The organism is Streptomyces sp. NPDC053673 (genome assembly GCF_055585225.1).
Window position 1 is genome coordinate 1 of record NZ_JBVJKN010000028.1, and the last position, 55,414, is coordinate 55,414.

The following is a 55,414-nucleotide window of genomic DNA, read 5'->3' on the forward strand; positions in this document are numbered from 1 at the left end:
GACAACGCAGCGTGGGGGCACCTCCCGTGCCCGAAGGGCTACGGGGGAGGGCGTGCCGGGCGTCGCGCGCCAGGCGGGATTTGTCAGACACGGCCCAGGGTCCCTCCGGCGGATCAGGCTGACCAGCACGTCCACCGGGCAGACCCTGAAGTTCCCGCACCCGCTCCGGCGAGCGTTCCTATGTCTTCACGTCACCGTGACCGTTACTGCCGTAAGCCTCTGGTTTCGCTCATGACTCGCCGGACGGTCTCTGGGCCACAATGCCCGTATGACTGATCATCAGGCCCATACTCCCGCCCGTCCGCTGCTGCGCCGCCCCCAGGACGGTGAACTCATAGACGTCGCCGGCGTCGCGCACTTCTTCCGGCTCACCGGCGAGCACACGGGCGGGCACTTCGCCTTCGAGGAGTTCAGCCTCGCCCCCGGCACCATTGGTGCCAGGCCACACGTGCACGACGGGCACGACGAGTACTTCTACGTTCTTGAGGGCGAGTTGACGCTCCACACCGGAGACGGCGAGGTGACGGCCGGCCCCGGACATCTGCTCGCCGCCACCCGCGGCACCCCGCACGGCTTCCGCAACGCGGGCCTGGTCCCCGCGCGCGCCCTGTGCCTCTACACCCCCGCCGGCTACGAAAACTACTTCCGGGACGTCCACGCCGCCGTGAGCGCCGGGGCCGAGGTGACCGACGAGCTGCTGGCCGAATTCCGCAGCCGTCACCGGACCAGCTCCCACCCGGTTTCCCCGGACAAGCCCTAGTTCAAGAGCTGGAAGAACTGCAAGAACTGACGGAACCGACGGAACCGACGGAACTGACTGACGTTATTGACAGGGGGTCTCTCGCAGGCACGCAAGCACGAGCCGAAGAGCCTGCCAAAGCCGGCTGACGACTGTCGGTTCCCACCCGACGGCCCGCCGCCCTCACGGGCGGCGGGCGTCCCCGGGGTTGTCCTCGTCGTCAGCAGACCCCGTACGTGGCGAGCCGGGCGAGGGCGGCGCGGCTCTCGGGTACGGACCTGGTGCAGCTGAGCGCGCCCAGGGCTTTCGCGGCGGCCATGCCGCGCTGGACGTAGAGCTCGGCGAGGTCCATGAGCCAGGGTGTGAGGGCGGCCTCGTCGTCGACCATGAGGCCGCACCAGTACAGGGTCGCTCGGCGATCCAGGCGGTGATACGGCGGGTCCAGACCTCCTGGAAGCCGGTCGTGGCGAGCCCCCCGACTGGCGCACTCGGCCTCGGCGTCGGCCATGCGCTCGGCCGTCACGTACCGGGCGTAGGGCATGCGCTCGCGCAGGACGGCCCGGATCCCGGTCCACTCGGGGTACTCGTTGTCGGAGGAGTCGTGGACGCGCCCCCTCCGGCGGCTCGGGCTCGGCGAGCGGCTCGGGCGGCAGGCAGGCTTCCAGCAACGCCCGCGCATAGGCGAGGGTCTCCTCGTCCTCCTTCTCCGAGGTCCAGATGAAGGCGTTGTCCCACGGGTACGGGTAGGCCCGCAGCACCTCCGGCAGCAGCGGGGTTTCGTCGGTGGCGGTCACGTGACTCCCCGACTCCGGGGCGGCCAGTCTCACAGGACAACCGGCGGTGGAGCAGGGTGACAAGAACCCGGCCCGCCTCCTGACGAACCGGGGGCGCCCGCACCCGGACGTCGCGCCATGCAGACGTCGATCGGGTCCTGCGCCTCCACGGTGAACCCGTGGCGCTCGTACAACCGCCGGGCGGCGCTGCCCTGCAGGACACTCAGGCGGACCAGCATACCGTCGGCATCGATCCGCTCCAGAAGGGTGACGAGGGAGCAGCCGGTGGGGTGAAGTCACCTCACATCGGGAGGCCCGGACCTCCCCGACCCGGTGATTCACCCGTTCGGCATCGTTTGAGTGGCCACGTGAATGACGTGGGCTTCTCATTGAGCTGGACCGCAACGCCGTGCGAGTGGGAGGTGGCCGATGTACAACATGTGCGCCGAACACATAGCGACGAAGACCGGCACCGGGCTCCTGTGGCATGCCCTGGACGGCGACGGCAACGCCCTGTGCGCTCGGATACTCAGCGACGAAGCGGCGTCGGCACAGGACGGCCTGGGCGACCGTGAGGACTACTGCCACAGCTGCATGGACGCCCTCGCCCATGCGGTTCGAGCTTCTCGTGTCGCAACCGATTCACGCACTCCGACCGGCGGCGCCGCGCAGCAGAACACCGGCATCGTTGCACCGAGTCCGGATGGTCACCCCCATGGGCACTGACACCTCCCGCAAGCCGAAGCGGTCGCGGCTCATCGCACGCTGGCGCGAATCGGCAAGCCAGCACCTCACTCCCACGAAGAGATCACTGATCGTGACGTGGATCGCCTTCGGCGTCACTTGGGGAACCGTACGGATCATCACCCACGGCATCCGCGGTGGATGGCTGCCCTGGGGCAACATCTCCGCCGGCGGCCAGCACCTGCACCACTACAACCTCGGCATCGGTACGCTCGCCGGCATCGGGCTCATCGCCGTACGCGGCGACGAGCGCGCCGTCGGCCACCCCGCCATCGCCGCCGCCTACGGCGCAGGAACCGCCCTCATCGCCGACGAATTCGCCCTGCTCCTCGATCTGCAGGACGTCTACTGGGCCGAGCAAGGGCGTCTCAGCGTGGATGTCTCCCTCGGCATCCTCTCCGCACTCGGCGCGTACCTGACCGCCATACCCTTCTGGCACGAGTGCGCTCGGGTGACCCGCCGCCACGTCGTCTCCGCCGCCAAGCGCGACCTGGCACCTGCCACATGAGCCGACCCCGGGTCCGGTACCACGCCTTACGGCCAAAACTGTCGGCTGCGCGCCCGCCTTTGCGGGCCTCGGCCGCGTGCTGATGGCCCGCACGATGGGGAGTCACCCGTGACTCCCCTGCGGCGACGGCCCGCCGCGGCAAGCGGCCGCCTGACAGTTGGTGTGCCGGACGCATCCGGCCGCCGGACTGCCGGGGGATCAGCACACGTCGGTCCGGGGACGGCACTTACCGGAGTCGTCACATGGGGAGCGAGAGCAGGCGCACCGCTCCAAGAGGCCGATTCGCACCGTCGCGCAGTGGCGTCCACATGGTTCGCAGCGGCATGATCACGAATCCGTCGGGTTGTTCGACGTGAACGTCCTGCTCAAGCGTTTGCCAGCCGAGTCGCTGGTAGAGCGGGACGAGGGGTGGCCGGCAGAAGAGAATCGCGTGCTGCGGCCCCATCGTCCGTGCGTGGTCCAGGGCTGCCGATACGGCCAAACGCGCCAGTCCATGCCCCCGCACATCAGGCGCGACAGCCACCCCGCCGACGCCCACCACCTGTGTGCCGACCCCACCGATCGATACGGGTAGCCGCAGCAGACCGGCGTGTGCAACAAGGCGGCCCTTGTGCCTGATACCGAAATGATCTTCCTTGGGCAGCCACGTCAATCCGGCGTCTGCGACTCCGAAGGGATCGGCACTGTCACCGAGGATTTCGATCTGGTCGGTCTTCGTATAGTCCGTGAGCCGCACCACGGTTGGCAATGCGGAAGAAGGGCGAACAGTCATCTCACCATGATCCTTCGTGTCGGCTCCTGGCCAACTGAGCACTCAGGGTGGCCGACTGAGGAGTCGTCACCGGGCATCCGTAGTGAAGGCCTTCTGGCCGGCGTGGATTGCGATGTCTACGCCCGGCGGCAGAGAGGCCCTCGTGCCCTACCGGAACTTCATTACCGCCGCCCGCCGAACTCCCAGCCGTGGACCTCGATCTCGGTGTACCGGTCCTGGGTCAGGACGGCGCGTGCCGTGTCGGGGTCCGGGGCCCGGACCAGCGCCGCCGTACCCAGCCAGATGGCGTCGTCGTCGGACAGCAGCGGCCCGTACGCGATCAGCTCGTCCCGGTCGGGCGGGACGTCGAGGTCGGCGGCCTGCCCCGAGCCGAGGCCGAGCACCAGGTACCGGTTGCCGCCGGTCCGGCCGCCGGGGAAATCCCACATCGTGCGCCCCAGCACGTTGCGCCACCGGCGCAGCAGCACGTCCCGGTACACGCCGGCCTGGTAGTTGGGCTCGTCGAAGGCGAACGCGCGGGCTGCAGCGGGATCTGGCAGGTCGACGATGTGCACGCTGCCGGTGGGCGTATCGCCGTCGCCGGCGAAGGTCGGGCCACGAGCGATCAACTCCGCCGCATACCCGTCCATGTAGGACCAGTGGTCTTCCAGCAGCTCGTCGCGCAACTTGACGGAGCCGGGCCGATCGCGGTGGTAACAGAAGAACTCCATGCCCACAGACTCTCCACAACATGCGGCAACATCTCAACAGGCTTTGGCGACGATGACCGCACGCTCCAAACGCGGCAGGGTCGACCTCGATGGTCGGCCACGGCACCGTGCCGGGGCCGAGGTCCTGGCGCGCCTACCTGATCAGGCCGACACGATTGCGCTCCTGCTCCTTGGCCGGCCAGTTACAGGGATCAGTCCGTTTGCCGGCCACCAGGCATGATCCGAGAGGCAGGACCGGGACCTGGCCCCGGCCCGCGCGCGCGACAGGGCCGGACGTGATCTGATGGTACCGGGGGCCGTTCCCAATAGTACCCGGGAGAGGTCCAGATGAGCACCTACAGAGCTGCTCAGGTGGCCGTCGCCGGCGGGCCGTTGGCGATCACCGAGCGTGAGGCCCCGAAGCCGGGCCCCGGCCACGTACGGATCGCCGTGGACGCCTGCGGGATCTGCCACAGCGACTCCTTCTTTGTCGACGCCATGCTTCCCGGAGTCCGGTTTCCGGTGGTCCCCGGGCATGAGATCGCCGGGCGCATCGACGAACTCGGCGAGGAAACACAAAGCCGCGGCTGGCAGGTCGGCGACCGGGTGACGGTGGGCTGGTTCGGCGGCAGCTGCGGCCACTGCACGCCCTGCAGACAGGGCGACTTCATTATGTGCGAGAACCTGAAGGTCCCCGGATGGGCATACGACGGAGGGTTCGCCGAGACGGTGATCGCACCGGCCGACGCCCTGGCCCGGATCCCCGACACGCTCGAGGCGACCGACGCGGCACCCTTGGCCTGTGCGGGGGTGACGACGTACAACGGCCTGCGGCGCAGCTCCGCACGGCCCGGCGACCTGGTCGCCGTCCTCGGCATCGGGGGCCTCGGCCACCTGGGCGTGCAGTACGCGGCCGCCATGGGCTTCGAGACGGTGGCCATCGCCCGCGGCGCCGACAAGGCCGACTTCGCCAGGCAGCTCGGCGCGCACCACTACGTCGACAGCACCGCGGACACCTCCGTCGCCGACGCGCTGAAGTCCCTCGGCGGCGCCAAGGCCGTTCTGGCCACCGCCGCCAACTCCAAGGCCATCACGGCGACCGTGGACGGGCTGTCCCACCGCGGCGAGCTGGTGGTCATCGGCGCGGACGCCGAGCCGCTGGGAATCAGCCCGATCCAATTGATCATGGGCGGCTTGGTCGTCCGCGGGCACTCGTCCGGCGGCGCGCAGGACGTGCAGGACACCATGGCGTTCAGCGCCCTGCACGGAATCCGCCCGACGATCGAAATCGTGCCGCTGGACCAGGCCGACGAGGCCTACCAGAAGATGATGTCCGGCGCCGCCCGCTTCCGGATGGTGCTCACCGCCCGCTGACCGTGACGGTTCGATCTCACCTGCGGTGACCACCGTCCGCCAGGTGCAGGAACGTCGCCGCAATGCCACCTTCACCCCGGGCGAGTCCCGAGCCTGGGCTCACCGTTCGCTGACGATGAGTCAGGAGTGACTGCGTGCACGGGTGTTCATTGGGACTGCGCGGTGATCGTGAACGGCGGTCGGGATCGGGGTCCAGGTCGGGTTGGCTCCGGGCCGGGGCCGGGAGCCGGGGTCGGGGTCGGGGTCGGGTGAACGGCGGTGCGGGGGGGCGGGAGTGCGGGAGTGCGATCAAGTGGAGAGGTACGTCCAGTACGCGGATGATCTCCCCCAGAGCTGCGCCTGGGAGGTGCCCCCACCGCCTTGCGATTGCACGCACCGGACGCCGCGCGCCCCGCCCTGCGGGCGGACGGCGAGCCCATGGTGATCGGCGTACTGGGGCGGGACGAGCTCTACTCGGTCATCGAAAAACCTGCTGAACAGGCCGGCTTGACGTTCGCTCCGGGTGTGGTGGCCCGAATGGTCGACGACTGCGGGGGCGGCGACGCGCTGCCGCTACTGGCGTACACCTTGCAGGAGCTGTACCTGCGGGCCGGAGGGACGGGCGGGACCGTGACCCCGCCCTGCGTCGCGGCGTACCGGACCACGTTCGATGCGTGAGACGACAAGTCGGCATCGGCGGCGGCTCTTGGGCCGGCCAGGTGCCGAGCGAGTGCAGGAGGCGCTGCTGTCCAGCGTGCACTACGCCCTGCGGATCACTCCCCGACCCGGTGGTAGTAGACCGTGGCCGAGAGCCACTCGCCGTGTTCGGTGATCTCCGAGTGGATGACGATGTCCTGGATCTCCACAGGGCCGAGGGACTCGATGGAGTCTGCCACCCGCCGCAGCAGGGCGGGGGCGCTGTCGCAGCCCGGACCGGAGGGGTTGGCCTGGGAGAAGTGGTGCACGGTGTGATGCTCGGGTTCGGCCGGCATGGCGACTGATCATAGCTGCGTGACAACCCGGGAGGGACCGGGGCAACCTTTCGCCTACCTCGGCACCACCGTCTTCGCCGCCGCAGTCGCCTTCCGGTCGGCTCCGATCACGATCGAACAGACGGAACCTATGCCTGCTCGGGCAGCCGGTCGAGGCGGTCGCGGTGGGCGGAGGTCAGGTGGAGGTTCGCTGCGGCGAGGTTCTCCTCCAGGTGGTCGATCCGGGCGCTGCCAGGGATCGGGAGGATTACCGCCGAGTGGCCGAGGAGCCATGCGAGCGCGACCTGGGTGGGTGTGGCCCCGGCCTCGGCAGCCACGGCGCGCTGACCGCGCGGCACGAGACGTGGTCGGCGTTGGCGAGCCGACGCGCGACTCACGTGTCCGCGTCAAGGTGCTTGATCTTGATCCAGTCGCGGGAGCGGCGTCCGGGCAGGTACGGGCTGGTGAGCCGTTTGGCAATCACCCCGTCGAAGCCTTCCGTGTACGTCTGCTCGAGTGCCTGAGCGGCGCTCGAGGGCCAGGCCGCGGGCACGGCGATGCCGGGTCCGGGCAGGGCGAGGTCGTCCAGGAGATCCCGGCGGGACGTGTAGGGCAGGTGCACCGTCGGTTCCCCGAGATACAGGATGTCGAAGATCATCAGATGGACGGGAAGGTCCTCGCGGGCGTGGGCGACGGCGTCCGGATGGTGCAGGCTCATCCGCTGCTGCAGCTGCTCCACCGATGGGTGCCCCTGGCCGTCCAGGGTGATGATCTCACCGTCGAGCACTGCTTCCGGCGCGGGCAGCAGACCGGCCAGTGACTGGAACTCCGGGTACTGGGCCGTGGCGTCCACTCCGGTCGCCGAGAGCAGGCGCACACTGCCGTCACCGGGCAGATGGACGATGACACGGGCGCCGTTCCACAGCGTTTCGTACGCGTATTCGGCCTCTGCCTCCGGTCCGGGTGGCGGACCGATCACCGCGAGCATCGGCGCCAGGGGAGGCAGCGCACCGTGCGAGGCGGGGGGCGGGTGCACGCTCATGGTTTCCAGCGTGACCCCGTCGACGCGCTTCGGCCACCCGCCTGCCCGGCGCGCCCCCCGACGACGCCGGGGCCGGAGGGCGGATCGACGGCGCCCACAGGGCCGATGCCGCGGCTTGCCCGGTCCTGCGTCAGCCCGTTACACGCGCTGCCACCGCTTGGTGGTATGTCCCGAAATGTGTTCTTGGTCGGTTGGTGGTTTGCTGCTCCGTGGCGGCGGACCGACTTCCGGTTTGCCGTTTCTCGTGCGTTTCCGTCGGAGACTCAAGGAGGAGTCCGAATGTCCGTCTACACCCCCCAGCAGATCGGCCAGCCGCAGACCCAGCAGCCTTACGGCCAGCCCCCGATGGGCCAGCAGCTGTTCGGCCAGCAGCAGCCGTTCGCCCAGGGCCAGGGCCAGTTCGGCCAAGGGCAGCAGCCGTTCGGGATGCAGGGGCAGCAGCAGTTGCCGTTGCTGGTGACCGAGCTGTCGCTGCGATGTGCGGCGACAGCGGTGAGCGCGGTGACGGAACATCTGCGGACGGACCCGCAGATCCTCATGGGCATCCAGGCGCAGGGGCAGATCCCGCCGCACGCCTGGAGCATGGTGCTGACCGAGTGCGCCCGCCGGATCGCGCCCATCGTGCACACCGCGCTCGCGCAGATCACCGGCCAGGGCCAGGCGGGCCAGTTCGGGCAGTTCCCCGGCCAGCAGGTGCAGGGCCAGCCCGGTCAGTTCGGCCAGTTCGGTCAGATCCACGGCCAGGGAATCTTCGGGCAGCAGCCGCAGTACGGGCAGATGTCGGGCCTGGGCATGTGAGACGCGGCCGGGCGGGCCGCTGCCCCGTTCCCGGGGCCGGCCCGCCCGGCCTGTGGTGCCGCTGCGTGGAGGCGAGACGCCGCGCAGCGGTAGCCGCTGGTGGGAGCGGACGGCACGCCCGCTCCCACCGCCGCGGCTGGTGACGTTGAAGCGTGCGAAGACCTTCGAGACGGCGGTTTAGGTGATGAGTGAGCAGGGCGGCGGCATGAAGCCGGGCAACGGCAGCAAGGGCGGAAAGTCGCAGGGCGCGCAGAATGCGGCGGGGAAGCAGCCCGGCGAGGCTGTGAGCGGGCCGGGTGAGCCGGCCGGGCAGAGCGCCAGGCGGACGGAACGGGAACCGGGGCGGGTCCCGGGACGGGGTGTGCGGGCGGGATGGGGCCGGTATCTGGTGGCGCCCCGTCCGGTGGGCCGGCTGGCGGGCGGGGTGCCACCGATCGAAGCGACCGCGCTGTTCGCTCTGCTGGAGGAAGACCCTGACGTGGAACCGGTGGCGCAGGTGCGTCCGTCGCGCTCCCGCGGACTTGGGGCGATCGCGGAGCCGCACCCCGCCTGCCCGCCGGTCGCCGTGGTCGCCATGCCCGAGGAGCGGGCCCGTGCGCTGGCCGCGAACCCGCAGGTCGTCGTCGAGATCGACCAGCCGCTGTCCTACACCCCCATCCCGGCGATCGGCGGCCTGACCGGTGGCGGCGTGACCGCCGCGGACCCGGCGCTCGCCGTCACGCTGGAGGAGCCCGAGCAGATCAGTGTGGTGGTCAGGGGGCGGGACGGCGATGTGCTGCCGAGCGCGCACGTGTGGGCGATCGGCACCGCCGCCACCGCTCACGGGATGACCGGCCGGGACGGGCGGGTGAGCCTGCAACTGGCCGCGGACACCCCGGCCACCCTCCAGGCGTTGTACGTCCGCCCGGTGAGCGGCTACTGGCCGCAGCGGATCGACCTCCCCCTTCTCGCCGACAACGGGGAGCGGGTCGTGGAGGTGCGGGCTCTGGAGGACACGTTCGAGGGGTTCCCGGGCCGGGCGGTGACCGGCTGGGGTACACAGGCGATGCGGCTGCACCAGATCCCTCCCACGTACCGCGGTCACGGCGTCAGAATCGCCCTCCTCGACTCCGGAGTGAATGCCGCCCACCCCGATCTCAAGGAGGCGGTGCGGGCTGGGTACGACTTCACCGCCGCCGGCTCCGGTGACAGTGCGTGGCAAGTGGACGCATGTGGTCACGGCACCTGGTGCGCCGGGATCATCGCCGCGGCCGACAACCGCACCGGCATCACCGGAATCGCCGCGGAGGCCGAACTCCACGCACTGAAACTGTTCCCCGGCGGACGGGTCAGCGACCTGCTCCGCGCCATCGACTACTGCATCACCCACGACATCGACATCGCCCAGATCAACCTCGCCTACATGGTTCCGTCCCAGCTGGTGGCATGGAAGCTGCTGGACGCGCGCGCCGCAGGGGTGGCTGTCATCGCTCCGGCCGGCGACACTGCAGGGCCTGTCGCGCACGTCGCCACCCTGCCGGGCGTCCTCGCGGTGGGGGCTATCGCACACACCGGCACCTACCCGGCCACCAGCCCCCACGCCCTGGCGCAACCACCGTGGCCTGGCCCCTACGCCGCACCGTTCACGCCGGCCGGCCCGGGCGTGGATCTGGTCGCGCCGGGTGCCGCGGTGATCACCACCGCCCTCGGTGACAGCTACACCCCGGCCGACGGCACCGCGATCGCCGCCGCCCACGTCACCGGCCTCGCCGCCCTGCTGCTGGCCCACCACGATCACCTGCGCACCCAGGCCATCCCCCGCACCCCGGCTCGCGCCGACCACCTCCACGCCCTGCTGCGCACCGCCTGCCGGCCCGTCCCCGGCGCCGACCCGGCCCGTATGGGGGCGGGGCTTGCCGACGCCCCAACGGCTCTCGGCACCCCCGCCACCTGGCAGCAGGACCCTCGCGCGGAACGGATGTACGCGGCAGCCGCCGGGCCCTACCCACCCCAGGCCTGAGGAGCGGCACCGCAAGCTCCGTCCCCGGCGTCTGTCGCCACGACGCCGGGGACGGACCTGCGCAAGCTCAGCCGAACAAGTCCCGCACCCGGATCGTGCGCACCCGCAGCCACCTCGCCCGGCGCGGCGGCAGCCGCCCGCCCAGCGCCGCGAGCGTCGCTTTCCTGGGCGGCTGCCGGTCCGCACGCACCGCGGCCCAGAAGTCCCGCCACGCGTCGGACTCCGTCGGTCCGCGCCCGACCACGTCCATGCCCGGGCACGACACCACATAGCCGTCCGGGATCACCTCGACCGACACCGCCTGTCGTTCCACAGCCACCACCACCCATACGTACGGGGAGAACAGAACAGGTCCGGGACCACAACGCGGAGACATGGCCCGCTTCAGTCCGTACCCGGAAGAACCTGATGTGCGAAAGCGTCGGCGACACAGCCGGGCCGGGGAGGATCCCGGTCACATGACCGTCGCCGCATCGCACCCGGTACGGCTGCTCACGTAGCGTGCCGGGCCCCGGTGCGTACCGCGCATAACCGGGACCCGGCCGCTTCCTGCCGCACGACCGCTCATCAAATGCGGCATATATACAGCGAAACCCGGACAAGCGACTCTGTCCAGTGGCGGAGCCTCCGGCCTTCACCCCTGGCACTCCAGGAACGGCTTCCGGGAGACGGTCCTGAGGGTGTTGTGGTGGAGTCTCGGCCCAGGTGACGAGCATGCCGGCATCGGCGGAGTGGCCCGGACCTGGGTGATCCGGAGGGTCGGACGAAGGCGCCGGAGCAGTTCGCCGGCGGCGTCCCGGTCCGCGGCGCCAGCGCTCAGCGGGCCCTGACTTCGTCGACGTCCAGGCCGCGGTCGACGCCGTGGGGGACGACCTTCTGCCCGGGCTCGATTTCCAGGCGCTTGCCGTCGAGGTGGACCTCGACCTGGTCCGGCTCGAACGACACCATGTCGCCAACCCTTCCGACCTCCTCATAGGCGTTGCGGTACGACCAGGCAGCGCGGTTCACGTCGCCGATGGCGTAGTAGTCGCACAGGCCCTTGTAGGGGCAGAAGGTTGCCCAACCATCAGAACGTGCGGCAGCCCCCAGGCAGGCGGCGGGGCCGTGCCACCGGATGCCGCGGGCCCGCCGCGCCGCCGACGGGCGTGCCCAACTCCCGTTCCAGCGCCGCGATCTGATGGGACAGCGCCGGCTGCGACATGGGCAACACGCCCGCGGCTCTGGTCACCGAGACCTCGTTGACGAAAGCCACCCATCACTCCGGCGCCGCCGCAGGATCACGGCGACACCGGCGAAAGAACCAGTGCCCCTCCCGGCAAGCTTTGCCCTGTCGCGGCACTAGCATCGGACACAGCACGAACCCGCCCCACATCCCGACAAGGCCCACATCAGCCGCGGCCGCCCGACCGCCCGCGCCCTGGCGGACACGGGCATTCCCCCGGATGCCGACGCCTACCTCTGCGGTCCGCCCGCCTTCATGGACGAACTCGGCGGCTACCTGCGCGATCACGGCTTGAGCCCCGACCGGATCCACATGGAACTGTTCAGCGCGCTCCCCGCCATCAACCCCGGCATCACGCCAACCGCCGCCGTCCGCCCGCACCAGCCATCGGGCCCCACCGGCACCGGCCCCCTCGTCACCTTCGCCCGCAGCGGTATCACCACCCGCTGGTCTCCGGCCCACGCATCACTGCTCGGCCTCGCCGAAGCCTGCGACATCCCCACCCGCTGGTCCTGCCGCACGGGGGTGTGCCACACCTGCATCACCCCCCTCGTCTCCGGCAACATCACCTACACCACCCAGCCCCTCGAACTCCCCGAGACCGGCACCGTACTGGTGTGCTGCAGCGAGCCGACCACCGAAGTCGTCCTCGACCTCTAGGGCCTGCCTACTTCCACGGCTCCTGGTGCGCGGCCAGGAGGAGGGCTGGTGGCACTTCGAGACCGCGTGCGTGGCCCACGCCTGGTGCGACGCGTAGGCACTCGCAACTGATCGACCACAACGCCTCGGCCTTCCACCCCGATGGAAGGCCGAGGCGTTGCCGCGTACCCAAGAAGCACCCTGGGGCACCTCTGACCTGGGTGATCTCGAAGACGCAGAGATCCAGAATCGTGTCAAGTCACGGGTTTTCGGGAGTTAACCGCAAGGTCCCCGTCGCCTTCCCTCGAAGTGCGGGCCGTCAGCCGCGGCCACCTCGGAGACCGGAGAACGACCATGACCACCCAAGCGCCGGACCCTCACCACGGAAGCGATCCCCCCGTACGCCCCACGCGCACCAGGCCCGTCGCGCGCTGGGCGGCCAAGCTCAGACGGGCCCTGCACCGGGCCGTGACCGGCGCGGCCGCGCTGCCCGGTCGTGTCGCCGACACCTGGGCTCCAGGAGCGCGCCGCGGGCGGTGGAGTCCTGTGTGGCCGGCCGCGCTGGTCGGTCTGGTCGCCGGCGGAGGGCTGCTGAGCGTGCTGTTCATCCACGCACCGGCGCTCAACCACCAGGAGGCCGCAGCAAGCACCGACCCCGCCCGATCGGCGGCGCTGCGCCCCTTCTACACGCAGAAGATCGACTGGAAGCCCTGCGGTACCGGTGTCCAGTGCGGACGGCTGGAGGTGCCTCTGGACTACGCCGACCCGGGTGGGCGCACCATCCAGCTGGCCCTTGCCCGTAGGCAGGCGACCGACCCGGGCGAGCGGATCGGCTCTCTCGTGTACAACCCGGGAGGACCGGGCGGCTCCGGTGTCGAGACCGTGCACAATCCGGACACGTTCTCCACCGCACGGCTGCGCTCCCAGTACGACTTCGTCAGTTTCGACCCACGCGGCGTCGGGCAGAGCGCGGCGATAACCTGCGGACCCGTCGCGCCGGCGGCCGACTCCGCTCCGGTCGACGCCGTCCCGTTCGACATCACGCCGGACGACCCGGCCGAGATCACCGCACTGATCGAGGCCAACAGGCAGTCCGGCGCCGCTTGCCAGGCCGACTCCGGGGCGCGGCTGGCCCATGTCTCCACCCAGGAGACCGCTCGCGACATGGACGTGCTCCGCGCCGCTCTGGGGGATGCCGAGCTGAATTACCTGGGCGTGTCCTACGGCACCTCCATAGGCACCGTCTACGCCGAGCAGTTCCCCGACCGGGTCGGCCGGATGGTCCTCGACGCCGCCGTCGACCCCCGGGTCAACAGGCTGGACTATCTACGCCAACAGGCCGCCGGGTTCCAGCTGGCCATGGACGCTTTCCTGGCCGACTGTGCCACCAGAGGGGACTGCCCGCTGGGCACCGACCTGCCCGGCGCCCGGCAACGCCTGGACGAGCTGCTGGCGCAGCTCGACCGCACGCCACTGCCGGCAGGCGAGGCGGGCATCCTCGACAAGGACACCGCCACCGCGGCGATATCGACTGCGATGTACAACAAGGAACTCTGGCCCCAGCTGCGGGCAGCCCTTGGGCAGGCGCTCGCCGGCAACGGGGCGGACCTGGCGCTGTTCAACACCCCTGACGCATCATTCTCCGGACAGGCCTTCGCGGCGGTCCAATGCCTGGACCTCCCCCCGGCCCTGACCTCGGCCGAGCAGGTCCAGGCCGCGATGCCCTCCTTCCGGCAGGCCTCCCCCGTGTTCGGAGAGCAGGCCGCCTGGAACGCGCTGAACTGCGCGGACTGGCCCGCCAAGCACGTCGGCACCCCGCATGAGGTCAACGCCCCTGGTACGCCGCCGATCCTGGTGGTGGGCACCACCCGGGACCCGGCCACCCCGTACCCGTGGGCCCAGGGACTGGCCGAGCAGCTGGACTCCGGCGTGCTCCTGACCCGCGACGGCGACGGCCACAGCGGGTACATCATGGGCAGTCCCTGCGTCGACGACGCAGTTGACACCTACCTGCTCGAGGGCCGCCCTCCCGCGGACGGAACCCGGTGCACCTGATCTGCTCGATCACGGCCCGCTGAACCGAGGGCCACGGGCGAATGTGGGTGGAGCCCGGCGGCGGGAGTGGAACTCCCGCCGCCGGGCTCGTGCTTCGCGGACACCCGGGCGCAGTGGGCGTCAGTCCAGGAGCGGCAGGAGCCATCGCTCGGCCAGGGTCTCGAACGCGTGCATCCGGCCCATGGAACACAACGCGACACCCCCAGGCGTCCCAATTCGGCCGCCCGAGCGCGAAACCGGTCGGCAGAGGCCGAACCCAACGCTCGACGGCCACCGGGACCGGCCGGACGGTCTTGCACGCGCCGCGGGAGAAAGCGGCAGAAAGGCACGCAGCTGAACGGGCACACTCCAGACAACCGGTGCCGGCCGGCGCCCCGAAAGGTACCGGCTCCCCACGGCACAGCATCGTACGAGCAGAAAGGCTGAAGGCCGACGTCATGACCGACGAACTCACCGTGAGCGTCCTGGGCACCGGAATCATGGGGGCCGCGATGGCCCGCAACCTCGCCCGGGCCGGACACACCGTCCGCGCATGGAACCGCACCCGGTCCAAGGCCGAGCCGCTGGCCGCGGACGGCGCGCACATCGCCGACACCCCCGCCGAAGCCGTGCAGGATGCCGATGTCGTGCTCACCATGGTCCACGACGGCCCCGCCGCCCTGGAGACCATGCGGCAGGCGGCGCCCGCCCTGCGCCCCGGCACCGCCTGGGTGCAGTCCACGACCGCCGGGCTCGAGGCCGTCCGCGAACTGGCCGACTTCGCCCGGGAGCACCAGCTGGTCTTCTTCGACGCACCCGTCCTCGGCACCCGCGAGCCCGCGGAGGCCGGGCAGCTGGTCGTGCTGGCCGCAGGCCCGAGCCAGGGCCGGGAGGCCGTGGCGCCGGTCCTGGACGCCGTCGGCGCCCGCACGGTGTGGACCGGCGACGACGGCGCGACGGGCAGCGCCACCCGCCTCAAGCTCGTGGCCAACAGCTGGGTCATCGCGGCCACCACCGCGGCCGGTGAGGTCCTGGCCCTGTCCAAGGGCCTCGGCGTGGACCCGCAGAGCTTCTTCGACCTCATCGCCGGCGGCCCGCTCGACATGGGCTACCTGCGCGCCAAGGCCGCCCTCGTCCTGGAGGACCGTCTGTCACCGGCCGGCTTCGCTGTCGCCACCGCAGCCAAGGACGCTCGCCTGATCGTCGAGGCCGGCCGGCAGCACGGCATCCGCCTCGATGTGGCCGCCGCCGGCGCCGAACGCCTCACCCGCGCCGCCGCCCAAGGCCACGGCGACGAAGACATGGCCGCCGCCTACTTCGCCAGCTTCGACGAAGGACACGCTCCCTGACCGCAACCCCGTGCTCTTCTACAACGACACGGGGCACCTCCCCAACGGGGCTTCGCTGGACCGGCTTCCCGCCCGACTTCCACGGCTGAGGGGAGCGGTCCGCCGATCGCCTCCGCGATCAGCGCACGTCCAGCGGCACTCGCCGGGCCGACGCGTCAGCCAGGCGGCACCGCCAAATGCGTGAACAACACCCCACACACTGATCACTCCGTGGCGTGATCAGCGGCAGGTGGTCAACCAGGTGGTCAACGGCCTGCTGGGGCGGATGCCCGGGCGATCCGAGACCGTCCCAGCCGCACTACGAAGGCGATGGCGGCAATGGCGGCGAGTACGCCGAGGGCATCCGTGACCATGCCGACGCGCAAGGCGCCCCTGACCGGTTCCACCTGCTCGGCCCGCCCGTACAGGGCCTGGGCCCAGCGGTTGGCAACGGTCCACGACACGAAGGAAAGCCACCACCCGATGACCCACAGCCGGGAGTGACCGCGAGCGTTGTCCTCGGGCCTGCTCGACGCCCACAAGTCGCGAGCGATCAGGAACGGGACCCCGAGGTTCACAACAGGGACGAACCAGCCGGCCAGAGCCCAACGCCGACTCTGCCACCACCGTCGATGGGCAGGAAGAGAGCCGGCCCGCTCCCACGCCTGGACGAACCACAGCACGAAGAGAAGACCCGCTCCCGCAAAGACGGCGACTTGGGCACCCGCGAAGTTGCCCACCCACATCTCGGCGCGCAGGACGGGCTCGCCGTGAGACATGTGCCCCAGCACGGTGTGCAGGCGCAGCTGGGCCACCAGATGTGCCACGGCCAGAGCGATGTTCGCTCCGAGCGCGGCGCACACGACAGCCCCTGAACCCTTGCCCACCGGTGCTCCCACGTCGACGGCGGCCGAACCCGGTCGGCTTTGGGACGAGCAATGTATGGGGCCCGGAGCGGGCCCGTCCAGACAGGAGCTCCCAGCCTGCGATCTCCTACATCTTCGGCGCCGCATGGGTGGCCGGGTGTCACGGGCCGAGGGTGATGGCGAGGCGGGTGAGTTCCGCGGTGCTGTGGATGCCGAGCTTGGCGCGGATGCGGCGGAGGTAGGCGTCGACGGTGTGCCTGGAGAGTCCCATGTGGCGGGCGGTCTGCAGGTAGGTGCGTCCTGCGGCGATGTGCCGCAGTGCCTCCTGCTCGCGCGGGGCCAGCACATGCTGCGCGAGCCGGGCAGCGGCGCGGGTCCCGGGGGAGGCTCCCGGGACCCGGATCCACAACGCTGCGGGACCTCAACCGACGGGCTGCGCCTCCTCCGCTCCGGGGTGCGCGAACTGGGTGCGGTACAGCTCCTCGTACCGGCCCCGCGCGGCGAGCAGTTCGGTGTGGGTGCCGCGTTCGACGACCCGGCCGTCCTCGACCACCAGAATCAGGTCGGCGGCCCGCACGGTGGACAGCCGGTGGGCGATCACGACGGCGGTACGACCCTCCAGCGCCTCGCCCAGGGCTTCCTGGACGGCCGCCTCCGATGTGGAGTCGAGATGGGCCGTCGCCTCGTCGAGGATGACGACCCGCTGCCGGGCCAGCAGCAGCCGGGCGATCGTCAGCCGCTGGCGCTCGCCGCCGGAGAGGCGGTAGCCGCGCTCGCCGACGACCGTGTCCAGCCCGTCGGGAAGAGAGGCCACCAGGCCGTCGAGCCGGGAGCGGCGCAGCGCGTCCCAGAGGTCGTCCTCGGTGGCTCCGGGCCGGGCGAGCAGCAGGTTGGCGCGGACGGAGTCGTGGAAGAGGTGGCCGTCCTGGGTGACCATGCCGAGCGTCTCGCGGATCGATGCGGCGGTCAGGTCGCGTACGTCGACGCCGTTCAGGCGTACCGCGCCGGTTTCGGCGTCGTACAGCCGCGGCAGGAGCTGGGCGATCGTCGACTTGCCCGCGCCGGAGGAGCCGACCAGCGCGACCATCTGGCCGGGTTCGGCGCGGAACGAGACGCCGTGCAGGACTTCGGTGCCGCCTCGGGTGTCGAGGGTGGCGACCTCTTCGAGGGAGGCGAGGGAGACCTTGTCGGCGGACGGGTAGCCGAAGCGGACTGCGTCGAACTCGACGGACACCGGGCCGTCCGGCACGCGGCGGGCGTCCGGCTTCTCGGCGATCAGCGGTACCAGGTCCAGGATTTCGAAGACCCGCTCGAAGCTGACGAGTGCGCTCATCACCTCGACGCGGGCGCCGGCGAGGGCGGTCAGCGGCGCGTAGAGACGGGTGAGGAGCAGGGCGAGCGCGACAACGGCTCCCGGGTCCAGCCGGCCGCGCAGGGCGTAGTAGCCGCCGAGCCCGTAGACCAGGGCCAGGGCCAGTGCGGAGACGAGGGTGAGGGCGGTGATGAACGCGGACTGGGCCATGGCCGTACGGACACCGATGTCACGCACCCGGCGGGCGCGGGCGGCGAATTCGGCCGACTCGTCGTCGGGCCGGCCGAAGAGCTTGACGAGGGTGGCGCCGGGGGCGGAGAACCGCTCGGTCATCTGGGTGCCCATGGCGGCGTTGTGATTGGCGGCCTCGCGCTGCTGCCGGGCCATCCGGGAACCCATGCGGCGCGCCGGGACGACGAACACCGGCAGCAGGACGAGGGCGAGCAGAGTGATCTGCCAGGAGATGGTGAGCATCACGGCGAGTGTCAGCAGCAGGGTGACGATGTTGGAGACGACACCGGAGAGGGTGTTGCTGAAGGCCCGCTGGGCGCCGATGACGTCGTTGTTGAGCCGGCTGACGAGTGCCCCGGTGCGGGTGCGGGTGAAGAAGGCGACCGGCATCCGCTGGACGTGGTCGAAGACGGCCGTGCGCAGATCGAGGATCAGCCCTTCGCCGAGGGTCGCCGACAGCCAGCGGGTGAGCAGGCCCAGGCCGGCCTCGGCGACGGCGATCACCGCGATGAGAAGCGCGAGCCGGACGACGGTCCCGGACGCATCGCCGTGGACGATCGCGTCCACGACCCGGCCGGCGAGGACCGGGGTGGCCACCGCGAGCAGTGCCGTGACCACGCTGAGCAGCAGGAACTGACCTATCTTCCGGCGGTGCGGCCGGGCGAAGGCGGCGATGCGGCGCAGGGTCACCCGGGAGAAGGGCCGCCGGTCCTGCTGGGCGTTCATCGCGCTGTGCAGCGAAGTCCACGCGGTGACTTCCATGTCCATGGGGGTGCCTCCGGAATCTGGTGAGCCGGCGCTGGGATCCCGTCGGCCGACATGGCCCGGGGCGCACTGACCACGCTAAAACCTCAACTAAACTTGAGGTCAAGCGGTTCACTCCGGCCAATTCGCTCCGGCCGGCCGCCGAGCCTGCGGGCACCCGCGTCAGGGCCCGAGCCACCGCCGGCACCGTCAGCAGCACTCCCGCCCTGTCGGCATCAACGCCGAAGATCTTCGGAGTCGGGCGTGAACGGCTCCGTGCGCGCGATGAGAAGGGCGACGTCATCCGGGTCGTCGGGCCGCCGGAGTTCCTGAAGGAGCCGGTCGCAGGTTTCCTCCAGAGAGCGGTCGGGCCTGTCGAGCAGACGGCGGAGGGTTTCGAGGCGTTCGTCGATGGGGTGATGGCGGGTTTCGACGAGTCCGTCGGTGTACAGGACCAGCTGGTCGCCTGGGCCGAGGTCGAGGGTGATGGTCTCGAAGGCGACGCCGCCCACTCCCAACGGGGTGCCGCTGGGCAGGTCGAGCAGCTCGGGAGGTTCGCCGCTGCGCACGAGGGCGGGCGGCAGGTGGCCCGCGTTGGCGATGTGGCACTCGGCGCGGTGCGGGTCGTAGACGGCGTACACGCAGGTGGCGATGTAGTGCTCCAGGCCCGAGGTGATCCTGTCGAGGTGCTGGAGGACCTGGGAGGGGTCGAGATCGAGGTCGGCGAAGGCGCTGGTGGCGGTGCGCAGGCGGCCCATGGTGGCGGCGGCGTCGATGCCGCTGCCCATGACGTCGCCCACGACGAGCGCGGTCCTGTCGCCGTCGAGCGGGAGGACGTCGTACCAGTCGCCGCCGACCTCGTAGGTGGCCTGTGCCGGCCGGTACCGGTAGGCGATCTGCAGGCCGGGAAGATCGGGCGGGTGGTCCGGAAGCAGGCTGCGCTGCAGGATCTCGGCGGCGTTGCGCATGCTCTGGTGCGTGCGGGCGTTGTCGATGCACACGGCGGCCCTGGAGGCCAGCTCACCGGCGAGGGCGAGGTCGTCCTCGCCGAAGGGCAGCGGGTTGCGGGCCCGCATGAGCCCCAGACAGCCGAGGATGTGGCCGCGTGCGGTGAGCGGGGTCAGCATGTACGAATGCACCCCGGCGCGGGCCAGCAGGGTGGCGGCGTGGTCGTCGCGGGCGATGTGTGCCAGGTCGGTCTCGTCCGCGCGGGAGATGAGGATCGGGCGGCCGGTGCGTACGCATTGGGTGGCCAGCCGGTCGGCGCCGTAGGCCGCGATGTGGCCGGGTGGGTCGCACGCCTGGGCGGCTTCGGTGGGGTAGGCGGCCTTCACCGCGAGGGCGCGGAAGAGAGCGGGGCCGTCCGTGAGGGCTCGGCGGTGCTCGTCCAGGACGGAGTCGAGTACGTCGACCGTGACCACGTCGGCGAGCTCGGGAACAGTGACCTGGGCCAGCTCCCGGGCCGTCTGTCCCACCTCCAGGGTGGTGCCGATACGGGCGGAGCCGTCTGCGATCAGGGCCAGGCGGCGCCGGGCCTCCGCCGCCTCCATGGCCGACTGATACCGGTCGGTGACATCCACCACCAGATCGGCCACCCCGAGAACACGCCCCTGCGGATCCTCCAGCCGGTACAAGGAGATCGACCAGGCATGCTCGTGCTGTGGATCGGCGGGGCTGCGACCGACGATGGTGGCCTGGTCGACCATGGGCACCCCGGTCCTGAGGACCTCCCGCATGGCGCTCTCGGGCACCTCGAACTTCGCGGACGTCATGACTTCGCGATAGTGCCGGCCGAGGTGGTCTCTGGCCGGAATGCCGTGTATCCGCTCCAGGGCGGGGTTGACGGCCACGTACCGCAGATCGCTGTCGAGGATCGCCAGCCCGATGGGCGACTGGGAGATCAGCCGGCTGGACAGCGCGACATCCCACTCCACCTCGCGAAGGGTCGGTGAGTCGGTGGCGAGCCCGAGGGCGTAGAAGTCGCCGCGGTCGTCCAGCAGCCGCATGTTGCGCAGCTCCACGAACCGCGTGGTGCCGTCCTTGTGCCGGACGGGGAACGCCCCGGCCCAGCTCTGGCCGGTCTCCATGACCTCGGCGAACTTCTTGATCACCAGGTCCCAGTGCTCTTCGTGGACGAGCAGCGGCGCCGCGTACTGCCCCAGCGCCTCTTTGGCGGCGTAGCCGTACAGGTCCTCGGCCTGCGGGCTCCACAGGACGATTCGCCCGTCGGCGTCCAGCAGCACCGCAGCGACGCCGAGAAGGTCCATCAGCCCGCTCGGCTGCGGCGGCCTTCCCCGCGGCTGACCGGCATCAGCCGGACGTCCATCGGCTGCGCTCACCCGGGCGCTCCTTCCACCTGGCGGACCACGTGTGGGCCGTGCCCCCGCTGCGGTCCGTAGCCGTCCCCTATCTGTCGGCTGCCCCCTTTTGCTCTGGTGAGTACGTCAATCTCCGGCGAGTACTTCGGCCTCCATGTTCCCCCTGGATCGGCCTGCCGCACACCCCGTGGGCACAGGCTCGCCGGACCCGGCACATCATGCCTGCGCCGCTCCAACTTGATCATTCGCCGTGCTCATGGCTGGGATCAGCGGCTCACCCGGCCCGTCGCCGTCTGCCGCGGCCGGGATCTTCGAGGTTGACCTGGGCGGACCATACGCCCGGACGGCCGGCCGGTGCCCACGCCGCACGCGGCCCGTTGGGCCGAACGAGTGACTGCCGAGCGAATACGGGCGGGCCCGGTCACGGGCACCCGGCCGACCAGCGAGTCCGACCCGACGCTTCCACCCGCCTACGCGGGGTGTTCCTGGGCCCGGGTGTCAGGGCTCCGCACGGCGACGGCCGCGATGTCGTCCTCGAGCCTTCCGCCGCTGTAGTGGAGCAGGTCCCGGTGAAGCCGGTCGAGCAGCTCGCGGGGCGGCGCCAGGCCTTCCCGCCGCATCCAGTCCGGCAGCGGGAAGAACTCGCCCGCGCGGTCCCGGGTCTCCGTCACCCCGTCGGTGTAGAGCAGCAGCTGATCGCCCGGGGCGAAGGCGACGGTGTCGACGAAGTAGTGGTCTCCGATGAGCGTCGCGAGGTGGAGGGGCGGCGAGGGAGTGGTGGGTTCCAGGACGCGGACCTCCCCGTCGTGCACGAGCAGCGGCGGGGGGTGCCCGCAGTTGAGAAGTCTGACGTGGCCGCTGCCGTGCGGGATCTCGACGATAAGAGCGGTGGCGAAGCGCTCCGGCAGGTCCTGGGAGGGGAACGCAGCGCTGTGGCGGATGATGCTGGTCTCCAGGCGATGGCTGACGCCCCTCAGGTCGGGCTCGTCGTACGCGGCCTCCCTGAAGCTGCTGATCACTGCGGAGGCCGCCCCCACCGCGGTCAGGCCCTTGCCCCGTACGTCGCCGATGAGCAGCCGGAGCCCGTACTGCGTGTCGACCGCCTCGTAGAAGTCACCGCCGATCCGGGCCTGCTCCTGGGCCGCCAGATACAGCGACTCGATCTCGACACCCTCGATGCGCCGCGGCAGGGGACGCAGCAGCACCTTCTGGGCCGCGTCCGCGACGAGCCGCACGTGGAAGAGCATCTCCTCCCGCTGGAGTCGGACATGGCTCGCGTACGCGGCTGCCAAGGTGACCGCAACGATCGCAGCTGCGGTGTACGGCGTCCCCAGGTCGGAGTAGACGAGGCTGAGGCCGATCATGACCAGCAGGCAGAACGTCCCCAGCAGGATCGTGGGGAGCACCGGCCACATCGCGGCAGCGAGGGCGGGTGCGGCGGGCAGGAGGCGGCTGAAGGCGATCTCCCTCGGTGTGGAGAACGCCAGGCCGGCGATGAGGACGGTGAGGATCACCGGTGACAGCAGAGCAACTTCCCACCGGCCGCCGTAGGGGGGACGACGGCGCCGCAGCCGTCCAGGCGTGATCACAAAGTGCATCATATCGGGACTAAGTGGCCATTCAGCTCCCCGCCGCCGTGGCCGTGCGCCCCCGGCCGCTCCGCGATCGCACAACAACGCACCCCGGCCACCCGCGCCGGCCCTCACCACCACCGAGGACGAAGACCTCGACTCGGCCGCCTCGGTGTGTCGTGGGAGACACCGCCGGAAGGATGAACCCGGCGCTTATGACGAGTTCGATAATTGACACTACTCGCGCAATGAGAATTCTTAGGCGCACCAAGAATTCTGACATCGGGCGAGGAATTATGCTTTCCATTTCGAAGTGGGGCGTGGTGGCCGCAACCGCGTTGTCGCTCGCGACTCTCGCGGGTTCCGCCTCTGCGTCCCACGACCCCCTGGTTCGGGGCAGGGATGTCATGCGCACGGAGGTCATCAGCCTGACGTCGACGGGCACGGGAACCACGATGGTCGACAACGGGACACCCGGACCAGGGGTCGGCGATCAGATCATCCTCACCGCGAACCTCTTCCGCAGAGGTGTCCGCTACGGCACCGAGGGAGCGGTGTGCACCCGAGTGGCGGCGCGAACCAATCTCTGCACAGGCACGTTCAGCCTTCCCCGGGGGCAGGTGACGTGGCAGCACCTGCAGACCACCCCCGTCGGCACCCCGCCCAGCGACTTCGACATCGCCGTCACCGGCGGCACCGGCACCTACGCCACCGCCCGTGGCTACGGCCACGTCGCCCGCGTCTCCGACGGGGGCGGAGGCTTCACCCTCTATCTCGCGCGCTGAATCCTCTCGTCACAGCCGCCAAAGGGTGAAGCCGTTCGGTCGCCCGGGCCGTCCTGCAGGAACCCTGGCTTCAGGTGCCTTCTCAGTGCGCGATGCCGTCGATCAGGTCACGCGCTCCCTGGCGGAGGAGGGCGACGGCGACGGAGGTACCCAAGGTGGCCGGATCGAGGCGCCCGGCCCATTCGTGAGCGTTGAGGACCGTCTTGCCGTCCGGGGTGAACACGCAGGCGCGCAGCGAGAGATCACCGCCGCGTTCAGCTTTGGCGTAGCCGGCGATGGGGCTGTTGCAGTGGCCCTGGAGGACATGGAGGAGCATACGTTCGGCGGTGGCCTCGCGGTGGGTGTCGGGGTGACCGAGGTCGCTGACGGTCCCGATGAGCGCAGTGTCGTCCTCGCGGCACTGCAGGGCGAGGATTCCGGCGCCGATCGGCGGCATCATCTGCTCCGGCGTCAGGACCTCGGTGATCACGTCCGTGCGGCCGATGCGCTCCAGTCCGGAGACCGCCAGGAGGAGGGCATCGGCCTCACCGGCGGCAAGCTTGTCCAGGCGGCGGTTGGCGTTGCCTCGGAACGGTACACAGTTCAGCTGCGGGTGCGAGGCAGCGAGCTGGGCGATGCGGCGCACGGAGGACGTCCCGATCCGGGTTCCGGGCGGCAGTTCGTCGAGGGTGAGGCCGCCGGGGTGGATGAGGGCGTCGCGGATGTCGTCCCGCTTCAGGAACGCGGCGAACGTGGTGCCGACCGGGAGTGGCCGGTCGGCGGGGACGTCCTTGACACAGTGGACCGCCAGGTCGGCCTCACCTTCGAGGAGGGCGGCATCGACTTCCTTGGTGAAGGCACCCTTGCCCTCGACCAGGGCAAGGTCGCCCATCCACTTGTCGCCGGTCGTCTTCACCGGGACCACCGTGGTGCGGATGTGGGGGTGGAGCGCTGCCAGCTCGGCGCGAACGCGCTCCACCTGGGCCAGGGCCATGGGCGAGTCGCGGGAGACGATACGGATCAGCTCAGGGGCGGACATGCCGCCCACGATAGACCGCCGGACCTGAGCCCCGACGAGAAGCCCGCGCCCATCTTTTCCATACCACCAGGAAGTCCAACTGTCGAACGGGCAATCGGGTGAAGTAATTCGCTGTCTCTCGAGATTCCTGCGCCGGGCCACGGCATGCCGAGGAAACGGTGACGGAGCAGGGCGTCCTCCGCCGGGACCGGCGATTGCGAAACCGTGTGCCCATGGCCCTTTGGAGCCGCGCCGCAGTGACACGACGGGCTCGAGTGGCAACCCGTCGGTGGCCGGTGGAGACTGACAGCCCTGGTCCTGTGACCAGGGAAGAGCTCACAGCCTAAGAGCTCACAAACCTCGTGGGTTCGGGATTTCCGGCTCCCAACTGTCGCCGGAGCGCGGAGGCACCAGGTGCCCGGCCAAAGTGGCCGACGGTGTCTCGACATTTCCGCAAGGAGTTCACATGGTGGAGAAGTCTGTCGAGGTGTTGACGCCCGGGCCGGATGAATCTGCGCTCGCCAAGCGCGGTGCCGCCGGCCCGGTGGCGGACGCCGAGAGCAATCTCGCGGCGGTACTGGCCGGCGTTTTGGGCGTCGAGCAGGTGTCGGTCGACAGCCATTTCTTCGATGCCCTCGGGGCCAACTCGCTGCTGATGGCCCAATTCTGCGCACGGGTCAGGAAGCGGGCAGACCTGCCGTCGGTGTCGATGAAGGACATCTACCAGTACCCGACGGTCCGGAGTCTGGCGACGGCACTCGCGGACACAGCCCCTCCCTCCGGCGAGTCGTCGGTGCCGGCTGTGCCCGAGGTCGTGGCACCTGCCAGCACGCTGCGGTTCGTCCTCTGCGGTGTCGTGCAGCTCCTGGTCTTCCTCGGGTACTCCTCCGTCGCCGGCTTCGTCACTGCCCGGGGATTCGAATGGGTCGCCGACGGATCGGACCCGGTCGACATCTATCTGCGGTCCGCCCTCTTCGGCGGCGCCGGCCTGCTCGCCATGTGCATATTTCCGATCGTGGCCAAGTGGGTCCTCATCGGCCGGTGGAAACCCACCGAGTTCCCGGTATGGGGTCTGACCTATCTGCGCTTTTGGACCGTCAAGGTTCTGATCCACGCCAACCCGATGGTCTTCTTCATCGGCAATCCTCTGTACGTGCTGTATCTGCGGGCCCTCGGTGCACGGATCGGCAAGGGCGTCACGATCCTGTCCCGCACGGTGCCGGTCTGCACCGACCTCCTCACGATCGGCGCCGGTACGGTGATCCGCAAGGAAGCGTTCTTCCTCTGCTACCGGGCACATGCCGGACGTATTCAGACCGGTCGGGTCGCCATCGGCCAGGACGTCTTCATCGGCGAGAAGACCGTACTCGACATCGACACGTCGATGGGTGACGGGTCGCAACTCGGCCATACGTCAGCGCTGTACAGCGGCCAGATGGTGCCGGCCGGTGAACGGTGGCACGGTTCACCGGCCCAGCCCACGGACGTCGACTACGTGAGGGTCGAGCCGACGGCCTGTGGCGCGCTGCGCCGGGCCGGCTTCGGCCTCGTCACCGTGCTGCAGACGTTCCTGATGTACACACCGCTGGCCATCGGCGGCGCTTACGTGGTGCTGACCGCGGTTCCGGCATTCGGAAGGATGCTGGCGCCGGGCAGGGTGGACCTCACGGCGGCGCCGTTCTACGTGGACGCGCTCGTCCTTTCCGCCGTGTTCTTCTTCGGAGCGGTCGTCGTGGGCCTGGCTGTGGTGTTCACCGTTCCACGTCTGCTGAACCTGGTGGTCAAGCCGGACAAGGTCTACCCGCTGTACGGTCTCCAGTACTCGGTGCACCGCACGATCGCTCGCATGACCAACATCAAGTTCTTCAAGTGGCTGCTCGGCGACAGTTCCTACATCGTCCACTACCTGCGCGGCCTCGGATACGACTTGTCCCGGGTCGAGCAGACCGGGTCGAACTTCGGCACGGAGGTGGAGCACGAGACGCCGTATCTGAGCTCCATCGGCAGCGGGACGATGATTGCGGACGGGCTCTCGATCGTGAATGCGGACTTCTCGAGCACGTCGTTCCGTGTGTCCCGGGCCTCGATCGGGGCACACAACTTTCTTGGGAACAACATCGCCTACCCTTCGGGGGCCAGGACGGGCGAGAACTGCCTGCTCGCCACGAAGGTGATGGTTCCGCTGGACGGCGAGGTCCGTGAAGGGGTAGGGCTGCTCGGCTCGCCCTGTTTCGAAATACCCAGGTCGGTGGAGCGCGACTCGCGCTTCGACCATCTCCGGACCGAGGACGCACTGCGGCGCAATCTCGCGGCGAAGAACCGCTACAACATTCGCTCGATGGTGTACTTCCTGTTCGCGCGATGGCTGTACGTGTTCGTGCTCACTGCGGTCGGCCTCACGACCGTCGACTTCTACGGCTTTGTCGGAGCAGTGGTGATCGCCGCGTACCTGGCCTTCTCCCTCGCGTTCTCCGCCCTCTACTACGTCCTGGTGGAGCGCGGCATCGAAGCCTTTCGCGCGCTACGACCGCAGTTGTGTTCCATCTACGAGCCGTACTTCTGGTGGCACGAACGTCTCTGGAAGGTCCCCGACGAGTACCTCGAAATCTTCAACGGCACGCCCTTCAAGAACATGATCTGGCGGCTCCTGGGGGTCCGGCTCGGCCGCAGGGTGTTCGACGACGGCTGCTATCTGACGGAACGGATGCTGACCACCATAGGCGACGACTGCATGCTCAATGCGGGGAGCAAGATCCAGTGCCACTCCCAGGAGGACGGCACCTTCAAGTCCGACTACAGCACGATCGGTGACGGATGCACCCTCGGTGTCGGCGCCCACGTGCACTACGGCGTGACGATGGGCGACGGCGCGGTGCTCGCACCTGACTCCTTCCTGATGAAGGGCGAGGAAGTCCCCGCCCGCGCCCGCTGGGGCGGGAACCCCGCAACAGAGTCGGAGATGCCCACCGCCAACCCGCAGCGACTCGACAACGCCGAGGCAGCGAACGCGACATAGCGGCCGAAGGGGCGCGGCTCGGCATGCCTCGGGGTTCTGTCGCCGTATTCTTCGCCCGGCCATCACTCGTCGGACCCGGGCGTCACCACGTCACAACGTCACCACATCACTATGGGGACGCTGCTCGCGGAACGCCCAGATTGAGCAGAGCGTTGGGCAGGCCGAAGAGCGGAGACGCGAAGGCGGCGTGCTCATGCTCGAAGGTGTCGACGGCGGCGGCCCCCAGCGGGTGCGTCGGATCGCGTAGCGCGTCGGCCAGAGCCTGCTCGTCGACGACTCCGCCCCGGGAAGTGTTGAGCAGGACCGCGATCCGACCCAGACCGACGACGCCCAAGGTCAGCTCCGACAGCTCGACCACGGGGGCGGTCGGCGTGCTCCAGCAACCTTGGTGCGCTGCCTCGTTGTGCGCCGGCAGGTTCCGGGTCAGAGCGAGCAGTTGAGCCAGAGCGAACTCGGCGACCGCGTTCGCGTTGGAGCCCGGCGTATGGGTCACGGTGACGCCGTGGCGGGCGGCGGCGGCCAGGTCCACATGATCGGTGCCCGCCCCGGCGCGACCGACAACGCGGAGCCGGTTGGCCAGCGTTGGGCCGGTCGTCGCGGCGAGGAAGCGGGCACGCAGCGGGACACCCGCGCGGGACTTGACCGCGTGGTAACCGAGCCCGCCCCCGACCATCGCGGAGATCAGGGCCGACTCGTCGAAGGCATCGAAATCGGTGAACTCCACACGGCCCGCCCAGGCTGCCCGCGCGCTCGCCTGGTCGGTCACCCGCCGGAGGTTCAACGTGACAGCCAACCCGTGTCCGAGCAGGCGCTCCAGCTCAAGATCGAGCAACTTCCCAGGAGCCGCGTCCAGCAGCAAGACGCGCATCTGCCCCACGGAACCCCCTCTCCCTGTGTGCGGACCTTACGAGATCCAGACGCCGACCGGCGAAACACCAGGCCCAGGCGTGCCGACGCAATGCTGAGGGGCGGCGCCGAGGACGCGACCTCCTCCGCCGCCGGTGAACCGCAGCACCAAGGGCGCAGGAGTGTTTCCGCCCGGGGCGAACGGCCGCCGCCTTGCCCCGGCCCCCATCGCGAGTAATGCTGATTACATGCTTACAAGGGAACAGCGTGAGAAGCTTCGCGGCTGGTTCGCCGGCCGCCTGCCGGAAGACGTCTACGAACGCCTGCTGGATGTCACGGTGGACCGCGAGGAGATCACCGTCATCGGGCGCATCCCCGCGCCCCACCTTGCCGAGGACGCCTCGCCCGCCGAGAAGGAAGCGGCCGTCCAGGGACGCATCCAGGAGTTCCGGGAGCGCACCCGCGACGCGCGCATCGCCGTGGCCCGCGAGGCCGAACAGCGCTTCGACAAGAAAGTCTCATGGGGCGTGGAGTGCGACGGAACCCGCGCCCTGTTCACCCATGTCGCGGCCCCCGTCATGACCCGACTGCGGCAGAGCGAGCGCCAGGTCCTGGACACCCTGATCGCGGGCGGCGTGGCCCGCAGCCGAAGCGACGCGCTCGCCTGGTGCGTCCGTCTCGTCCAGCAGCACTCGGACGACTGGCTCACGGACCTGCGCGAGTCCCTGGAACACGTACAGCGTGTCCGGGCACAGGGCCCGGACGCGGGCTGAGCACCGTGCCGCCGCGCGTGGTGCGCGGCGGCTTGCGGCAGCGGGCGGTCAGCTCGGCTGGGCGGTGGGCATGATGGTGATCTGCTGGAGGTTCGCCCGCGGCGGGAGGCTCGCGATGAACCCGATGGTCTGGGCGATGTCCTGGGGCGTGAGCCACTCCATCGTCTCCCTGGCGCTCTCCAACCACGAAAGGGCGCCCTCGTCCGTGACATGGCTCTGCAGCTCGGTGCCGACGATGCCCGGCTCGATCGCCGAGACCCGCACCTTCTTCGCGCCCAGTTCGGCCCGCAGATGCCGGGAGAGGTGGGTGACGTACGCCTTGGTCGCGGAGTAGACGGCGAAATTGGGGAAGATGTTCTGGGCCGCGATCGACGAGGTGTTGATCAGGTCGGCCACTCCCCGCTCACCGGCAGCCGTCACCAGCTGGGGGGTGAACGCGCCGATGACGTTCATCAGGCCGGTGATGTTGAGGTCGATCTGGCGCCGCCACTGGTCGGTGGCCAGCTCCTCGATCGGGGCGGGGAGCATGACACCCGCGTTGTTGAAGAGCAGGTCGGCGCCGCCCAGTTCGGCCGCTACATGGTCGGCGGCCGCCTGCACCGCCGCCGCGTCGGTCACGTCGACGGCCAGAGCTGTGGCCTGACCCCCGTTCTTCTCGATCCGGGCGACCAGAGCGTCCAGCCGTTCCGCGCGCCGCGCCACGACGACGACGCGGGCGCCCAGCTCGGCCAGATAGTCGGCCGAGGCCTCACCGATGCCGCTGGAGGCGCCGGTGACAACGGCTACGCGGCCGGTGAGGGGACGGGCAGAGGTCTGCGTGGTCATGGTGCCCACCTTCCGGAGTGAGTGACGTGAGAGGTACGGGACGGCGGCAGGCCGCCGCCTTCCCCTTCACCAGCACACCAGCTGTCACGCCCTCGCGCGATGCCGGAATGTGCGGCCGTCGCGTGCCCGGCCTGCGCCGCGACGAGGTGGCCGGCCTGGCCGGGGTGAGCACCGAGTGCGTCAACCGCCTCGCACCAGCTCCCGTTCGGCGACCGCCCGGAAGCCGTGCGGCGGGCGCCCGGTGAGGCACTGGACGGTGTCGGTGGTGCGGTCCTCGGCTCCCTCGGCGATGGCGCGGTCCATGCCGGCCAGCATGGTGGCGAACTCCAGCGGTATCACCGCGGCCAGACGGTCACGCATGTCGTCGTAGGTCAGGTGGCGGTGGACCACGGGGTGGCCGGTGACCTCGGTGACGATCGCGGCGATGTCGTCGTGGCTGAGTGCTTCCGGCCCGGTCAGGACCAGGTCGGTGTTGGGCGCCTGGTCGTCGGTCAGGGCGCGTACGGCGACGGCGGCGATGTCCTCGGCGTCGACGAATCCGACCCGGCCGATCCCGGCGGCGGTCAGGATGACGCCGTCGTTGCGGATGCTCTCGGCGTGGGCGTGGGTGCCGGTGAAGTTCTGCATGAACCAGGAGGGGCGCAGGACTGCCCACTCGTCGAACAGGCCGGGCAGGGCCTGGTGCACCGCTCCCACCGCCGGGCCGCCTCCGGTGATGGCCGAGGAGCTGAGGAGCACCGCGCGGTGCACGCCGGCGGTGCGGGCCTGTTGGAGGAAGGGCAGCATGACGGCGGCCGGGTCGGGGTCGCCGACGGGCGGAACGAGGTAGACCCGGTCGGCTTCGCCGAGGGCGTCGCGGAAGGTGACGGGGTCGTACCAGTCGAAGCGGACCGCTTCCGCGCCCGGGAGTGGGGTGGCGCGACGACTGGCGGCCTTGACGCGGTGGCCGGCGGCGATCAGCTGCGCGGTGGTGCGGCTGCCGGTGGTGCCGGTGGCGCCGATGACCAGGGTGGTGCCGGTGGAGGTCATCGGGCGCTGCTCCTGGTGAAGTCCATGCCGGGTACGTGCACGGCGAGGGGGTTCCAGTAGTCGCGGTAGGAGGTGAAGCGTCCGTCCTGGACGGTCACGACGGCGATGTAGGTCATGTCGAAGGCGTCCCCTGTCTCGACCATGCGGCCCACGCCGCGCATCTCGACCACGATGGTCCCGGGGTCGATGGTCCGGTGGATTCGCAGGTCGGGGAAGTCATACAGGTCGATGTGGTCGGGGTAGTCGCGCATATAGGCGGCGATGGCCTCCCGACCGTCCAGTCGCTCAGGCCAACCCGGGGCAGCGAAGGGGAATTCCATGACGCCGTGCTCGGCCCACAGGCCGACCCAGGCGGGAATGTCCTTGTCCAGGAGCAGGCGCAGGCTGTGGCGGTACAGATCTGCCGGTGAGGTGTTTGCGGGCATGAGGTTCTCCGTCCCGTACGATACGGACCAGCGGTCCGCTTCCATGAAAGATACGGACCGCCGGTCCGCATCGCAACCGGAGGAACCGCATGCCCGAGCGCAAGCCACGCAAGGACGCGGCCCGTAACCGCGCCGCCGCCCTCACGGCCGCCGACACGCTCTTCACCGACTGCCGAAGTCCCGAAGACGTCACCATGGCCGACATCGCGGCAGCGGCCGGCGTCGGCAAGGGAACGCTCTTCCGTGCCTTCGGTGACCGCACGGGGTTGATCCGCGCACTGTACGAGGCGCGGCTCGAACCGGTCAGACACGCGATCGAAGCGGGCCCGCCGCCGCTGGGGCCCGCGACCCCGCCGCTGGAGCGCGTACCGGCCCTGCTGGATGCCGTCCTGTGCTTCAAGCTCGACAACCGCCACCTCGCGCTCGCCCTGGAGGGAACCGGCGCGGACAGCCCCTACCGGACGGACCACTACGAGCGATGGCACACACTGCTCCGGGACTTGCTGGAGCAGATTCCGGGCCTGACCGGCAGCGACTTCACCGCCCATGCGCTGCTCGCCGCCACCCGGGCCGACCTCGTCGGATATCTGGCCGGCGAGAAGCACGTGCCCCGCGAGGACATGCGGGCACAGCTGGCGACCTTCACCGCCACGGTCCTCGGCACCCGTACGCGACGGGAACCGGCCGCCGAAGACTGATCACCGGGTCCCGACCCCGTCGCCCCTGCCCCTGATGCACGCACCGGAGCGGAGACCTCGGCCCGGTTGCTGGCGGGGAGATGCGATCCCAATGAGGTCTTCGGCAACATGACACTGCTGCGCACGCACATCAACAGGTGAGTCTCCGGTGCAGATGACGGCGGCAACGCCCCACACAGGACGGCCTGGTACTGTCCAACGTCCCTGCAGCGCGGCTCTCGTATGGGTGAAACGTAAGTGGGGTCCTCCCCATGGCCTCCTCGTCAAGCCACGGTTGTCAACTACGGCCACGTGCCAACTGCAGTGCAACCGCCGTACCCTGCATCACAACAGCCCCCGCCACAGGCACAGGCATGGGCACAAACACGCTCACGCATCAGGAGAGCACCATGACATCGACCGCCAACGCAACGCTCAGCATCGAAGCAACAACTGCGCTGCTGCAGGCAGAGCTTCCTCGGCTGGAGGAGCACCAGCAGGCCCTGCAGACGGAACTCGCCACGGTGTCCGAGCGACTGGAATCGGTACGCGCCGCCCTGGCGGCACTGAGCGCACTGTCCGCCACCACCGTCCCGCAGCCCCGCGCCGGCGAGCCGGCTCCCGGCGCCCACACTGCAGAGGAAATCCCGGTCGAAGCCGCTCCCGACACCACGACGGAACCGGCACCGGCCGCCCCCGAACCTGCTTCCGTACCAGCGGATGAATCGACGCCCCAAGCGGAGAAGCAGAACGGCCCTCACAAGCCGCGCAAGACCACTGCCAACGGCAAGGCCAGGGCCAAGAAGCCTGCCGAGACCGCGTCCAAGCGCCGCCCGGCCAAGAAGACCACCCCGGCCAAGGCAGTGAAGAGCAAGGAAGCGCAGAGCGCAGCACCAGCCGCCCAGGAAACGGGTGGTCTCACCGACCAGGTCATCGCCGTCCTGGCCAGCCACGCCGACACGCCGTTGCGGGCACGGGACGTCGCCCAAGCCCTCGGCCGCGACGACACCACCGCCAGCATCAACACCGTTCGCAGCACCCTCGACCGCCTCATCGCCACCTCCCGGGCCCACCGCGCCGGCCGAGGCCTCTACCAAGCCCCCGCCAACTGAACTCGCGGCGGACACGGTGTCGGTGATCGACGCCCGCACCGGCAGGGTCACGGACACCGTCCCCGTCGGCGACGAACCCAGCAGGGTGAGGGTTTCCCCGGACGGCTCCCACGTCTACGTGACCAACGCCGGCGCGAACGATGTGTCGGTGGTCGACGCGGCCACCAACACCGTCGTCGACACCGTCCCCGTCGGCGACGGACCGACCGGTGTGGCGATCACCCCGGATGAACTGAAGGCGGCATGGCAGGATCCCCTCCGCAGTCGGTCCACCGACCAGGTCGGGGAACCCAGTTGCTCTGTCTGAAAGCCCCTGGCAGGGTCTTGGCCATGCCTACCTTCTCCGCGTACGACGGAACCAAGCTTGCCTACCACGTGTTGGGAAGCGGCGCTCCATTGGTCTGCTTGCCCGGCGGGCCGATGCAGGCGTCCGTGTACCTCGGCGACCTCGGCGGGCTTTCCGCGCACCGGCAGTTGATCATGCTGGATCTCAGAGGCACCGGCGAGTCCGGGATACCGGAGGACGCCGCGTCCTACCGCTGCGACCACCTTGTCGAGGACGTCGAGGCCCTGCGCGAGCACCTCGGTCTCGAACGGATGGACCTGCTCGCGCATTCCGGCGGCACGAATCTGGCGGCGCTCTATGTGGGCCGCCACCCGGAACGCGTCGGAAAGCTCGCCCTGATCACGCCGAGTGCCATGGCCGTCGGGCTCGCGATCACCGGAGACGTCCGGCGCGAGACGGCGCAGCGCCGCCAGGACGAGCCGTGGTTCCCGGCGGCGTTCGCGGCTTTGGAAGCGATCACCGCGGGCAAGGCGACGGACGACTCCTGGCAGGCCATCGCGCCGTTCTTCTACGGCCGCTGGGACGAGAAGGCTCAAGCCCATCAGGCTGCAGAGGGCGGGCAGAAGAACATGGAGGCGGCGGCTGCCTTCGGCGCCGAAGGCGCTTTCGACCCGGACGCCACCCGTGCTGCGCTCGCGCTGTTCGGGGAGCCGGTGCTCCTGCTCGCCGGAGAGGTCGATCTGAATTCTCCGCCTCCCGCGATGGCAGAATTCACCGGGCTGTTCCCGAACGCCGAGCTCGTCGTTCAGCCTGGAGCCGGACACTTCCCGTGGCTCGACGATCCCGACCGGTTCGTGGCGACCGCCGCGACGTTCCTGGGCTGACCGACTCGGTTGCTCGGGAGTGCCCACTGCTCACCACGTCCGTCCGCAGGCGGCCGGGATGGCCCCGCCCGTGTGCGGACGGGGCCATCGGAGACCGTCATGGACGATCTACCGGGACAGCATCCTGCTGGACACCGCTTCCGGTACCGGGGCGTAGCCGGTGGCCCGGGTGGTGAAGGTTCCCCGGCCCTGGGTACGGCTGCGCAGGCGGGTCGCATAGCCGAACAACTCGGCCAGCGGCACGGTCGCGGTGATCACCGCTGTGCCGGCCCGTGCGTTCGAGCCCGAGACCCGGCCGCGTCGGGCCGCCAGGTCGCCGAGCACCCCACCCACGGCGTCGTCGGGCACGGTGACCGTGACCTCAACCACCGGTTCCAGGAGGGCCATCGCGCTGGCGCGCAGAGCCTCCCGAAGACCGAACCGGCCTGCTGTCCGGAACGCCATCTCCGAGGAATCCTTGGAATGGGTGGCTCCGTCGGTCAGTGTGACCCGGAGTCCGATCACCGGGTGGCCGCCGAGGGGGCCCTCGGCCAGTGCATCCCGGCAACCGGCCTCCACCGCGCGGATGTACTCCTGCGGAACCCGCCCACCGGCGACGGTCGACCGGAACACGAAGTCCCGTGCGCTGCCGTCGGTGGTGCCTCCGATGCTGCCTCCGGTGTCGCCCGCGGCGGCGGCGTCGGCGGCAGTCTCCAGCGCCTCTACGTCGAGGACGACATGGGCGAACTGACCGGCGCCGCCGTCCTGCTTGACGTGCCGGTACACCAGCCCGGACACCCCGCGGGCGACCGTCTCACGGTAGGCCACCTGCGGTCGGCCGACGCCGACATCCAGCCCTTGCGCGCGACGGATCTTCTCCACCGCAACCTCCAGATGCAGCTCGCCCATACCCGACAGCACTGTCTGACCGGTCTCGGGGTCGGTCCGGACGGCCAGTGAAGGGTCCTCCTCGACCAGTCGTGCCAGTGCCGACGTCAGCCGATCGACGTCGAGGCGGCTGCGGGCCTCGACGGCTACGGAGACGACCGGATCGGCCACGGTGGGCGGTTCGAGCACCAGTGGCGCTGCGGCTGTGCACAACGTGGCACCGGCGCGGACGGCCTTCAGTCCGATCACGGCGACGATGTCCCCGGCCACCGCCCGGTCCACCTCCGCGTGCCGGTCGGCCTGTACCCGCAGGATCCGGCCGATCCGCTCGGTCCGGTGCGCGCCCACGTCCAGCACTGTGTCTCCCTTCCGGATCGTTCCTGAGTACACACGCAGGTAGGTCATCCGCCCCGTGGCGGTCGAGTTCACCTTGAAGACCAGCGCGGCGAACGGCGCCCCCGGGTCGGCGACCCGCTCCTGCTCCGTGCCGCCCAGGGTGCCTCGTACCGCCGGCACGTCCAGGGGCGACGGGAGGTACGCAGCGACGGCCTCCAGGAGCGGCTCGATCCCGCAGTTGCGGTAGGCAGATCCGCACAGCACCACCACGCCCTCACCGCTGCAGGTCAGGTCGCGCAGTGCGGCAGCCAGAGTCCGTGCGGAGAGAGTCGACTCTGCACAGAACTCCTCCAACGCGACCGGGTGGAGTTCCGCCACCGCCTCCTCGAGCAGTCGGCGGCGCCGGTGCGCCTCTTCCCGCAGGGCGTCGGGCACCGCGCCCTCCTCGAACGTGTCACTGCCCGCGCGCCAGACCATCGAGCGCATACGCAGCAGATCCACCACTCCGGTGAACCCGTCCTCCTGCCCGATCGGCAGCTGGACCACCAGCGGAACCGTGTGCAGCCGCTCCCGGATCGACTCGACCGCCGTGTCGAGGTCGGCACCGGCGCGGTCCAGCTTGTTGACGAAGGCGATCCGCGGCACACCGTGCCGGTCGGCCTGCCGCCACACCGACTCGCTCTGCGGTTCGACCCCGGCGACGGCGTCGAACACCGCGATCGCGCCGTCGAGCACCCGCAACGAGCGCTCGACCTCGTCGGAGAAGTCGACGTGGCCCGGTGTGTCGATCAGATTGATCCGGTGACCGTCCCAGACGCAGCTCACCGCCGCGGCGAAGATGGTGATCCCACGATCGCGCTCCTGTGAGTCGAAGTCGGTGACGGTCGTCCCGTCGTGGACCTCGCCCCGCTTGTGCGTGGCGCCGGTGACGTACAGGATCCGTTCGGTGATGGTGGTCTTGCCGGCGTCAACGTGGGCGAGGATGCCCAGATTTCGGACGCTGGTCAGTGGACTGATGCGATTGCGTTGCAGGTCGGTACGCACGGCCCGAGGCCTTTCAGGGTGATCGAGAACAGGGCAGCGCGATTCCCGGACGAACGGCCTGGATCAAGTCGGCAGAATCCCCTGATGCAGCGCGACCGCATCGGGATGTACCCGGCCGGTCGGCTCAACGGCCGGACAGCGGCCGGCTCAGCGGCCGGCTCGGCGGCCGGACAGCAGCTGGCTCAGCGGCCGGACAGCGGTCAGACAGGGAGTCAGATGTTCGTCTCGGACGTCCGGTGGCGGCCGCGCAGCCGGCACCGGGCACACGAAGACATCAGGATCACGTCGTACCGTGACCGGGGAACAACGACGGTGGTGCGGTAACACACGGTCGGCTCCCCTCAGTCGTCGAAACGCGCGCTGCGAGTCGTTGTGGCGCGCGAGGCGAGTTTAGTGAGCCCGGCTGGGCGCCGGCACCGGATTATTCGTCCCCCAGGGTCTGGTCGGGAGTCGTGGGCGTGCGTCGGTGGCTGGGTGTGGGGGTGGTGCGTCACCGTGTGCTCCGGGACGGGCGCAGTGGGACAAGGGGCCCTTCCGGTAATCTGAACGGGAGGCGGACACGATGACGTACCCCAGTTCCGATCCCACTCCGGACGACCTGGTCAGGGCTGCCCGTGCCGCTGGTGTGACCGACGAACGCCTCCTTCACGCCCTGCGGGTCACCCCGCGCGCCGCATTCGTTCCCGCGTCCCACAGGGCATCGGCGTACGTGGACGTTCCTGTTCCCATCGGGCACGCTCAGGTGACGACGCAGCCCTCGCTGGTGGCCATGATGATCGACGCGCTCGGCCTCACCGGAAGCGAGCGTGTCCTGGAGATCGGTACCGGCCACGGCTTCCCGACAGCCCTCCTCGCCCGGCTGGCCACGTACGTCGTAAGCGTGGAACGGTGGCCGGACCTGGCGCAGGAGGCCCGGGGCAATCTCCTCCGTGAGGGCGTGGAGAACGTCGAGATCGTCGTCGGCGACGGGACGCATGGTGTGCCCGAACTCGCCCCGTACGATGCCGTCATCGTCTGTGCCGCCTTCCCGCAGGTGCCACCGCCGCTGATCGCCCAGCTGCGTATCGGTGGCCGTCTGGTCCAGCCGATCGGGCCGGGCGGCCAGGAGGAGGTCGAGGTGTACGAGCGGAAGGCCCACGGTCTGATGCGCTCCGGAGTCGTTGTGGCGGCACACTTCGTCCGGCTGTACGGGGCCTACGGATATCCCCCGACGGCCCCGTTCGGGGAATCCGGCCGACATGGGTGACGCCCTGGCGGTCCTCGGCATCGACGCGTGCCCGGGCGGATGGGTGGCGGTCGAACTTCGTGCTGGTCGGTTCGCGGGCGCCCGCGTCGGCACCTGCCTGCGGTCGCTGCTCCGCGAGGCCGGGAATGACGCCGACGGGGTCGTGGCCGTGGACATGCCGCTGGGACTGCTCGACGCGGGGTGGCGGCGCGCGGACACGGAGGCGGCGGCGCTGCTCGGCCGGCAGAGGGGCAGTGTCTTCCGGGTGCCGCCGCATGCGGTGTGGCAGGAGGAGGACTACGCGGCCGCGAACCGCCGGTGCCGGGAGCTCACCGGGGCCGGACTGAGCCGCCAGAGCTGGGGGCTCGCCGCCAAGCTGCGGGAGGCGAACAACTGCCTGGCCGATTCCGGGGGCGATCGTCTCTTCGAGGTGCACCCGGAGGTGTCGTTCCGGGCGCTGGCGCAGGGGACAGCGCTCCCCCACCGCAAGAAGAGCTGGGCGGGACAGATGACCCGGCGCTCGCTTCTCGCAGCGGCCGGGATCGTCCTTCCCGACGATCTCCGGGACGCGGGACGCGTGCCCCCGGACGATGTGCTGGACGCGGCGGCCGCAGCCTGGAGCGCGCACCGCATCGCCCAGGGCCGCGCGCAATGCCTCCCGGACCCGCCGCAGCACGACCGCCGGGGCCGGCCGATCGCCATCTGGTACTGACACTGCCGGATGCATGCCACTGCCAGATGCATGCCGGGGTGGACGCCCGTGCGGCGCTACTTCAGGAAGTAGAGGTTGCCCTTCTCGATCATGTGGTTCGCGTAGATCCGGCCCAGGGTGGGGTTGTCCCGGTAGAAGCCCACGTGACCGTTCGACATGTCCACGACGACTGGCCGCGCGAAACACGCGAACCGATTGCGCTGCTGCTCCTGTGCCCACGCCATGGCCGCGGGGTCGACCCGCTCGCTCACCAGGACCGGGAAGGCACCCACGCCGGTCTGCAGCCCCACCGGCAGGCCGCCCTTGTTCTTGCGGGCGTAGTCGAGGACCTGCCAGGTGAAGGCCTCAATGGCCGGCACGGTGATCTCGGGCACGGCCGCGACCGCAGTGAACAGGTGCAGCTTGGTTGCCGCCCACTTCATGCGGAAGTCTGCGCGTCGGCCGATGAGGACGGGGGTGCCTCCCCAGTGCTCCCAGCGCGGGGTGCACCCGTCGGTCGTCAGCCGGTGCTCGACGAATCGCAGGTAGTTCTGTACCGGTGTTGCTTCGTTCATGGGCAGATCATCGCTCAGGGCGGTTTCCCCGGCCCCACCGGGCCCTGGTCCTCACCGCCACGGCGCGGGCGTCGGCCACGGAGCCCGGCCACAGAGACCGGCCACAGAGACCGGCCAGAAAGACCGGCCAGAAAGACTCGCCGCGCGGGTGCGGGAGACCAGCTCTCTCCATGTCCCCGCGGCGGCGCGACCGCAGGGATTCGGACGTCCGCCGTTCGGCCACGGACCGCACGATCCGCCGGTCCGGCATACACTCGGCAGCCGCTTCCGATCCAACGACGGAGCGGAACCGATGGGAGAGGACTGATTGACCGTGTGGCAGGAAGCGCCGATCTACGACCGGCTCGTCACGGAGCTCGGGGACGTTCCCGCGCAAGTGCGCAGCGAAGCCGAGCGCACTGTTCGAGAGCTGGAGCGTGTGATCCGGCCGAGCACGCCCATGGGCGGCGGGTTCCCTCCGGCGGTGCGGTCGTTCGCCCCCGGACAGTGATCGGACAGTTCCCCTGAGCCGACAGTCGTGCCGCCCGCGGAAGATGTGACGTCGCGGGCCGTCGTTGGCACTCGCTCACGTGGGCGGGCCCGCAGCACCATGTGCGACGGGCCCGTCTCTTCGTGGCCGAGGCGGGATTTGAACCCGCGACCTCTGGGTTATGAGCCCAGCGAGCTACCGACCTGCTCCACCCGGCGGCCTCGACTCCAGGACGGGGCGACCACGCCGAGCGAGTGACTTTTTACGGCGGATCACCAAGCGGCGTTGGCGAACCGGCCGTCTCGGCCGGCCCCGGATGCCAGTGCTCGTGAAGCACCGCTGATCCGACGCCGAGCTGTCGCCCGTTCGCCGGCTCGGCCCCTGCCACGGTTCCCCGACCGGAAAGCTCAAATGTTGCTCTGAACTCCCGCAAGGGAGGGTTGTGTGCTTCCTCACAGGCGAAACCGTCAACAGCGGGGTGCACGAAGGGGGACCGGCATGAGGAAGGTGTTCCGGCGGACAGCGGCTGCGGAGGTGCCACGGGCCCTGGACGCGTATGACGTCGCGTTCCTGGCGGGCGGGGCGCAGCGGGTGGCGGACAGCGTGGTGATCGCACTGAGCGAGCGCGGGCTGCTGGTGCTGATCGGTACACGGGTGCGTGCCGTGGGCCAGGAGCAGCCCCAGCACCCGGTCGAGCGCGTCGCGTTCGCATCGTGTCCGCGCAGCAGAAGCGTGGTCCATGTGCGCACGGCCGTGCAACGCTCCCCGGAGGTCGAGGAGATCGGCCGGGGACTGGCGGCACGGGGCCTGGTGACCGGGACGCGCCACCGGCGGACCAGGGCGGGCAGGCGACAGGTGAAGGCGGCTCAACGGGACCAGAGCCTGCCGGCATACGTCTTTGCCGGACCGGCTGTCCTCCCGGACGGGCGGGTCCGCCGCGGCATCATGGGCGCGCAGCCGCTACCGTCCGGTTTGGGCCGACTCCTGGCCCGCATGGGCAGGGCCGTGGACCTCGACTACGACCCCGGCTCGGACAGCGGTTCGGACAGCGGCTCTGACGGTGGCTTCAGCTGCGGCGGCTCGGACAGCGGTTACGGCTGCGGCGGAGGAGGAGGCGGCGGCTCCAGTTGTGGCGGCGGGGGCGGCAGCAATTGATGTTTCGCACCGCAACTTCCCGTGCCCGTCGCCTCATCGGCGCCGAGCGAGGGCCGCACCATCGAGCAGTGCCGCGGTCAATCAGTTGGCTTCTCCCACACCGAGACGTGCCGGCGGCTCTCGCTCGTGAAAGGCGCCCCCGTCCATCCGTCCCACCGCTCGCGCAGCCGCAGCCCGGCCAGCTGGGCCATCAGGTCGAGTTCCGCCGGCCACACGTACCGGAATGGAATCGACCTGTACTCACCGCGGCCGTCGACGACCTCGACGTAGTTCGAGCTCATCGCCTGCGTGGCGACGTCGTAGGCGTCGAAAGCCCACCGCGTCGGGCTGACATGGAACGGCACAACGTTCTGACCAGCAGGGAGTCTTCGCAACTCGGGAATCATGACCTCGACGACGAAACAGCCTCCAGGGTCGAGGTGAGCCGCGACGTTGCGGAAGCAGGCCACCTGCGCCGCCTGTGTCGTCAGATTCATGATCGTGTTGAAGACCAGGTATGCGACGGAGAACGTCCCGTCCACCCTCGTCGTCGAGAAGTCGCCGATCGTCACGCCGATCGCGTCACCGCCCGGCTTGGCACGCAGCCGGGCAACCATCGCCCGTGACATATCGATGCCGTGGACCGGGACTCCATGGCGTGCCAGCGGCAACGCGATGCGTCCTGTCCCAACACCCAGCTCAAGAGCCCGGCCACCACCGGCCAGTCCCGCCAGGACACCGACAGCCGGGTCTACGACGCGCGGCTCGAACATGTCCGCTGACGACTCGTCGTACGTCGCCGCGACACTCGCTCCGAAGTAGCCGTCCCCATCACCCATCGCACGACCGTACTGCGAAGGACCGCTGCAGTGCCCGCAACTTTCGCGGGTCACTGCAGCCGGCCATCGCGCCGACCTCACGGTCCTCGCCGGCAATCCGCTCACCACCTCCGCCACCGACCTGCCCGATCTGCCCGTGCTGCTCACGGTCCTCGACGGCCGCCCCACCCACCGCGACGCGAGCCTGTGACGCATCCCTTCGGTGTGCCTCCGGCGTCAGGAACGGTTGTCAGTGGCGGCGTATAGCGTGCGCGGACCAACTGGCCTGACGGGATGGGGAATGCACGCATGGAGTTCCGGATCGAGAGAGGCGCTCTCGCAGAGGCAGTGGCATGGGCGGCCCGTTCGCTGCCCGCACGTTCGCCTGTGCCCGTACTGGGCGGCCTGCTCCTGACCGCCGAAGAGCGGCGGCTTCGTATCTCGGGCTTCGACTACGAGGTGTCCGCGAACATCGAGGTACCGGCGGAGACGGCGGAGTCCGGCCAGGTACTCGTGCTGGGGCGCAGGCTGCTCGACATTTGCCGGGTGCTGCCCGATACGACAGTGGCATGCTCGTTGGAAGGCGCGCGGTTCACGATCGAAGGCGGCGGCACGCGCTTCGGGCTGTCGACGCTGCCCAGGGAGGAGTATCCGAAGCTGCCCGAACTCCCGGCTCTTCGCGGCACGGTGGATTCGGCAGCGCTCGCGGCGGCGGTTGCCCAGGTGGTGATCGCTGCGGGCCGTGACGACTCCCTTCCGGTGCTCACGGGAGTCGGGGTCCGGCTGGACGGCGATTCGATGACTCTGGCCGCGTCGGACCGCTATCGGTATGCCGTGCGTTCGGTGCCGTGGAAGCCTGAGGGGGCGGGTTCCGAGATCGTGGAGGTGGTGGTGCCAGGGCGCAGGCTGACCGAGGTCTCCCGCTCGCTGGCGAAGTCCGGACCGATCCGTATCGGGCTGAACGCCTCAAGTGATGCGGGGGGCTCGGGGGGCTCGGGTGGTGGCTTGATCGCTTTCGAGGGAGCCGGTATGCACACGACACTGCGGTTGCTGGAAGGGCGACTGCCTCGTTACGACAAGCTGTTCACACTGGACAGCCCGGCAGTCGCCGTCACCCAGCGGGAGCCTCTCGCCGACGCGGTCCGACGTGTCGCGGTCGTCGCGGAACCGAACAGCCCGATCCGGCTCGACTTCTCCGCCCAGGGGACGGTCCTCCTCCAGGCAGGGTACGAGGACGACATCGCTTCGCAGCAGCTCACAGCCACCTTGACAGGTGCCGATGACATGGCGGTCGCCTTCAATCCGGCGTACCTGCTGGAAGCCCTCAACTCCTTCAGCGCCTCTCAGGTGTGCTTCGAACTGTTGGGCCCGGGGCAGCGGGCACTGCTCAGCGGCGTACCGGGTGCGGATGAGGCAACACGCGAAGATCATCAGCATCTGCTGATGTCGGTGCGACAGCTGAGCTGACTGACCGGACGGGTTGCCACAGCCGTGTCCGTCTCTCGCGGCTGTTGGTTCTCTTGCACCCCACCGGTGGCAGGCGCAGGTTCGTGCAGCCGTGCCGGTCGGCCGGCCGACCGCCCGGCCGACCGGCCGACCGGCACCGCGAACGCCGGGAAGGCGGGCAGTCGCAGACGGTCTCCATGGCCTCCTCGGGAACGACCCTCAGGGCAGCGGCACACCGCGCGCCGTCAGCCAGAGGTCGTACCACTCCTCGTGTGAGAGGTCCGGCTCCCGCTGAGCCGCGTCGCGGCAGGCGCGGATGCGATCGGTGTGGATGCTGCCGATGACCGGGGCGATGCGGGCGGGGTGGCGCCGCAGCCACCACAGCAGGACGGATTCCGGAGTGGTGTTCTTCTTCTCCGCCAACGACGCGATCAGCTCCGCGGTGGCCCGCTCCTGCGGCGTCTCCTCGCGGCCCGTGAAGCGGCCCTGGGCCAGCGCGCCCCACGCCTGGAGTTCGATGCCGTTCGCGCGGCAGTATTCGAGGGTACCCAGCGGGAAGCCGTTGGCCGCCGCCGCGGGGGTGTTCACCAAGACGCCCGCTTCGAGCCAGTCGCGGCGCTGGAGGCTCATCTCCAGCTGGTTGGCGACCAGGGGCACGTCGAGGCGGGCCAGCAGCGGCGCGATCTGCTCGCCCGCCATGTTCGAGACGCCGAAGCGCCGCACCAGCCCCTGCCGGTGCAGGGACGTCAGTGCCTCGGCCACGTCGTCGGGGTCGGCGAGCGGGTCCGGCCGGTGCAGGAGGAGCACGTCGATGACGTCGGTGCGCAGCCGGGTCAGGCTCTCCTCCACCCGACGTGCGATGGTGTGCCCGCGCAGGTCGTAGATGCCGGGACGCTCGCCGTCGGGGAGGCGGATACCGCACTTGGTCTGCAGGACGATGCGTTCTCGCAGCCCCGGTGTGCGGGCCAGGATCTCGCCGAAGACCGCCTCGGCCTTGCCATGGCGGTAGATGTCGGCGTGGTCGAACGTGGTGACACCGATCTCCAGGGCCGCGGCGACCGCCGCCTCGGCCGCGGCGATGTCCGCAGCCCCGTACGGACCGGGCTCCCAGGTCCCGCCCAGTCCCATGCACCCGTACACCAGGTGTCCGCCACTCGTGCCCTTGCTCGTCGTCACGGCGTCACCCTACGGGGGCCGCGACCGGTGCCCGTGTGCAGGGTGGCGGCCGGGCAGGATACGACAGTGCCCCGCCGTTACCCCGAGGGGGCGGCGGGGCCTGGTGTGTCGAGCCGTGGCCGGCCTTGTGCGCGGGTCAGCCGAGAGCGGGCGCGCCCTGCTCCGCCGGCGCAGCTTCGGCGCCGACCGTGCGCAGGGCCGGCAGGCGCTGCGCCAGAGCGCCGAAGACGACCCCGAAGACCGTCCACAGCGCGACTTGGACAGCGACCGCCGCAACCCTGAACTCCCACAACAGGGCTGCGGGGAAACCGGCCTTGACCGCGTCGTCGTTCGCAGGCAGGAACACGAACGCGACAGCCATGACGGCGATGAAGCCCGCACCGGCGACCAGCGTCGCGTTCCAGTTGCCCAGACGCGGTGCCAGCCGCCGCCCGGCGATGACCGCTGCGATGCCGAGCAGCACACTGAGCAGGATCATCAGGAAGAACAGCGTGGTGCGCTTCCCGATCGTGTCCGGGTTGCCGACCGCCGGCGGGGTGGCCGGGTATTTCAGGAACGGCACCAGATAGACGGTGGTGAAGGCTGCCGCCGCCAGGAGCGCCGCGGTCGCCCGTGGGCTGAACCGGCCCACACGTCCCAGAAGGAAGGAGAACGCCAGGGAGGCGATGCCGCCCAGCGCGACCCCGTACACGAGAACGCCGGTGGCGAGACCGGCGGTCGATTGCAGGGAGCGGCTGACCAGTTCCTCTTCCTCCTCGGCCGCTTCCCCGGGTGCGGCGCCGCCGTGCCCGGCATGAGCCTCCTGGGCGGCCTGGGCCTCCTCCACCGCGATCGAGCCGTCCACGGCGGGCTCACCCACCACATAGGCCACGGCGAAGGCGAAGAGTCCGGCGATCAGGCCCGCGAGCATGCCACGGACCAGCAGACCTCTGACAGTTGAGGCGTACACGTGCGTCGCCTCTCAGTGGCAGGGGAAGCCGAGCAGATGACGTCCGTCGTGCACCCACTCGTGTACGTCGGCACCGGCGAACACGGACGTGGCGCCCTGTTCGGCACCGACGAAGTACAGCGCGATCAGCGCCAGAAGGCCGACGAACACCGCCCAGGGCAGAACCGCACGCACGGGCAGAGGAGCCGGCACAGGAACGGAAGGGGTGGATACGGCAGCGGAGACGAGGGCCTCGGCCATGATGGAACCTCCTCGGGAACACGCGTCCCATACGGTGGTGCAGGACGACGGCCCACGGGTCTGACTCGCCGCGGCGCAACCCCTTCCGGGATACCGCTGCGGCATACAGTGGCGCGACCGTGCCGGATTCTCACCGGACTTCCGTCTCGCCGTCGTCACGTTGTTGAAATGTCGACGCGACCGTACCGCGCGACGGACTTCCAGCCAAGAGCGTGAGTCCCGTATCACTCCCGCACGCCCCCCATCGATAGGGTGCGCCTGACAACTACCGAGCGGCGGGACACCGAAGGAACCGATGACAGTACGTGTCACTCTGATCTCCCCCGCGACGAGCGAAGCACTGCGGGACGTCCGGTTCGACGACGACAGCTCTCTCGACCCGGCGGGAATCGCGCGCGCCGAGGCCGCCGCGGGCGCACTCGCCCCGGCCACTCACGCCTACATGTCGCCGTCCCTGCGCTGCCGCCGGACCGCCCAGGCCCTCGGGCTCGACGCCGAACCGCTGACCGACCTCGCCGCCTGCGCCATGGGGCGCTGGCGAGGACAGACGCTGGACGCCGTCGCGGCCGCCGAAGAGGAAGCCGTGGCCCTTTGGCTGGGCGACCCGACCTCCGCGCCCCATGGCGGCGAATCACTGCGGGACGTACGCATCCGGGTCGGCGCATGGCTCGACACCCTGCACAGCCGGGCCGGGCGCATCGTCACCGTCGCGGAACCGGACGTGATCCGCGCCGCCGTGATCCACGCCCTGTCGGCACCCGACCAGACATTCTGGCGGCTGGACGTCCGCCCCCTCACAGCCACCGAACTCAGCGGCCGGGCCCAGCGGTGGAATGTCCGAAGCGGCTTTCCCCTGGAGGCGCAGGCAGGCGACCTATGAGGTCGGGCGGCGCACTCCGGGGCGGTGTCCCGGCACGTCACACCCCGACGGTGGTGTCGCACCGAACTCTGCAGCGGCACGCTGGAGCCATGGGCGCTGCCCCCGGTCAGCCCTGAAGTCACCAGTCCTTCCCACCGGAAGCAGCAACCACCCATGGATGACGACGCTTGGCGGAGCCGACAAAGAGAGAGCGGGGAGCAGGGAGCGGGCGCGCTCCGTGCCCCCCGCCCGCCGGGGCCTACACCGCTGGTCCGCTGCGGCGCTTGAACCGGACGACCGCACCGGCGCCGAGCACCACGACGGCTGCGATCGCGCCGATCACCACGCCGCTGCTGCCGCTGTCGCTCTTCTCGGCGGCAGTCCGCTCAGAGGTGGCCCTGCTCGCCGGCGCCGGTGCGGCCACCGGTGGCGGCGCGGAGGCTGAGCTGTCCTCCGGAGTGGGAGCCGGGCTCGGCGCGATGGGCTTGGCTCCGGGAGCGGCCGGTTTCAGTTCCAGCATCGGAGCCGGGTTCTCCGCCTCAGCGCCGCCGCTGGGCACCTCGATCCAGCGCGCGACCTTGCCGTCGCCGTACGTCTCGAGGGTCTTGAAGACCAGAGACTTCGCATCCGGCAGCTGGCGGACGACGATCCTGTACTCCGCGTCCACGCCGGTCTTCAGCGCGGCGCCGCCCACGGTGTAGCCGTCGGCGGTCGGGGTGAACGTCCAGCCCTTGGGCACGTCCTTCATCACCACGGCGGACGGTGCGATGCCCTCCGGCAGGACGACTCGCAGCTCCTTGATGCCGGCGGTGTCCGACTCGGCCTCGGAGGTGAAGGTCAGGGTGACGTTCTCGGCGAGCGCACGGGCGTCAGAGGCGGTCACTTCGGCGTGCGCGGCAGCGGTGGTGGCTCCGGCGACGACAGCGATCAGCGCGGTGAGTGAAGCGGTGGTCAGACGAAGGGTGTTGAGAGACAGTCGTGTTCTGTTCATGGTGGTGTGACTCGTTTCGGTGCAGCGCGGAGCGGTCGAGTACCGACACGGTCCGCTGACGACAGGACGAGGGATGCGGAACGCACCCTCGGCGGACCCCTGCGCACCAGAACATGAACGAGTCGAGCCTGTACGGGGAGAAAGTCACGGGCGCCGAGCGGCACCCCGTCGGTGCACGGCCTGGGCACCGCAGGCCGCAAGCGCCGTCGTCCGGTCCCAACGGCGAGTGATACGGCGGCCGACCGTGCCAGCCGGCTCAGGATGACCGGCAACGCGGACAGGCGGGCGTCGGCACGGTGCATCAGAGCCGCGACGGTCACAGCGGCCAGAACATGCACGAGCAGCATCAACGACGGGCCGTGGTGGGCGGCATTTTCCGTGTCGGCTGCCAGGTGGACCTCATGGCTGCCCTGAGACGTCGCCGGCACCGACAACCCGCGATGCAGCACCGCCTGGGCGGCCGGCGTCGCGATCACCACGGACGGAAGCGCGCGGTTTCGCCGTGCACCGACGAGAGCGGCGAGAAAGACGGCCGCCGTCGCCCCTGACAGACGCGTCCAGGGCACGGGATCCTCGGAAGCCAGATGGTGGCCGGCCGTGGCCAGGGCCCCACTGATCACCGCGAACAGTCCAGCCCGCAGGAACCGCCCGCACAGTCCTTCAGGCGGTGCGGCGCAGCTCACGGAACCCTTGGTCGCGATCATGCCGTGCTCATCATCCATGCGTCGGCCCTGAAGCACTGTCACAAGCCTCCGATACGTATCTCGCGCGCCGGTTGCTCGGACTGCCCGACCTGGCGAGAGCTTCCCGCTCACTGACCGGGAGGCGGGCGGAGTGCCGCATACGTGCCCGCGCAGGCGGCGACCACGATCACACAGCCGGCGAACACCAGCCCCGCCCCGCGCAACCCGAGCCACATGGCCATGGCGCCCACACCCACCACCGGCAGGGAGATACCGGCGTAGGCGACGACGAAGAACGCCGAGATGGTCCCGCCTCGGTGCCGTTCCGGGGCCACGCCGCTGACGAGGCTCAGCGCGCCGCGGAAGGCAAGGCCCTGCCCCGTGCCTCCGAACAGGGCACCCATGACGAGCAGGGGCAGCGACTGAGCGATCAGCGACGAGGCCACCAGCATGAGTCCGACGACCAGAACGCCGCAGCCGACGGGGAGCGCACGGCGTGCACCGATCTTCCCCGTCAGTGACTGTCCGATCGTCGAGGCGAGGAACACGGAGAAGACGACGGCCCCCGTGACCGCCAGATTGTGGACGTCCAGGGTCATCGCGACAAAGCTCGGCGCCACCGCGGTGAAGAGGCCCAGCAGTGCGAAACCGGCGAACGCCGCCACCGACGAGGGCACGAACACGCCCTTCACCTCGGGCGGCACGGATACGCCTTGTGGGCTCAACGGCGGCCATCGCTGCGGGTCCTGGACGGTCTCGGGCAGCAGCCAGGTCGTCACAGAGGCCACCGCCACCAGGGCCAGGTGGACCCAGAACGTCAGCATCAGAGGCCAGGGCGCGTACTGCGCGAGCAGCCCCGACAGCAGTGGCCCGCAACCCAGTCCGCCCATGTTCGCGGCGGTGGCCGCGAATCCGGCGCGCGCCTTCTTCCCCGGCCCGGCGAGCTCGATGACGGCCGCCGTCGCCGCACCGCTCAGCAACCCTGCAGCGAAACCCGACAACAGCCGTCCCGCGAAGAGCAGCGGCAGACCGCTCTCCAGGAGGAAGCAGCACGCGCTCGCGGCCGAGAAGCCCATGGCCGCCAGCAGGACGGGCCTGCGGCCCACCGCGTCGGAGTAGTTCCCTGCCACCAGAAGGGCTGTGATGACCGCGATCGCGTACACGGCGAAGATGACCGTCACCATCAGCTCCGAGAAGCCGATCTTCTCCTGGTAGAGGCCGTACAGGGGGGTGGGCAGCGTCGTCCCGGCCATGCCGACGGCGAACACCGCGGCCGCCGCCCGGTACCCGAGCTTCCCTCCCCCGCCTGCCCTTACTCGGTCTCCCGCGCCCGTACCGACCCTGCGAACGATCACGCCCGCACGATACGAGTGACGATCCGTGGGCGGCGCCCGGCGCGACGCAGCACGGCGCCATCGTGCACGTACGGACGCACGCGCCGGTGTGCCACGCGGCTCGGCGCCGAAGCGGGCACGGTCCCCACTTCAGCGAGTCGCCACGGAACGCACCTTCCCCGCGCCGATCATCGCCAGACCGTGGATCGCCGCCGGGGACAACATCGAGTCCTCCAGCCCGGTCAACGGTATCCAAGCGGCAACGGAGGTCGAGTCGTCAGCCATGGTGACCGTCAGAGGGCCGGGTGTGAACTCGACGGCGTAGAAGAGTCCCACCAGATGCCAGTTCACCCCGAGCCGGTAAGCCGTACAGGCCCGCGCGTCCACGAGGCAGGCGTCGAGAAGCTCAGGACCGGTGCCTCGCGGGGTTGCTCACCCGGTCGATGCCCCCGCCGGGCAGGGCACAACTCTGGCGCAGAAACTGGCGATGCGTCAGAAAGCCTCGGTCAACAACAACCGGTCTTCTGCGGTGGCGATCACGTACGCCGAAACGCGCGAACGTGCAGGCCACACTGGTCGGCCCGCGGGAACCCTGCCGCCGCGACCTCAGCAACCCTCGCCTGCGCCTGCGCCCCGTCCGGGCCGTCGCGGCCCGATGGGGCTTCACGGACCCGGCCCACTTCAGCCGTGCCTTTCAACGCCGCCTACGGCATGCCCCCAGGGATTTCCGCCACCACGCCCTCCACCGCAACTGCAGTAATCGGCAAGCGCCTCGCAGAGATAGCCAAGGTGCGCCACAGGGTGGTTGGGGTCAGCCTCCGGTCTCCGTCGGGGCCGGCGTCGGCAGGTCCGTGGAGGGCTCGGCGGGCAAGACCGTCGTTGTGTAGTCGGACCAGATCTGCGCCGGGAAGACACTTCCCCGCACTGAGTCGTCGCCGCCCGTGCCGCCCATGGGCAGCAGAGGTTTGCCGGGCTGGGACCGGAACATCGTCACCGCTGTCGACAGCTTCTGCGTGTAGCCCGCGAACCACGCGGCCCGCTGTGTGTCGTTGCGGCCGGTGGAGGCCGCCGCGAAGCGGCCCACCTTCCTCGCCGCCGGTGCGGCCGGGGTGTTTATTGCCGCGTCCTGGAGGACGGAGGTGATATCGAGCGCCACCGCCGGGTCCATGACACGCCGCGCCGGCGGCCGCTCAAGTCCGCTGACCGGCTCGTTGCCCCGCAGCACTTTGGTCACCGAGTACGGCTCGTGGCGTACCCCGTCGCCGGCGAACGTCGCGTACGAGCCGGCCACCCGAATCGCGCTCGGCGAGGAGGTACCGAGGGGGAACTCCTTGTTGCGGGGGGCCATGCTGCTCTTGAGCATTCCGGCTGCCACGGCCATGTTCTCGACCCGCTGCAGACCCGTGTCCGCGCCCAGCTGCAGGAACGGCGTGTTGGCGGAGGTCACCATCGCCCCGCGCAAGGTGGTGTAGCGGGCGGACGAGGCCAGGGGGGACACGAAGTTGTCCGGTCCGCGCACCGGTGGCAGCCCTGTGGACAGTGTGCCGGTCTCGTCGTAGAAGCTCTCGGTGGTCACGATCTGTGCGGAGCCGTCCTCGGCCACAACACCGTTCTGGAGCGCGGCGGCGAGGACGAACGGCTTGAAGACCGAACCCGCGGGGACACCCGAGGTGTCGGCATTGTTGGTGAAGTGCCGGGTCGCGTCGGCGCCCCCGTAGATCGCGACGATGGCCCCGTCGTCCGGCCGCACGGACGCCGCGCCGACCTCGACGTGCCGGTCCTCCTTGCGGGTCTTCGGGTCGATGTGCTGGGCGAGGACACCCTTGACGGAACGTTCGAGCTGGGCCACCGCGTCCTTGTCGAACGTGGTGTGGATCTGGTAGCCGCCTCGGTCGAGGTCGGCGTCGGTGAGGCTGGACTGCTTCTTGACGTACCGCTTGGCAAGGTCGACGAGGTAGCCGGTCTGGCCGCTCAGATTCGTGGACATGGACTGTTTGCGGGGCTCGGGGAACGACGTGTACTTCGCGCGCTCCTGCTCCTTCATCATGCCCAGGTCGACCTGGCGGTCCAGAATCCAGGACCAGCGCTCGACCGCACGTTTCCGGTTGCCCGCCCCGAGCGCGGGATCGTATTCGTTGCCGCCCTTCAGCAGTGCGGCGAGAAAGGCGCCCTGGCTGGGATTCAGCTTGTCGACGCCGACTCCGTAATAGGCGTTGGACGCGGCTTGGATGCCGTAGGCGCCGCGGCCGAACCAACTGGTGTTGAGGTAGCCCTGGAGGATCTCGTCCTTCGACTTCTGGCTGTCCATCTTCAGCGCGATGCAGAACTCCTGCACCTTGCGGGAGAGTGTCTGCTCCTGAGTCAGATACGTGTTCTTCACATACTGCTGGGTGATGGTGGAGCCGCCCTGGGTCTCCTGGCCCCGGGCCATGTTGGCGACGGCACGGCCGAGACCCGTGAACGAGACACCGGAGTCGGTGTAGAAGCCGGCGTTCTCGGCCGCTATCGCGGCATTGCGGACCGGGACGGGCACCGTGGACAAGGGCACGTTCTGCCGGTTCACGGCGCCCACACTCACCATCTGACTGCCGTCGGACCAGTAGTAGACATTGGCCTCCTGGCTCGCCGCGGCCCGCTCGCTGGGAATGTCGACATAGGCGTAGACGAGGGCGAACAGCCCCAGCAGAGCGCCGAAGACAGTCACGAAGGTGCCGAGCAGCAGCCGCCACGACGGGAGCCAGCGGCGGACCCCGCGTCTGCCACGCCGGGGGTAGTCGATCAGACGCGGGCGCTTGCTGCCTCGCCTGCGGCGTGAACGGGATGGAGGCTTCTCTTCGCTCATGGTGCGGCTGCTCCTCGGTCATGCCCCGCGCGCACCATCGGCGCGACGCGGATCTCTCCGAGCAATACGCGCTGCGGCTCCGCCGCGTTGTCTCACTTCTGTGTGAAAGAAAGCACGCCGCCGACAGGGAACCCGACAGCGGCGATTCGCCTCTCACCGCTACGGACTCACCAACGCGCCACAACCCCCACCCCTCCCGACCCATCGACCGATCGGCCCATCGCCCCGTCGGCCCACCGACACACTGCGTCCATGGACCGGGCCGGCCGTGTCAGCAATCAGGGTCCCTACCGATGTACAGCTCGGCAAAAGCCTCCGCAGCGGCGGGCGATTCGAAGAGCCGCCGCAGCCGGGCCGTCGCACAACCCGCCCGGAAGGGATCGCCCGACGAGGGCCCGTGCAGCACTTCCGAGAGCCATTGCGAGAACTCCTGGTACTGCCATGCCTGCCGCAGGCAGGCCGCCGAGTAGCCGCGCAGGCCACTGTCGTCGCCGTCACGAAGGGAGGCGACGAGTGCGTCGCCGAGCAGCATCGCGTCGTGCAGTGCGAGGTTCATGCCTTTCGCGGCGATCGGCGCGGAGAGGTGGGCGGCGTCGCCCGCCAGGCAGAGCCGTCCGTAGGCCATGGGCTCCACGACGTAGTTGTGCATGTCCAGCACTCGTCTCTCGATCAGCCGGCCCTCGGTGAGCGGCGGCGCCCCGTCCGCCGCCAGCCGGACGCGGAGTTCGGCCCACACCCGCTCGTGCGGCCAGTTCTCCGGGTCGTCGCCGGGCGGGCACTCGAGGTAGTAGCGGGTGATCTGCGGGCTTCGGGCCATGTGGCCGGCGAAGCCGCGTGGATGGACACCGAAGACGACGCAGTCACTGGACGGCGGCGCCTCGGCGAGGAGAGCCAGCCAGCCGACTCCGTAGTCATGCCGGGCGAGGGTCGTGTGCTGCGGCGGCAGGCAGGTGCGCGTCACCCCGCGTGCGCCGTCACAGCCCGCGACGACATCGCAGTCGATCGACACTCGCTCGCCCGACTCCGGGTCGGTGTACGACACCGAGGGCCGACCCGTATCGATGGCGTGCGGCTCCACATCGCGTACGCCGAAGCGGACGTCGCCGCCCGCGTCGTCCGCGTATGCCCGGACCAGATCCTTCACCAGCAGCGGCTGTGGATAGACGAAGTGATGGCGCCCCGACAGCTCGGCGTACCCGAACCGATGGCGCTCGCCCATGAACCGGACTTCGAACTCGCTGTGCGTCTGGGCGTGTTCCAGCAACCGGTCGGCGAGGCCACGCCGTTCAAGGGCACGCACCGCCCACTCCTCGATGAAGCCCGCTCGGGGCCGCTGCTCGATGAAGTCTCTGCTCTCCGTCTCCAGCAGCACACAGTCCACGGACGCGGCACGCAGAATGTTGGCGACTGTGAGACCGGCGGGGCCCGCACCCACGACGACCACGCGGGTGCGCTGCTTCGAGACCGAGGTGGAGTGTGAGGAGGCGTCAGTCATCCGGGCATTATGACGGCGCTCCATCAGCAGATGGGTCGGCTTCCCGTGGGTCCGCTTCCCGTGGTCACGGTCAATTGACCGCCGCTGATCGCGTAGCTCGCATTCGCATGCACGGGCCGTACGTGTACGCGCTGATGTCGGTGCCCGGGCCGGGCTCCTGCTACATGCGTGTGCGGAAACCCGGCCTGGCAAAGGAGCGGTGGTGGTGCGATGTCAGGCCGTGCGCACCCTGACCGTGTGGGTGGCGCCGTAACTGCCGCTGAGATCGCCGAAGGTGACGGTGAGGGCGGAACCGGTCCCGGTCGCGGTCACGGAAGGCGCCGTGGAGAGCACCGATGCGACCCGGCGCTTCCAGGTGAGGCTGAGACCCTGGACGCTGCGCGAGGGGTCCGCGACCGAGATGGTCGCCGTGCCATCGCGCCGTTCACGGATCTGCACGCTCACGGGTGCGCTCGCCGTGACCTTGCCGACCGTGCCGGCACTCCAGAAGTTGATGCCGGTGAAGCCACGCGAAGGGACGCGGACTCCCTGCTGGTCGGCGTCGTTGACGAGGATCTGCAGCCAGTCGCCGTCCATGGCCCGTGCCATGGTGTGCTGCTCGCTCGCACCGGGCATCAGGATGTATGCGTACGAGGCTCCCTGCGGGTCCGTGCCGTGGTCCTGCCAGAGCGTCAGATAGCGGCGCGTGAACCGCTGGGGTGAGCTGCCGGCGTTGATGTCCTTCCAGGCGCCGGTGCGCTCCTCGCGCAGGGCGGTGACGTCGGCGCCACCGGGGAGGACATAGCCGGCATGGCCGGCGATGTGCGCCCAGCGGGTGTGCGTCCGGGTGGCCGTCCAGCCCTGGGTTCCGGGCTGGCGGATGCCGTCGATGCTCAGGGCGGCGGTCCCCAGGGCGCCCAGGTTGCGGTTGTCGACGACGGTCTCGACGCCGACGCCGTCCGCGGAGGTGATGCCCGCGCCCAGGCAGACTATGGAGTCGTCGAGGAAGAACCACGACTTCTTGGCCTGCATGGTGCTGGTGACGCCCTGCAGATGCTGGCCGGCGGTTCCGTACTCGCAGGGCCGTAGTAGTCGCGCCGCAGCCAGCCCTTGACCATGGCCCTCCAGCGCGCTTCCTCCGCCGGGCTGGCCCCCTGGCCGAGGAGAACTATGGAGGCCATCACTCCATGGGCGCGGGTGTGGTCGTCCTGGGCGAGCCGGAAGGGGTCGGACGCGGTCAGCCCGCGGCTGATGCCCCGGCGGGAGACGTTGTCCATCATCAGCCCGTTGTAGATGAAGGGCGCGATCGCCTTCTCATGGTGTCGAGGAAGAGCTGGCTGCCCGGATCGTCGACCTGCCGGTCGGAACCGCGCAGCAGCGCGAACAGCCGGCCCAGACCGTCGTTGAGCACCGCGCCGTAGCCGCCGATGTAGGGGATGTTCGTGTGCTGGATGAACGAGCCGTCGGAGTAGAAGCCGTCGCCGGTGGTGACGTACGGGAAGACGGGCGACAGCGCGTCCCGGCCGACGACGACCTTCGCCGCGTTGTCGCCGACGATGCCGCGCAGAATGAGCACCCGGCACAGGTCGACGCGGTTGGCTCCGGTGCTGGTGCCGGTGTACTTCGCCACCGCCGAATCGGGTACGTACGCGTCCACGGCGGCGCCGTAGGTGGCGAGTTGTTCCGGGGTCAGGTGATCGTGGAGCAGGACCACCGCCCCGCCGGCCTGGAGCACCTCGATCCGAACAGTCGAGGTCGATCCGAACGGTCGACGCCGCAACGGGCGCTCGACTGCTCACGATCGGTCCCCAGGGGCGGGGCGGAGCGGGGGCTGCGCTACCGGGTCGGGGCTGGTGGAGGTACAGAGTCCGGCCGGTGCGCGCAGCAGCCTTATGCCGCTTTCGGGCTGGGGCTGGTGATCCAGCGCAGGATCGTCGCGATCGTCGTGTCGTC

The 55,414-nt window shown here is 69.9% G+C and carries 53 protein-coding genes, 1 tRNA gene and 3 pseudogenes (1 of these 57 cut by a window edge); 23 read left to right on the forward strand and 34 right to left on the reverse strand.

Going from position 1 to position 55,414, the window contains the following annotated elements:
* The first annotated feature begins 268 nt into the window (after nt 1-268).
* Nucleotides 269-760 (forward strand): cupin domain-containing protein, encoded by a 492-nt coding sequence (locus ACZ6ZQ_RS29695; protein ID WP_469771593.1) that lies wholly within the window; start codon nt 269-271, stop codon nt 758-760.
* Nucleotides 761-959: 199 nt separating this feature from the next.
* On the opposite strand, the gene ACZ6ZQ_RS29700 is transcribed toward ACZ6ZQ_RS29695, so the two are convergent.
* The gene (locus ACZ6ZQ_RS29700) at nt 960-1,418 is read right to left on the reverse strand and encodes a hypothetical protein (RefSeq protein ID WP_469771594.1); all 459 of its coding nucleotides are present in this window, start codon (nt 1,416-1,418) and stop codon (nt 960-962) included.
* Between the two features lie 144 nt (nt 1,419-1,562).
* Nucleotides 1,563-1,778: pseudogene (locus ACZ6ZQ_RS29705) on the reverse strand (hypothetical protein); the annotation flags it as partial.
* Between the two features lie 163 nt (nt 1,779-1,941).
* Between ACZ6ZQ_RS29705 and ACZ6ZQ_RS29710 the strand changes: the two are divergent.
* Nucleotides 1,942-2,238 carry a hypothetical protein gene (locus ACZ6ZQ_RS29710; RefSeq protein ID WP_469771595.1) on the forward strand — a complete coding sequence of 99 codons (297 nt, stop codon included), beginning with the start codon at nt 1,942-1,944 and terminating at the stop codon, nt 2,236-2,238.
* Nucleotides 2,228-2,764 (forward strand): hypothetical protein, encoded by a 537-nt coding sequence (locus ACZ6ZQ_RS29715; RefSeq protein WP_469771596.1) that lies wholly within the window; start codon nt 2,228-2,230, stop codon nt 2,762-2,764. The genes ACZ6ZQ_RS29710 and ACZ6ZQ_RS29715 overlap by 11 nt, the downstream gene beginning before the upstream one ends.
* 238 nt (nt 2,765-3,002) lie before the next feature.
* Here the strand turns inward: ACZ6ZQ_RS29715 and ACZ6ZQ_RS29720 are convergent, their stop codons facing one another.
* Together ACZ6ZQ_RS29720 and ACZ6ZQ_RS29725 are read right to left on the reverse strand one after the other, a co-directional pair.
* On the reverse strand, nt 3,003-3,536 hold the full coding sequence (locus ACZ6ZQ_RS29720) for a GNAT family N-acetyltransferase (RefSeq protein WP_469771597.1): 534 nt from the start codon (nt 3,534-3,536) through the stop codon (nt 3,003-3,005).
* 161 nt (nt 3,537-3,697) lie between these two features.
* The gene (locus tag ACZ6ZQ_RS29725; RefSeq protein WP_469771598.1) at nt 3,698-4,246 is read right to left on the reverse strand and encodes a YciI family protein; all 549 of its coding nucleotides are present in this window, start codon (nt 4,244-4,246) and stop codon (nt 3,698-3,700) included.
* A gap of 327 nt (nt 4,247-4,573) precedes the next feature.
* Here ACZ6ZQ_RS29725 and ACZ6ZQ_RS29730 point away from each other — a divergent pair, with 327 nt between their 5' ends.
* Together ACZ6ZQ_RS29730 and ACZ6ZQ_RS29735 are read left to right on the forward strand one after the other, a co-directional pair.
* Nucleotides 4,574-5,599 carry an alcohol dehydrogenase gene (locus ACZ6ZQ_RS29730; RefSeq protein WP_469771599.1) on the forward strand — a complete coding sequence of 342 codons (1,026 nt, stop codon included), beginning with the start codon at nt 4,574-4,576 and terminating at the stop codon, nt 5,597-5,599.
* A 360-nt stretch (nt 5,600-5,959) separates the two neighbouring features.
* A complete protein-coding gene (locus ACZ6ZQ_RS29735; protein WP_469771600.1) occupies nt 5,960-6,256 on the forward strand; it encodes an nSTAND1 domain-containing NTPase in 297 nt (98 codons plus the stop codon).
* Between the two features lie 95 nt (nt 6,257-6,351).
* Here ACZ6ZQ_RS29735 and ACZ6ZQ_RS29740 read toward each other — a convergent pair whose 3' ends face one another.
* From ACZ6ZQ_RS29740 to ACZ6ZQ_RS29750, 3 genes and pseudogenes are all read right to left on the reverse strand, one after another.
* A complete protein-coding gene (locus tag ACZ6ZQ_RS29740) occupies nt 6,352-6,570 on the reverse strand; it encodes a hypothetical protein (protein ID WP_469771601.1) in 219 nt (72 codons plus the stop codon).
* Nucleotides 6,571-6,698: 128 nt separating this feature from the next.
* Nucleotides 6,699-6,890 (reverse strand): annotated as a pseudogene (locus ACZ6ZQ_RS29745) (aldo/keto reductase); the annotation flags it as partial.
* A gap of 53 nt (nt 6,891-6,943) precedes the next feature.
* Nucleotides 6,944-7,591: an ATP-dependent DNA ligase gene (locus ACZ6ZQ_RS29750; RefSeq protein ID WP_469771602.1), complete on the reverse strand. Its 648-nt coding sequence runs from the start codon at nt 7,589-7,591 to the stop codon at nt 6,944-6,946.
* Between the two features lie 279 nt (nt 7,592-7,870).
* On the opposite strand from ACZ6ZQ_RS29750, the gene ACZ6ZQ_RS29755 reads away from it, so the two are divergent.
* On the forward strand, nt 7,871-8,389 hold the full coding sequence (locus ACZ6ZQ_RS29755) for a hypothetical protein (protein ID WP_469771603.1): 519 nt from the start codon (nt 7,871-7,873) through the stop codon (nt 8,387-8,389).
* Nucleotides 8,390-8,573: 184 nt separating this feature from the next.
* Nucleotides 8,574-10,388 carry a S8 family serine peptidase gene (locus ACZ6ZQ_RS29760; protein WP_469771604.1) on the forward strand — a complete coding sequence of 605 codons (1,815 nt, stop codon included), beginning with the start codon at nt 8,574-8,576 and terminating at the stop codon, nt 10,386-10,388.
* A 67-nt stretch (nt 10,389-10,455) separates the two neighbouring features.
* On the opposite strand, the gene ACZ6ZQ_RS29765 is transcribed toward ACZ6ZQ_RS29760, so the two are convergent.
* From ACZ6ZQ_RS29765 to ACZ6ZQ_RS29775, 3 genes are all read right to left on the reverse strand, one after another.
* Nucleotides 10,456-10,701: a hypothetical protein gene (locus ACZ6ZQ_RS29765; protein WP_469771605.1), complete on the reverse strand. Its 246-nt coding sequence runs from the start codon at nt 10,699-10,701 to the stop codon at nt 10,456-10,458.
* Between the two features lie 503 nt (nt 10,702-11,204).
* Entirely contained in the window at nt 11,205-11,504 is a 300-nt protein-coding gene (locus tag ACZ6ZQ_RS29770) for a DUF427 domain-containing protein (protein WP_469771683.1), read from the reverse strand.
* Nucleotides 11,455-11,640 (reverse strand): helix-turn-helix domain-containing protein, encoded by a 186-nt coding sequence (locus ACZ6ZQ_RS29775; protein WP_469771606.1) that lies wholly within the window; start codon nt 11,638-11,640, stop codon nt 11,455-11,457. Before ACZ6ZQ_RS29775 ends, ACZ6ZQ_RS29770 begins: the two co-directional genes overlap by 50 nt.
* Nucleotides 11,641-11,865: 225 nt before the next feature.
* Between ACZ6ZQ_RS29775 and ACZ6ZQ_RS29780 the strand changes: the two genes are divergently transcribed.
* From ACZ6ZQ_RS29780 to ACZ6ZQ_RS29790, 3 genes are all read left to right on the forward strand, one after another.
* Complete coding sequence (locus tag ACZ6ZQ_RS29780; protein ID WP_469771607.1) at nt 11,866-12,270, forward strand: 2Fe-2S iron-sulfur cluster-binding protein; 405 nt, start codon at nt 11,866-11,868, stop codon at nt 12,268-12,270.
* A 333-nt stretch (nt 12,271-12,603) separates the two neighbouring features.
* Nucleotides 12,604-14,304: an alpha/beta hydrolase gene (locus ACZ6ZQ_RS29785; RefSeq protein WP_469771608.1), complete on the forward strand. Its 1,701-nt coding sequence runs from the start codon at nt 12,604-12,606 to the stop codon at nt 14,302-14,304.
* Nucleotides 14,305-14,741: 437 nt separating this feature from the next.
* Complete coding sequence (locus ACZ6ZQ_RS29790) at nt 14,742-15,632, forward strand: NAD(P)-dependent oxidoreductase (RefSeq protein WP_469771609.1); 891 nt, start codon at nt 14,742-14,744, stop codon at nt 15,630-15,632.
* A gap of 245 nt (nt 15,633-15,877) precedes the next feature.
* Here ACZ6ZQ_RS29790 and ACZ6ZQ_RS29795 read toward each other — a convergent pair whose 3' ends face one another.
* From ACZ6ZQ_RS29795 to ACZ6ZQ_RS29815, 5 genes are all read right to left on the reverse strand, one after another.
* On the reverse strand, nt 15,878-16,498 hold the full coding sequence (locus tag ACZ6ZQ_RS29795) for a DUF4328 domain-containing protein (RefSeq protein WP_469771610.1): 621 nt from the start codon (nt 16,496-16,498) through the stop codon (nt 15,878-15,880).
* A 139-nt stretch (nt 16,499-16,637) separates the two neighbouring features.
* Complete coding sequence (locus tag ACZ6ZQ_RS29800; RefSeq protein WP_469771611.1) at nt 16,638-16,886, reverse strand: response regulator transcription factor; 249 nt, start codon at nt 16,884-16,886, stop codon at nt 16,638-16,640.
* A 12-nt stretch (nt 16,887-16,898) separates the two neighbouring features.
* Nucleotides 16,899-18,788, reverse strand: a complete 1,890-nt coding sequence (locus ACZ6ZQ_RS29805) for an ABC transporter ATP-binding protein (protein WP_469771612.1) — start codon at nt 18,786-18,788, stop codon at nt 16,899-16,901.
* A gap of 212 nt (nt 18,789-19,000) precedes the next feature.
* On the reverse strand, nt 19,001-21,103 hold the full coding sequence (locus ACZ6ZQ_RS29810) for a SpoIIE family protein phosphatase (RefSeq protein ID WP_469771613.1): 2,103 nt from the start codon (nt 21,101-21,103) through the stop codon (nt 19,001-19,003).
* A gap of 449 nt (nt 21,104-21,552) precedes the next feature.
* On the reverse strand, nt 21,553-22,671 hold the full coding sequence (locus tag ACZ6ZQ_RS29815; RefSeq protein WP_469771614.1) for a PP2C family protein-serine/threonine phosphatase: 1,119 nt from the start codon (nt 22,669-22,671) through the stop codon (nt 21,553-21,555).
* Nucleotides 22,672-23,060: 389 nt separating this feature from the next.
* On the opposite strand from ACZ6ZQ_RS29815, the gene ACZ6ZQ_RS29820 reads away from it, so the two are divergent.
* Nucleotides 23,061-23,438, forward strand: coding sequence for a hypothetical protein (locus ACZ6ZQ_RS29820; RefSeq protein WP_469771615.1), 378 nt, complete (start codon nt 23,061-23,063; stop codon nt 23,436-23,438).
* 82 nt (nt 23,439-23,520) lie between these two features.
* Here the strand turns inward: ACZ6ZQ_RS29820 and hemC are convergent, their stop codons facing one another.
* The gene (hemC, locus tag ACZ6ZQ_RS29825) at nt 23,521-24,456 is read right to left on the reverse strand and encodes a hydroxymethylbilane synthase (RefSeq protein WP_469771616.1); all 936 of its coding nucleotides are present in this window, start codon (nt 24,454-24,456) and stop codon (nt 23,521-23,523) included.
* A gap of 445 nt (nt 24,457-24,901) precedes the next feature.
* On the opposite strand from hemC, the gene ACZ6ZQ_RS29830 reads away from it, so the two are divergent.
* Nucleotides 24,902-27,451, forward strand: a complete 2,550-nt coding sequence (locus tag ACZ6ZQ_RS29830; RefSeq protein ID WP_469771617.1) for a Pls/PosA family non-ribosomal peptide synthetase — start codon at nt 24,902-24,904, stop codon at nt 27,449-27,451.
* A 109-nt stretch (nt 27,452-27,560) separates the two neighbouring features.
* Here ACZ6ZQ_RS29830 and ACZ6ZQ_RS29835 read toward each other — a convergent pair whose 3' ends face one another.
* On the reverse strand, nt 27,561-28,319 hold the full coding sequence (locus ACZ6ZQ_RS29835; protein WP_469771618.1) for an NAD(P)-dependent oxidoreductase: 759 nt from the start codon (nt 28,317-28,319) through the stop codon (nt 27,561-27,563).
* Nucleotides 28,320-28,545: 226 nt separating this feature from the next.
* Between ACZ6ZQ_RS29835 and ACZ6ZQ_RS29840 the strand changes: the two genes are divergently transcribed.
* On the forward strand, nt 28,546-29,070 hold the full coding sequence (locus tag ACZ6ZQ_RS29840; RefSeq protein WP_469771619.1) for a hypothetical protein: 525 nt from the start codon (nt 28,546-28,548) through the stop codon (nt 29,068-29,070).
* 48 nt (nt 29,071-29,118) lie between these two features.
* On the opposite strand, the gene ACZ6ZQ_RS29845 is transcribed toward ACZ6ZQ_RS29840, so the two are convergent.
* The 3 genes from ACZ6ZQ_RS29845 to ACZ6ZQ_RS29855 all read right to left on the reverse strand — a co-directional run bounded on the left by ACZ6ZQ_RS29845 (nt 29,119) and on the right by ACZ6ZQ_RS29855 (nt 31,349).
* Nucleotides 29,119-29,895, reverse strand: a complete 777-nt coding sequence (locus ACZ6ZQ_RS29845) for an SDR family oxidoreductase (protein WP_469771620.1) — start codon at nt 29,893-29,895, stop codon at nt 29,119-29,121.
* A gap of 180 nt (nt 29,896-30,075) precedes the next feature.
* A complete protein-coding gene (locus ACZ6ZQ_RS29850) occupies nt 30,076-30,924 on the reverse strand; it encodes an NmrA family NAD(P)-binding protein (RefSeq protein WP_469771621.1) in 849 nt (282 codons plus the stop codon).
* Nucleotides 30,921-31,349, reverse strand: coding sequence for a nuclear transport factor 2 family protein (locus ACZ6ZQ_RS29855; protein ID WP_469771622.1), 429 nt, complete (start codon nt 31,347-31,349; stop codon nt 30,921-30,923). The genes ACZ6ZQ_RS29850 and ACZ6ZQ_RS29855 overlap by 4 nt, the downstream gene beginning before the upstream one ends.
* An 89-nt stretch (nt 31,350-31,438) precedes the next feature.
* Here ACZ6ZQ_RS29855 and ACZ6ZQ_RS29860 point away from each other — a divergent pair, with 89 nt between their 5' ends.
* The 4 genes from ACZ6ZQ_RS29860 (at nt 31,439) to ACZ6ZQ_RS29875 (ending at nt 34,308) form a co-directional block, all read left to right on the forward strand.
* Nucleotides 31,439-32,047, forward strand: coding sequence for a TetR/AcrR family transcriptional regulator (locus ACZ6ZQ_RS29860; RefSeq protein WP_469771623.1), 609 nt, complete (start codon nt 31,439-31,441; stop codon nt 32,045-32,047).
* 389 nt (nt 32,048-32,436) lie between these two features.
* Nucleotides 32,437-33,138 (forward strand): hypothetical protein, encoded by a 702-nt coding sequence (locus tag ACZ6ZQ_RS29865; RefSeq protein WP_469771624.1) that lies wholly within the window; start codon nt 32,437-32,439, stop codon nt 33,136-33,138.
* Between the two features lie 16 nt (nt 33,139-33,154).
* On the forward strand, nt 33,155-33,445 hold the full coding sequence (locus tag ACZ6ZQ_RS29870) for a YncE family protein (protein WP_469771625.1): 291 nt from the start codon (nt 33,155-33,157) through the stop codon (nt 33,443-33,445).
* A 23-nt stretch (nt 33,446-33,468) separates the two neighbouring features.
* Nucleotides 33,469-34,308 (forward strand): alpha/beta fold hydrolase, encoded by an 840-nt coding sequence (locus ACZ6ZQ_RS29875; RefSeq protein ID WP_469771626.1) that lies wholly within the window; start codon nt 33,469-33,471, stop codon nt 34,306-34,308.
* A 108-nt stretch (nt 34,309-34,416) separates the two neighbouring features.
* Here ACZ6ZQ_RS29875 and fusA read toward each other — a convergent pair whose 3' ends face one another.
* Nucleotides 34,417-36,555 carry an elongation factor G gene (gene fusA / locus ACZ6ZQ_RS29880; RefSeq protein WP_469771627.1) on the reverse strand — a complete coding sequence of 713 codons (2,139 nt, stop codon included), beginning with the start codon at nt 36,553-36,555 and terminating at the stop codon, nt 34,417-34,419.
* Nucleotides 36,556-37,117: 562 nt separating this feature from the next.
* Between fusA and ACZ6ZQ_RS29885 the strand changes: the two genes are divergently transcribed.
* Both ACZ6ZQ_RS29885 and ACZ6ZQ_RS29890 read left to right on the forward strand, forming a co-directional pair.
* Entirely contained in the window at nt 37,118-37,801 is a 684-nt protein-coding gene (locus ACZ6ZQ_RS29885; RefSeq protein WP_469771628.1) for a protein-L-isoaspartate(D-aspartate) O-methyltransferase, read from the forward strand.
* Complete coding sequence (locus tag ACZ6ZQ_RS29890; RefSeq protein WP_469771629.1) at nt 37,794-38,492, forward strand: DUF429 domain-containing protein; 699 nt, start codon at nt 37,794-37,796, stop codon at nt 38,490-38,492. The genes ACZ6ZQ_RS29885 and ACZ6ZQ_RS29890 overlap by 8 nt, the downstream gene beginning before the upstream one ends.
* 56 nt (nt 38,493-38,548) lie before the next feature.
* Here the strand turns inward: ACZ6ZQ_RS29890 and ACZ6ZQ_RS29895 are convergent, their stop codons facing one another.
* The gene (locus ACZ6ZQ_RS29895; protein ID WP_469771630.1) at nt 38,549-39,046 is read right to left on the reverse strand and encodes a levansucrase; all 498 of its coding nucleotides are present in this window, start codon (nt 39,044-39,046) and stop codon (nt 38,549-38,551) included.
* Nucleotides 39,047-39,353: 307 nt separating this feature from the next.
* Here ACZ6ZQ_RS29895 and ACZ6ZQ_RS29900 point away from each other — a divergent pair, with 307 nt between their 5' ends.
* A complete protein-coding gene (locus ACZ6ZQ_RS29900) occupies nt 39,354-39,536 on the forward strand; it encodes a hypothetical protein (protein WP_469771687.1) in 183 nt (60 codons plus the stop codon).
* 123 nt (nt 39,537-39,659) lie between these two features.
* On the opposite strand, the gene ACZ6ZQ_RS29905 is transcribed toward ACZ6ZQ_RS29900, so the two are convergent.
* A tRNA-Met gene (locus ACZ6ZQ_RS29905) sits at nt 39,660-39,733 on the reverse strand.
* Nucleotides 39,734-40,013: 280 nt separating this feature from the next.
* Between ACZ6ZQ_RS29905 and ACZ6ZQ_RS29910 the strand changes: the two genes are divergently transcribed.
* On the forward strand, nt 40,014-40,670 hold the full coding sequence (locus ACZ6ZQ_RS29910; protein ID WP_469771631.1) for a TIGR04222 domain-containing membrane protein: 657 nt from the start codon (nt 40,014-40,016) through the stop codon (nt 40,668-40,670).
* Between the two features lie 77 nt (nt 40,671-40,747).
* Here the strand turns inward: ACZ6ZQ_RS29910 and ACZ6ZQ_RS29915 are convergent, their stop codons facing one another.
* On the reverse strand, nt 40,748-41,488 hold the full coding sequence (locus ACZ6ZQ_RS29915; RefSeq protein WP_469771632.1) for a class I SAM-dependent DNA methyltransferase: 741 nt from the start codon (nt 41,486-41,488) through the stop codon (nt 40,748-40,750).
* Nucleotides 41,489-41,776: 288 nt separating this feature from the next.
* Between ACZ6ZQ_RS29915 and dnaN the strand changes: the two genes are divergently transcribed.
* Nucleotides 41,777-42,934, forward strand: coding sequence for a DNA polymerase III subunit beta (gene dnaN, locus ACZ6ZQ_RS29920; protein ID WP_469771633.1), 1,158 nt, complete (start codon nt 41,777-41,779; stop codon nt 42,932-42,934).
* Nucleotides 42,935-43,132: 198 nt separating this feature from the next.
* On the opposite strand, the gene ACZ6ZQ_RS29925 is transcribed toward dnaN, so the two are convergent.
* The 3 genes from ACZ6ZQ_RS29925 to ACZ6ZQ_RS29935 all read right to left on the reverse strand — a co-directional run bounded on the left by ACZ6ZQ_RS29925 (nt 43,133) and on the right by ACZ6ZQ_RS29935 (nt 45,278).
* Entirely contained in the window at nt 43,133-44,089 is a 957-nt protein-coding gene (locus tag ACZ6ZQ_RS29925) for an aldo/keto reductase (protein WP_469771634.1), read from the reverse strand.
* Nucleotides 44,090-44,225: 136 nt separating this feature from the next.
* Nucleotides 44,226-45,038 carry a CbtA family protein gene (locus ACZ6ZQ_RS29930; protein ID WP_469771635.1) on the reverse strand — a complete coding sequence of 271 codons (813 nt, stop codon included), beginning with the start codon at nt 45,036-45,038 and terminating at the stop codon, nt 44,226-44,228.
* 12 nt (nt 45,039-45,050) lie between these two features.
* A complete protein-coding gene (locus tag ACZ6ZQ_RS29935) occupies nt 45,051-45,278 on the reverse strand; it encodes a CbtB domain-containing protein (RefSeq protein ID WP_469771636.1) in 228 nt (75 codons plus the stop codon).
* Between the two features lie 295 nt (nt 45,279-45,573).
* On the opposite strand from ACZ6ZQ_RS29935, the gene ACZ6ZQ_RS29940 reads away from it, so the two are divergent.
* Nucleotides 45,574-46,158, forward strand: coding sequence for a histidine phosphatase family protein (locus ACZ6ZQ_RS29940; protein WP_469771637.1), 585 nt, complete (start codon nt 45,574-45,576; stop codon nt 46,156-46,158).
* A 238-nt stretch (nt 46,159-46,396) separates the two neighbouring features.
* Here ACZ6ZQ_RS29940 and ACZ6ZQ_RS29945 read toward each other — a convergent pair whose 3' ends face one another.
* From ACZ6ZQ_RS29945 to ACZ6ZQ_RS29975, 7 genes and pseudogenes are all read right to left on the reverse strand, one after another.
* Complete coding sequence (locus tag ACZ6ZQ_RS29945; protein ID WP_469771638.1) at nt 46,397-47,128, reverse strand: DUF1775 domain-containing protein; 732 nt, start codon at nt 47,126-47,128, stop codon at nt 46,397-46,399.
* Between the two features lie 811 nt (nt 47,129-47,939).
* Nucleotides 47,940-49,166: an MFS transporter gene (locus ACZ6ZQ_RS29950; RefSeq protein ID WP_469771639.1), complete on the reverse strand. Its 1,227-nt coding sequence runs from the start codon at nt 49,164-49,166 to the stop codon at nt 47,940-47,942.
* A 129-nt stretch (nt 49,167-49,295) separates the two neighbouring features.
* Entirely contained in the window at nt 49,296-49,496 is a 201-nt protein-coding gene (locus ACZ6ZQ_RS29955; RefSeq protein ID WP_469771640.1) for a hypothetical protein, read from the reverse strand.
* Between the two features lie 460 nt (nt 49,497-49,956).
* Nucleotides 49,957-51,987, reverse strand: coding sequence for a transglycosylase domain-containing protein (locus tag ACZ6ZQ_RS29960; RefSeq protein WP_469771641.1), 2,031 nt, complete (start codon nt 51,985-51,987; stop codon nt 49,957-49,959).
* 271 nt (nt 51,988-52,258) lie between these two features.
* Nucleotides 52,259-53,482: a 4-hydroxybenzoate 3-monooxygenase gene (locus ACZ6ZQ_RS29965; RefSeq protein WP_469771642.1), complete on the reverse strand. Its 1,224-nt coding sequence runs from the start codon at nt 53,480-53,482 to the stop codon at nt 52,259-52,261.
* 213 nt (nt 53,483-53,695) lie between these two features.
* Nucleotides 53,696-55,172: pseudogene (locus ACZ6ZQ_RS29970) on the reverse strand (polysaccharide lyase family 8 super-sandwich domain-containing protein); the annotation flags it as partial.
* Nucleotides 55,173-55,351: 179 nt separating this feature from the next.
* Nucleotides 55,352-55,414, reverse strand: partial view of a hypothetical protein gene (locus tag ACZ6ZQ_RS29975; RefSeq protein ID WP_469771643.1) — the end only. It continues 282 nt past the right edge of the window; 63 of the gene's 345 nt are visible here — the last part of the coding sequence; its start codon lies off the right edge, out of view; the stop codon is at nt 55,352-55,354.

Coding starts and splice junctions, on each gene's coding strand:
- ACZ6ZQ_RS29695 (WP_469771593.1), top strand. CDS start 269: ATGACTGATCATCAGGCCCATACTCCCGCCCGTCCGCTGCTGCGCCGC.
- ACZ6ZQ_RS29700 (WP_469771594.1), bottom strand. CDS start 1,418: ATGCGCGGGCGTTGCTGGAAGCCTGCCTGCCGCCCGAGCCGCTCGCCG.
- ACZ6ZQ_RS29710 (WP_469771595.1), top strand. CDS start 1,942: ATGTACAACATGTGCGCCGAACACATAGCGACGAAGACCGGCACCGGG.
- ACZ6ZQ_RS29715 (WP_469771596.1), top strand. CDS start 2,228: ATGGGCACTGACACCTCCCGCAAGCCGAAGCGGTCGCGGCTCATCGCA.
- ACZ6ZQ_RS29720 (WP_469771597.1), bottom strand. CDS start 3,536: ATGACTGTTCGCCCTTCTTCCGCATTGCCAACCGTGGTGCGGCTCACG.
- ACZ6ZQ_RS29725 (WP_469771598.1), bottom strand. CDS start 4,246: ATGGAGTTCTTCTGTTACCACCGCGATCGGCCCGGCTCCGTCAAGTTG.
- ACZ6ZQ_RS29730 (WP_469771599.1), top strand. CDS start 4,574: ATGAGCACCTACAGAGCTGCTCAGGTGGCCGTCGCCGGCGGGCCGTTG.
- ACZ6ZQ_RS29740 (WP_469771601.1), bottom strand. CDS start 6,570: ATGCCGGCCGAACCCGAGCATCACACCGTGCACCACTTCTCCCAGGCC.
- ACZ6ZQ_RS29750 (WP_469771602.1), bottom strand. CDS start 7,591: ATGAGCGTGCACCCGCCCCCCGCCTCGCACGGTGCGCTGCCTCCCCTG.
- ACZ6ZQ_RS29755 (WP_469771603.1), top strand. CDS start 7,871: ATGTCCGTCTACACCCCCCAGCAGATCGGCCAGCCGCAGACCCAGCAG.
- ACZ6ZQ_RS29760 (WP_469771604.1), top strand. CDS start 8,574: ATGAGTGAGCAGGGCGGCGGCATGAAGCCGGGCAACGGCAGCAAGGGC.
- ACZ6ZQ_RS29780 (WP_469771607.1), top strand. CDS start 11,866: ATGGACGAACTCGGCGGCTACCTGCGCGATCACGGCTTGAGCCCCGAC.
- ACZ6ZQ_RS29785 (WP_469771608.1), top strand. CDS start 12,604: ATGACCACCCAAGCGCCGGACCCTCACCACGGAAGCGATCCCCCCGTA.
- ACZ6ZQ_RS29790 (WP_469771609.1), top strand. CDS start 14,742: ATGACCGACGAACTCACCGTGAGCGTCCTGGGCACCGGAATCATGGGG.
- ACZ6ZQ_RS29805 (WP_469771612.1), bottom strand. CDS start 18,788: ATGGACATGGAAGTCACCGCGTGGACTTCGCTGCACAGCGCGATGAAC.
- ACZ6ZQ_RS29820 (WP_469771615.1), top strand. CDS start 23,061: ATGCGCACGGAGGTCATCAGCCTGACGTCGACGGGCACGGGAACCACG.
- hemC (WP_469771616.1), bottom strand. CDS start 24,456: ATGTCCGCCCCTGAGCTGATCCGTATCGTCTCCCGCGACTCGCCCATG.
- ACZ6ZQ_RS29830 (WP_469771617.1), top strand. CDS start 24,902: ATGGTGGAGAAGTCTGTCGAGGTGTTGACGCCCGGGCCGGATGAATCT.
- ACZ6ZQ_RS29835 (WP_469771618.1), bottom strand. CDS start 28,319: ATGCGCGTCTTGCTGCTGGACGCGGCTCCTGGGAAGTTGCTCGATCTT.
- ACZ6ZQ_RS29840 (WP_469771619.1), top strand. CDS start 28,546: ATGCTTACAAGGGAACAGCGTGAGAAGCTTCGCGGCTGGTTCGCCGGC.
- ACZ6ZQ_RS29845 (WP_469771620.1), bottom strand. CDS start 29,895: ATGACCACGCAGACCTCTGCCCGTCCCCTCACCGGCCGCGTAGCCGTT.
- ACZ6ZQ_RS29850 (WP_469771621.1), bottom strand. CDS start 30,924: ATGACCTCCACCGGCACCACCCTGGTCATCGGCGCCACCGGCACCACC.
- ACZ6ZQ_RS29855 (WP_469771622.1), bottom strand. CDS start 31,349: ATGCCCGCAAACACCTCACCGGCAGATCTGTACCGCCACAGCCTGCGC.
- ACZ6ZQ_RS29860 (WP_469771623.1), top strand. CDS start 31,439: ATGCCCGAGCGCAAGCCACGCAAGGACGCGGCCCGTAACCGCGCCGCC.
- ACZ6ZQ_RS29865 (WP_469771624.1), top strand. CDS start 32,437: ATGACATCGACCGCCAACGCAACGCTCAGCATCGAAGCAACAACTGCG.
- ACZ6ZQ_RS29875 (WP_469771626.1), top strand. CDS start 33,469: ATGCCTACCTTCTCCGCGTACGACGGAACCAAGCTTGCCTACCACGTG.
- ACZ6ZQ_RS29885 (WP_469771628.1), top strand. CDS start 37,118: ATGACGTACCCCAGTTCCGATCCCACTCCGGACGACCTGGTCAGGGCT.
- ACZ6ZQ_RS29890 (WP_469771629.1), top strand. CDS start 37,794: ATGGGTGACGCCCTGGCGGTCCTCGGCATCGACGCGTGCCCGGGCGGA.
- ACZ6ZQ_RS29895 (WP_469771630.1), bottom strand. CDS start 39,046: ATGAACGAAGCAACACCGGTACAGAACTACCTGCGATTCGTCGAGCAC.
- ACZ6ZQ_RS29910 (WP_469771631.1), top strand. CDS start 40,014: ATGAGGAAGGTGTTCCGGCGGACAGCGGCTGCGGAGGTGCCACGGGCC.
- ACZ6ZQ_RS29915 (WP_469771632.1), bottom strand. CDS start 41,488: ATGGGTGATGGGGACGGCTACTTCGGAGCGAGTGTCGCGGCGACGTAC.
- dnaN (WP_469771633.1), top strand. CDS start 41,777: ATGGAGTTCCGGATCGAGAGAGGCGCTCTCGCAGAGGCAGTGGCATGG.
- ACZ6ZQ_RS29935 (WP_469771636.1), bottom strand. CDS start 45,278: ATGGCCGAGGCCCTCGTCTCCGCTGCCGTATCCACCCCTTCCGTTCCT.
- ACZ6ZQ_RS29940 (WP_469771637.1), top strand. CDS start 45,574: ATGACAGTACGTGTCACTCTGATCTCCCCCGCGACGAGCGAAGCACTG.
- ACZ6ZQ_RS29945 (WP_469771638.1), bottom strand. CDS start 47,128: ATGAACAGAACACGACTGTCTCTCAACACCCTTCGTCTGACCACCGCT.
- ACZ6ZQ_RS29960 (WP_469771641.1), bottom strand. CDS start 51,987: ATGAGCGAAGAGAAGCCTCCATCCCGTTCACGCCGCAGGCGAGGCAGC.
- ACZ6ZQ_RS29965 (WP_469771642.1), bottom strand. CDS start 53,482: ATGACTGACGCCTCCTCACACTCCACCTCGGTCTCGAAGCAGCGCACC.